49 protein-coding genes (1 of these 49 cut by a window edge) are annotated in these 56482 nt (G+C 71.1%); 28 read left to right on the top strand and 21 right to left on the bottom strand.

Features of this window, described 5'->3' with window-relative positions; all coding sequences use genetic code 11:
* Positions 1–1000: the 5' portion of a suppressor of fused domain protein gene (locus tag ACTWPV_RS37975; protein ID WP_443155493.1), read on the bottom strand. It extends 20 nt beyond the left edge of the window; the window shows 1000 of its 1020 coding nt (coding positions 1–1000); it begins with the start codon at positions 998–1000; the stop codon falls past the left edge of the window.
* Between the two features lie 119 nt (positions 1001–1119).
* On the opposite strand from ACTWPV_RS37975, the gene rlmN reads away from it, so the two are divergent.
* Positions 1120–2220 (top strand): 23S rRNA (adenine(2503)-C(2))-methyltransferase RlmN, encoded by a 1101-nt coding sequence (rlmN, locus tag ACTWPV_RS37970; protein WP_443155492.1) that lies wholly within the window; start codon positions 1120–1122, stop codon positions 2218–2220.
* A gap of 45 nt (positions 2221–2265) precedes the next feature.
* Here rlmN and ACTWPV_RS37965 read toward each other — a convergent pair whose 3' ends face one another.
* Positions 2266–2937, bottom strand: a complete 672-nt coding sequence (locus ACTWPV_RS37965) for a hypothetical protein (protein WP_443155491.1) — start codon at positions 2935–2937, stop codon at positions 2266–2268.
* Positions 2934–3755 carry an ABC transporter ATP-binding protein gene (locus ACTWPV_RS37960; protein WP_443155490.1) on the bottom strand — a complete coding sequence of 274 codons (822 nt, stop codon included), beginning with the start codon at positions 3753–3755 and terminating at the stop codon, positions 2934–2936. The genes ACTWPV_RS37965 and ACTWPV_RS37960 overlap by 4 nt, the downstream gene beginning before the upstream one ends.
* A 112-nt stretch (positions 3756–3867) precedes the next feature.
* On the opposite strand from ACTWPV_RS37960, the gene ACTWPV_RS37955 reads away from it, so the two are divergent.
* On the top strand, positions 3868–4416 hold the full coding sequence (locus tag ACTWPV_RS37955) for a DivIVA domain-containing protein (RefSeq protein ID WP_443155489.1): 549 nt from the start codon (positions 3868–3870) through the stop codon (positions 4414–4416).
* A 41-nt stretch (positions 4417–4457) separates the two neighbouring features.
* Entirely contained in the window at positions 4458–4940 is a 483-nt protein-coding gene (locus tag ACTWPV_RS37950) for a GNAT family N-acetyltransferase (protein WP_347649925.1), read from the top strand.
* On the opposite strand, the gene ACTWPV_RS37945 is transcribed toward ACTWPV_RS37950, so the two are convergent.
* From ACTWPV_RS37945 to iolC, 5 genes are all read right to left on the bottom strand, one after another.
* A complete protein-coding gene (locus tag ACTWPV_RS37945) occupies positions 4906–5922 on the bottom strand; it encodes an AI-2E family transporter (protein ID WP_443155488.1) in 1017 nt (338 codons plus the stop codon). The genes ACTWPV_RS37950 and ACTWPV_RS37945 overlap by 35 nt on opposite strands.
* Positions 5923–5984: 62 nt before the next feature.
* Positions 5985–7835 (bottom strand): 3D-(3,5/4)-trihydroxycyclohexane-1,2-dione acylhydrolase (decyclizing), encoded by a 1851-nt coding sequence (gene iolD / locus ACTWPV_RS37940; RefSeq protein WP_443155487.1) that lies wholly within the window; start codon positions 7833–7835, stop codon positions 5985–5987.
* 39 nt (positions 7836–7874) lie between these two features.
* The gene (gene iolB, locus ACTWPV_RS37935; RefSeq protein WP_347649922.1) at positions 7875–8756 is read right to left on the bottom strand and encodes a 5-deoxy-glucuronate isomerase; all 882 of its coding nucleotides are present in this window, start codon (positions 8754–8756) and stop codon (positions 7875–7877) included.
* Complete coding sequence (locus ACTWPV_RS37930; protein WP_443155486.1) at positions 8753–9658, bottom strand: Cgl0159 family (beta/alpha)8-fold protein; 906 nt, start codon at positions 9656–9658, stop codon at positions 8753–8755. Before ACTWPV_RS37930 ends, iolB begins: the two co-directional genes overlap by 4 nt.
* Complete coding sequence (gene iolC / locus ACTWPV_RS37925) at positions 9655–10650, bottom strand: 5-dehydro-2-deoxygluconokinase (protein ID WP_443155485.1); 996 nt, start codon at positions 10648–10650, stop codon at positions 9655–9657. The genes ACTWPV_RS37930 and iolC overlap by 4 nt, the downstream gene beginning before the upstream one ends.
* Positions 10651–10892: 242 nt before the next feature.
* Here iolC and ACTWPV_RS37920 point away from each other — a divergent pair, with 242 nt between their 5' ends.
* From ACTWPV_RS37920 to ACTWPV_RS37880, 9 genes are read left to right on the top strand one after another with little or no spacing between them, the layout of a single operon-like run.
* The gene (locus ACTWPV_RS37920; protein ID WP_443155484.1) at positions 10893–12284 is read left to right on the top strand and encodes an extracellular solute-binding protein; all 1392 of its coding nucleotides are present in this window, start codon (positions 10893–10895) and stop codon (positions 12282–12284) included.
* Positions 12259–13191, top strand: coding sequence for a carbohydrate ABC transporter permease (locus ACTWPV_RS37915; protein WP_443155483.1), 933 nt, complete (start codon positions 12259–12261; stop codon positions 13189–13191). The genes ACTWPV_RS37920 and ACTWPV_RS37915 overlap by 26 nt, the downstream gene beginning before the upstream one ends.
* A complete protein-coding gene (locus ACTWPV_RS37910; protein WP_347649919.1) occupies positions 13188–14006 on the top strand; it encodes a carbohydrate ABC transporter permease in 819 nt (272 codons plus the stop codon). The genes ACTWPV_RS37915 and ACTWPV_RS37910 overlap by 4 nt, the downstream gene beginning before the upstream one ends.
* The gene (locus tag ACTWPV_RS37905) at positions 14006–15070 is read left to right on the top strand and encodes an ABC transporter ATP-binding protein (RefSeq protein WP_347649918.1); all 1065 of its coding nucleotides are present in this window, start codon (positions 14006–14008) and stop codon (positions 15068–15070) included. Before ACTWPV_RS37910 ends, ACTWPV_RS37905 begins: the two co-directional genes overlap by 1 nt.
* Complete coding sequence (locus tag ACTWPV_RS37900) at positions 15067–16251, top strand: CehA/McbA family metallohydrolase (protein WP_347649917.1); 1185 nt, start codon at positions 15067–15069, stop codon at positions 16249–16251. The genes ACTWPV_RS37905 and ACTWPV_RS37900 overlap by 4 nt, the downstream gene beginning before the upstream one ends.
* Positions 16252–16276: 25 nt before the next feature.
* A complete protein-coding gene (locus ACTWPV_RS37895) occupies positions 16277–17176 on the top strand; it encodes a TIM barrel protein (RefSeq protein ID WP_443155482.1) in 900 nt (299 codons plus the stop codon).
* A gap of 5 nt (positions 17177–17181) precedes the next feature.
* The gene (locus ACTWPV_RS37890; protein ID WP_443155481.1) at positions 17182–18279 is read left to right on the top strand and encodes a Gfo/Idh/MocA family protein; all 1098 of its coding nucleotides are present in this window, start codon (positions 17182–17184) and stop codon (positions 18277–18279) included.
* Positions 18276–21017, top strand: coding sequence for a glycoside hydrolase family 38 N-terminal domain-containing protein (locus ACTWPV_RS37885; RefSeq protein WP_443155480.1), 2742 nt, complete (start codon positions 18276–18278; stop codon positions 21015–21017). Before ACTWPV_RS37890 ends, ACTWPV_RS37885 begins: the two co-directional genes overlap by 4 nt.
* A 31-nt stretch (positions 21018–21048) precedes the next feature.
* On the top strand, positions 21049–21939 hold the full coding sequence (locus ACTWPV_RS37880; protein ID WP_443155479.1) for a hypothetical protein: 891 nt from the start codon (positions 21049–21051) through the stop codon (positions 21937–21939).
* Positions 21940–21967: 28 nt separating this feature from the next.
* Here ACTWPV_RS37880 and ACTWPV_RS37875 read toward each other — a convergent pair whose 3' ends face one another.
* A complete protein-coding gene (locus ACTWPV_RS37875; protein WP_132597601.1) occupies positions 21968–22459 on the bottom strand; it encodes an Lrp/AsnC family transcriptional regulator in 492 nt (163 codons plus the stop codon).
* Positions 22460–22729: 270 nt separating this feature from the next.
* Here ACTWPV_RS37875 and ACTWPV_RS37870 point away from each other — a divergent pair, with 270 nt between their 5' ends.
* The 8 genes from ACTWPV_RS37870 to ACTWPV_RS37835 all read left to right on the top strand — a co-directional run bounded on the left by ACTWPV_RS37870 (position 22730) and on the right by ACTWPV_RS37835 (position 31521).
* The gene (locus tag ACTWPV_RS37870; protein ID WP_443155478.1) at positions 22730–24163 is read left to right on the top strand and encodes a gamma-aminobutyraldehyde dehydrogenase; all 1434 of its coding nucleotides are present in this window, start codon (positions 22730–22732) and stop codon (positions 24161–24163) included.
* Between the two features lie 21 nt (positions 24164–24184).
* Complete coding sequence (locus ACTWPV_RS37865; RefSeq protein WP_443155477.1) at positions 24185–25252, top strand: ABC transporter ATP-binding protein; 1068 nt, start codon at positions 24185–24187, stop codon at positions 25250–25252.
* A gap of 9 nt (positions 25253–25261) precedes the next feature.
* Complete coding sequence (locus ACTWPV_RS37860; protein ID WP_347649909.1) at positions 25262–26467, top strand: polyamine ABC transporter substrate-binding protein; 1206 nt, start codon at positions 25262–25264, stop codon at positions 26465–26467.
* A gap of 52 nt (positions 26468–26519) precedes the next feature.
* Entirely contained in the window at positions 26520–27371 is an 852-nt protein-coding gene (locus tag ACTWPV_RS37855; RefSeq protein ID WP_347649970.1) for an ABC transporter permease, read from the top strand.
* Positions 27368–28162, top strand: coding sequence for an ABC transporter permease (locus ACTWPV_RS37850; protein ID WP_443155476.1), 795 nt, complete (start codon positions 27368–27370; stop codon positions 28160–28162). Before ACTWPV_RS37855 ends, ACTWPV_RS37850 begins: the two co-directional genes overlap by 4 nt.
* A 39-nt stretch (positions 28163–28201) precedes the next feature.
* A complete protein-coding gene (locus ACTWPV_RS37845; protein ID WP_443155475.1) occupies positions 28202–29596 on the top strand; it encodes an NAD(P)/FAD-dependent oxidoreductase in 1395 nt (464 codons plus the stop codon).
* A 14-nt stretch (positions 29597–29610) separates the two neighbouring features.
* Complete coding sequence (locus ACTWPV_RS37840; protein ID WP_443155474.1) at positions 29611–30483, top strand: alpha/beta hydrolase; 873 nt, start codon at positions 29611–29613, stop codon at positions 30481–30483.
* Positions 30484–30597: 114 nt separating this feature from the next.
* Positions 30598–31521, top strand: a complete 924-nt coding sequence (locus ACTWPV_RS37835) for a serine hydrolase (RefSeq protein WP_443155473.1) — start codon at positions 30598–30600, stop codon at positions 31519–31521.
* A gap of 22 nt (positions 31522–31543) precedes the next feature.
* Here ACTWPV_RS37835 and ACTWPV_RS37830 read toward each other — a convergent pair whose 3' ends face one another.
* The 7 genes from ACTWPV_RS37830 to ACTWPV_RS37800 all read right to left on the bottom strand — a co-directional run bounded on the left by ACTWPV_RS37830 (position 31544) and on the right by ACTWPV_RS37800 (position 40146).
* The gene (locus ACTWPV_RS37830; protein ID WP_443155472.1) at positions 31544–33052 is read right to left on the bottom strand and encodes an MFS transporter; all 1509 of its coding nucleotides are present in this window, start codon (positions 33050–33052) and stop codon (positions 31544–31546) included.
* Positions 33053–33087: 35 nt separating this feature from the next.
* Entirely contained in the window at positions 33088–35913 is a 2826-nt protein-coding gene (locus ACTWPV_RS37825) for a BTAD domain-containing putative transcriptional regulator (RefSeq protein WP_443155471.1), read from the bottom strand.
* A 7-nt stretch (positions 35914–35920) separates the two neighbouring features.
* Positions 35921–36688 carry a cytochrome P450 gene (locus tag ACTWPV_RS37820; protein ID WP_443155470.1) on the bottom strand — a complete coding sequence of 256 codons (768 nt, stop codon included), beginning with the start codon at positions 36686–36688 and terminating at the stop codon, positions 35921–35923.
* A gap of 48 nt (positions 36689–36736) precedes the next feature.
* Positions 36737–37414 carry a DUF998 domain-containing protein gene (locus ACTWPV_RS37815; protein ID WP_347649901.1) on the bottom strand — a complete coding sequence of 226 codons (678 nt, stop codon included), beginning with the start codon at positions 37412–37414 and terminating at the stop codon, positions 36737–36739.
* Complete coding sequence (locus tag ACTWPV_RS37810) at positions 37411–38616, bottom strand: glycosyltransferase (RefSeq protein WP_443155469.1); 1206 nt, start codon at positions 38614–38616, stop codon at positions 37411–37413. Before ACTWPV_RS37810 ends, ACTWPV_RS37815 begins: the two co-directional genes overlap by 4 nt.
* 63 nt (positions 38617–38679) lie before the next feature.
* Positions 38680–39492, bottom strand: coding sequence for a DMT family transporter (locus tag ACTWPV_RS37805; protein ID WP_443155468.1), 813 nt, complete (start codon positions 39490–39492; stop codon positions 38680–38682).
* A 36-nt stretch (positions 39493–39528) separates the two neighbouring features.
* On the bottom strand, positions 39529–40146 hold the full coding sequence (locus ACTWPV_RS37800) for a DedA family protein (protein WP_347649898.1): 618 nt from the start codon (positions 40144–40146) through the stop codon (positions 39529–39531).
* A 389-nt stretch (positions 40147–40535) separates the two neighbouring features.
* On the opposite strand from ACTWPV_RS37800, the gene ACTWPV_RS37795 reads away from it, so the two are divergent.
* Positions 40536–41750, top strand: coding sequence for a sensor histidine kinase (locus ACTWPV_RS37795; RefSeq protein WP_443155467.1), 1215 nt, complete (start codon positions 40536–40538; stop codon positions 41748–41750).
* Positions 41740–42714 carry a hypothetical protein gene (locus ACTWPV_RS37790; protein ID WP_443155466.1) on the top strand — a complete coding sequence of 325 codons (975 nt, stop codon included), beginning with the start codon at positions 41740–41742 and terminating at the stop codon, positions 42712–42714. Before ACTWPV_RS37795 ends, ACTWPV_RS37790 begins: the two co-directional genes overlap by 11 nt.
* Here the strand turns inward: ACTWPV_RS37790 and ACTWPV_RS37785 are convergent.
* Both ACTWPV_RS37785 and leuE read right to left on the bottom strand, forming a co-directional pair.
* Positions 42622–43263 carry a VC0807 family protein gene (locus tag ACTWPV_RS37785; RefSeq protein ID WP_347649895.1) on the bottom strand — a complete coding sequence of 214 codons (642 nt, stop codon included), beginning with the start codon at positions 43261–43263 and terminating at the stop codon, positions 42622–42624. The genes ACTWPV_RS37790 and ACTWPV_RS37785 overlap by 93 nt on opposite strands.
* Before the next feature lie 207 nt (positions 43264–43470).
* Positions 43471–44130, bottom strand: a complete 660-nt coding sequence (gene leuE / locus ACTWPV_RS37780; RefSeq protein WP_347649894.1) for a leucine efflux protein LeuE — start codon at positions 44128–44130, stop codon at positions 43471–43473.
* 287 nt (positions 44131–44417) lie between these two features.
* Here leuE and ACTWPV_RS37775 point away from each other — a divergent pair, with 287 nt between their 5' ends.
* The 3 genes from ACTWPV_RS37775 to ACTWPV_RS37765 are packed head-to-tail and all read left to right on the top strand — an operon-like array spanning position 44418 to position 49258.
* Positions 44418–45983 (top strand): chitinase, encoded by a 1566-nt coding sequence (locus ACTWPV_RS37775; protein ID WP_443155465.1) that lies wholly within the window; start codon positions 44418–44420, stop codon positions 45981–45983.
* 14 nt (positions 45984–45997) lie between these two features.
* Positions 45998–47401, top strand: coding sequence for a carbohydrate-binding protein (locus ACTWPV_RS37770; protein WP_443155464.1), 1404 nt, complete (start codon positions 45998–46000; stop codon positions 47399–47401).
* A gap of 57 nt (positions 47402–47458) precedes the next feature.
* Positions 47459–49258, top strand: coding sequence for a chitinase (locus ACTWPV_RS37765; protein ID WP_443155463.1), 1800 nt, complete (start codon positions 47459–47461; stop codon positions 49256–49258).
* On the opposite strand, the gene ACTWPV_RS37760 is transcribed toward ACTWPV_RS37765, so the two are convergent.
* A complete protein-coding gene (locus ACTWPV_RS37760; protein ID WP_443155462.1) occupies positions 49251–50831 on the bottom strand; it encodes a molybdopterin-dependent oxidoreductase in 1581 nt (526 codons plus the stop codon). The genes ACTWPV_RS37765 and ACTWPV_RS37760 overlap by 8 nt on opposite strands.
* A gap of 117 nt (positions 50832–50948) precedes the next feature.
* Between ACTWPV_RS37760 and ACTWPV_RS37755 the strand changes: the two genes are divergently transcribed.
* Positions 50949–52343: a hypothetical protein gene (locus tag ACTWPV_RS37755; RefSeq protein ID WP_443155461.1), complete on the top strand. Its 1395-nt coding sequence runs from the start codon at positions 50949–50951 to the stop codon at positions 52341–52343.
* On the opposite strand, the gene erm is transcribed toward ACTWPV_RS37755, so the two are convergent.
* Positions 52332–53078 (bottom strand): ErmE/ErmH/ErmO/ErmR family 23S rRNA (adenine(2058)-N(6))-methyltransferase, encoded by a 747-nt coding sequence (gene erm, locus ACTWPV_RS37750; protein ID WP_347649888.1) that lies wholly within the window; start codon positions 53076–53078, stop codon positions 52332–52334. The two genes, ACTWPV_RS37755 and erm, sit on opposite strands and share 12 nt — an antisense overlap.
* Before the next feature lie 446 nt (positions 53079–53524).
* Between erm and ACTWPV_RS37745 the strand changes: the two genes are divergently transcribed.
* Together ACTWPV_RS37745 and ACTWPV_RS37740 are read left to right on the top strand one after the other, a co-directional pair.
* Positions 53525–54379, top strand: coding sequence for a hypothetical protein (locus tag ACTWPV_RS37745; RefSeq protein WP_443155460.1), 855 nt, complete (start codon positions 53525–53527; stop codon positions 54377–54379).
* A 36-nt stretch (positions 54380–54415) separates the two neighbouring features.
* Positions 54416–55123 carry a DUF6597 domain-containing transcriptional factor gene (locus ACTWPV_RS37740; RefSeq protein ID WP_443155459.1) on the top strand — a complete coding sequence of 236 codons (708 nt, stop codon included), beginning with the start codon at positions 54416–54418 and terminating at the stop codon, positions 55121–55123.
* Here the strand turns inward: ACTWPV_RS37740 and ACTWPV_RS37735 are convergent.
* Positions 55100–56140: an AI-2E family transporter gene (locus ACTWPV_RS37735; protein WP_347649885.1), complete on the bottom strand. Its 1041-nt coding sequence runs from the start codon at positions 56138–56140 to the stop codon at positions 55100–55102. The genes ACTWPV_RS37740 and ACTWPV_RS37735 overlap by 24 nt on opposite strands.
* Between the last annotated feature and the right edge of the window lie 342 nt (positions 56141–56482).

Raw genomic sequence — 56482 nt, 5'->3', positions numbered from 1 at the left:
CCTGCGCCGTGACGGGGGTCAGCCAGAGCCACCGTACGGCCTCGCCCCCGAACGCGAACCCCGACATGTCAGGCATGTGGGGTGGGCTGTGCATCATCAGCACCCCCGAATACTGCGGCCCCAGCGGGAACGTCGCAGGCTCGTGATACCACTTCGCCGTGTGCCCGTGGCCGAGCCACGTGACCGAATGCCACGGATATTGCGACAACCACACCAGCAGCAGCGCCGCGTCCTTCGGGTCCTCCCGGGTGGCCACGGCCAGCTCGATCCTGGCGTACGCGCCCGGCTCGTCGATCCACTGCTCCACCGTGGGCATGCGCTGGCAGCTCATCCCGACCGTCGACAACACGGTGTAGTCGCGATCGCGGTGCGGTGGCCGCTCGGTGATGCCCACGGTCGGCAGCCGCTCGCCGCCGGCGTCCCAGTACCGGCCCGCCAGGCCGAGCGCGCGGTCCAGATGGCCCATCACGAACTGCTGGAACGACGGCCACGAACCCTCGCCGTGCCGCCAGCGCCAGTAGGACTCGGCGTTGGAGATGCGCGGGCGCAAACCTTCGAGCGCCTCCGACAGCGCCCACGCGAACGGCGACTCGCCCACCGCGTCGCGCGCGTAGCCGGGCATGCCCCGGTTCATGTCGGCCCAGCCGGGGATGACCGCCAGCAGGTCGTCGTCCTCGTAGAGGGCCACGCCGTCGCCCTCCTCGAACCACAGCGCGCTGAGCTGCCCGAGCGGACGGCGGCCCTCGGGGTGCAGTGTGCCGGCCCTCGGCATCAGCGGCGGCAGGCCGGCGTTGATCCTGGCCAGGTCGACCACGGGCGGGGCGGGGCGGTGGTTGGCCAGCCACACGGCGCCGTGCACCGTGCCGTCGGGCGAGCACAGGTAAGCTACCGAGGAGTCCTCATCACGCTCGACCACGAGCGTCCGGCTGCCGTACGGATTGCCCGCGGCGAGGACGACCTCGGCGCCGCTCTCGCCAGCTGCCGCCCGGAAAATCGCCATACGAGATGACTGTAGATCGGGCGGCAACCGCGACGCGAGCCCAACCAACACCAGGAATGCCACCTCCTATCCCAACGTTCATTACCCTGGCCGACAACCCCTCAAGCAAAGGCGGCAACGTGTCCCAGCCCCCAGGCCAGCTCACCTTCGTCGCGCCCCGGCGAGCCAAGCCCGCACGGCACCTGGCCGACCTGTCGATGGCCGATCGGCGGGCCGCGGTCACCGAGCTGGGCGAGAAGGCGTTCCGTGCCGACCAGCTCTCGCGCCACTACTTCGAGCGCCTGACCACCGACGTCGGCTCGATGACCGATCTGCCGGTCGCGTCCCGCGAGAAGCTGTCCGCGCTGCTGCCCGAGCTGCTCACGCCGGTCAGGGAGATGGCCACCGATGGCGGCACGACCTGTAAGACGTTGTGGCGGCTGTTCGACGGCGCGCTGGTCGAGTCGGTGCTGATGCGTTATCCCGACCGGGTGACGATGTGCGTGTCGTCGCAGGCCGGCTGCGGCATGAACTGCCCGTTCTGCGCCACCGGCCAGGCGGGCCTGACCCGCAACATGTCCACCGCGGAGATCGTCGAGCAGGTGGTCTCCGGCGCTCGGGCGCTGGCCGCCGGCGAGGTGCCGGGCGGCCCCGGCCGGGTGAGCAACGTCGTGTTCATGGGCATGGGCGAGCCGCTGGCCAACTATAAGCAGGTGATCGGCGCGGTGCGGCGGCTGGTGGAGCCCGCGCCGCACGGCCTCGGCATCTCCGCGCGCGGCGTCACCGTCTCCACGGTGGGGCTGGTGCCCGCCATCGGCAAGCTCGCCGACGAGGGGCTGCCGGTCACGCTGGCGTTGTCGCTGCACGCGCCCGACGACGAGCTGCGCGACACCCTCGTGCCGATCAACACGCGGTGGAAGGTGGCCGAGGTCCTCGACGCGGCGTGGGCGTACGCGGCGAGGACCAAGCGGCGGGTCTCGATCGAATACGCCCTGATCAAGGACATCAACGACCAGGAGTGGCGGGCCGACCTGATCGGCAAGCTGGTGAAGAACAAACTGGTGCACGTCAACCTGATCCCGCTCAACCCCACGCCGGGCTCCAAGTGGACGGCGTCGCGGCCTGAGGACGAGCGGGCCTTCGTACGACGGCTGCAGTTCCACGGCGTGCCCGTGACGGTCCGCGACACCCGCGGGCGCGAGATCGACGGCGCGTGCGGGCAGCTCGCCGCCGCCGAGTGAGTGCGGGCACGTCCAGGGGCGCCGGCAGGAACACGCCGGCGGTGCCTAGCTCGTCCTGAGGCGGCGCCAGGCGTAGCCGGCCAGGGCGATCAGGCACCAGACCAGGGAGAGGGCGGCCAGCTCGGGGAAGCGGCCGAGCAGGTCGCCGGCGTTCGCGGCCCGCATCCAGGGGATCAGCGGCACGGTCAGCCAGTAGAGGGGCGAGGTGCTGACCAGCAGCGTCGCCAGGAAGCCGAGCAGCAGCGCCGTGATCGAGACGGCGGGAGAGCGCACGATCGCCCGGCTGGTGAGCGCACCCAGCGCCGTTCCGGCCAGCGCGGCCAGGGCATACAGCGCGATCACGGCGGCCAGCACGGCGGGCGGCGGGGTGGCGCTCACGCCGAGCAGCAGGGCCCAGGCCAAGGCGATCGCGGCGAGCCCGGCACATGCCGCGAAGGCCGCGATGAGTCCCGCGGCCACCTCCCTGCCCCGGCCGCCCGCCTGGATGGCCGACATCTCGCGCTGCCGGTCAGGCTCGGTGTCGAGCAGGCTCCTCGCCGCCCACGCCAGCACCGCGACGATCAGCACGGCGCCGTCGGTGAGCACGGACGTCTCCTCGCCCTTCGGGGCGCGGCTGCCGTAGAGGATCGCCAGCAGGGCCAGGGCGAGCAGGAGCGCCTGGTAGACGCGGTGGGACCGGACGTAGGCGGCCAGGCGGAAGGCGGCCAGGGCGATCATCGGCTCTCCTCGATCTCGCGGGCCTGGTAACCCTCGCCGCGCATCCTGGCCACGAACCGCTGGACGTCGGCGGCCGGCAGCGTCACGGCCACGGTCGCGTGCCGGCGCTCGGACGGCCCGCCCGGGGGGCGCGAGCGCAGCGCGGCCGCGGCGGGCGGGGAATCCCGCGCGGTGGTGGCGACCCCGGTTGCGGCGGGCTGGGCTTCCGGCGCGGGGGTGTCCGGCGTGCCTTCCTTCAGCCGGCCGGCGACCATCGACCAGTGGCGAACCCCGGGCAGGGCTCGCAGGCCGCCCTGGTGGTCGCTGGCGACGACGATGCCGCCCCCGGCGGCCACCTCGGCCGCGATCGCGGGCAGCGCCGCGCGCGTGCCGGCGTCGAGCCCGGCGAACGGCTCGTCGAGGAGCAGCAGCCCCGGCTCGGCCATCAGCGCCTGGACCAGCCCCACCTTGTGCGCGCTGCCCTTCGACAGCTCGCCCAGCGGGAGACCGAGCAGGTGGCCCATGGCCAGGCGCTCCGCCCACGGCTCCCAGCGGGCGCCGCCGCGCACCCGTGACATGTGCCGCAGGTAGTGCGTCACCGTGAAAGGCTGGCCCGCGGGGAAACGGTCGGGGGCGAAGCCGACGACCGCCGGGCGGCCGGTGATCGTGCCCGCGCTCGGCCTGGCCAGGCCCGCGAGGAGGCGGAGCAGGGTCGACTTGCCGGCTCCGTTCACCCCGGTCAGCTCGATCACGTCGCCGGGGGAGAGCTCGGCGCCGGCGTCTTCGATGATCAGCGGATCGCGCCGCCGGTAGCGGAAGGACACGTGGGAGAGACGCATGGTGCTGTAACGGTATAGGCGGGGGCGCATCGTCGTGATAAAAGACCGCATCAGTGAACACGCTGGAAATGTCAAAATAGAGGTCCCGGCGCCATCTCAAGAGGAGTAAGGCTTGAACCGCTTTCCGCGGGTCATGGGCATGCGTTCAGGCTATGACCCCGCCGAAGTCGACGCCCTGATCGGGCGGATCGAGTCGACCCTCGGCAGGGGCTCGCACACCATGGAGCCCGTCACCGCCGACGAGGTGCGCGGTGCGACGTTCCGCACCAAACGCGGCGGCTACCAGGAGACCGCCGTCGACTTCGCGCTCGAAGCGTTCGTGGTGGCCCTGGAGACGCAGGCCAAGCGGCCCGTACGCCTGGCCATGGCCGAGCCCACCGGCGAGATGTTGCGGGAGGAATGGTTCGAGACCCAGGCCGCCCGCGTCGAGCGGGTGGCCTTCCGTCCCGGACGCATGGGCGCCGGCTACAACGAGGACGAGATCGACGCCTTCCTCGACCGGATCGTGGCCACTCTGCGCGGCACCACCGACTTTCCGCTCACGGCGAAGGAGGTGCGGGAGGCCACGTTCTCCACCGTGATGTTCCGGTCCGGCTATCTGATCGCGGACGTCGACTCCTTCCTGGCCGACATCGCCGAAGTCCTCGACCAGCGTAACTAGGCGCTCTCCAGGCAGGTGCCTCATGACTCATAATGAGGTCCATGGCGGTATCGGTGCGGCCCGTCGGCCCTGACGACACCGAGGCAGTGGCCCGCGTGCTCAGCGAGAGCTGGGGCGGCACCACCGTGATCGCGCTGGGTCGCGGAGAGCTGGTGGACGCGGTCGAGCTGCCCGGCTTCGTCGCGGAGAGCGGCGGCGAGGTGGCGGGCGTGCTCACCTACCTCGATCGTGACGGGTTCGTCGAGATCGTCACGGTCGACGCCGTGCTGCCCGGGCAGGGGGCCGGCCGGGCCCTGCTCGACGCCGTACGCGCCCTCGCGTCCGCACGCGGGATGGAGCGGCTCACGCTGATCACCACGAACGACAACACGCGTGCCCTGCGTTTCTACCAGCGTTACGGCTTCGACCTCGTCGCCCTGCACCGTAACGCGGCGGACGAGGCGCGCGAGCTCAAACCCGCCATCCCCGCGGAGTCCGACGGCATCCCGATCAGGCACTACCTGGAGCTGGAGCTGGCTCTCTGACCGCCTTCCTCCTGCTCTGCACCAGGGCGACGATCACGGAGGTCACGGGAGCGGCCAGGAACGCGCCGGTGATGCCCGCGATCACGCTGCCCACCGTGATGGCGACCAGGATGACCGCGCCGGGCAGGTCGAGGGCCTTGCCGTAGATCTGCGGCGCGAGCACGTGCCCCTCCAACTGCTGCACGGCTACGGTCACCGCGACCACGATCAGCGCCACCAGCCAGCCCTTGGCCACGAGCGCCACCACCGCGGCCAGCAGCCCTGCCATGAACGCCCCCACCACCGGGAGGAACGCCCCCACGAACGTCAGCACCGCCAGCGGCAGCGCGAGCGGCACCCCGAGGATCCACAGCGCGAGCCCGATGAAGAACCCGTCGAACGCGCCCACGATCGCCACCCCGCGGATGTAGCGGCCGATCACGGCGAAGATCAGGTCGCCGGTCCTGGTCAGGCGGGTCCTGGCGGAGGCGGGCGCGAGGTCCACGAGCCAGCGGAAGAGCCGGTCGCCGCCGTGCACGAAGTAGACCGACAGGATGGCGGCCAGCACGGTTCCGACGACGACCTCGCCGACCGTCCTGACCCCGGCCAGCGCCCCCGTGGTGATCTGCCCGCCCTGCCCCGACAGGTAGTCCCTGGCCTGGGTGAGGAGCCGCTGATCGTCGAGCCCGACGGCGGCGACCAGCCGGTGCACGTCGCGCAGCACCTGGTCGACGCTGGTGCGCAGCTCCGACACGCTGGCGACGGTGGGCGGCACCAGCAGCGCGATCAGCGTACCCGCCAGCACCAGCCCGCCGACGAACGTGACCGCGGTGGCCGCCGCCCTGTTGAGCCCTCGTGACCTGAGCCAGCGGGCCGGCGGCAGCAGCAACGCGGTCAGGAACACGCCGATGACGATGGAGATGGCCACCGTACGCACGTGGTACAGGCAGAACAGGGCCACCGCCGCGACCGCGAGCCACCCGAGCAACCGCCACGGTCCCATGCCCCACCTCCCGATCGTGCCTGGTCAGAGGCCTTCCCTCGGAAGATCGGGGGCAACCCAGGTCAGGCCGGCGGGGCGAGGTGCGGGCGCTGGGAGCGCTTGCCGGACTCGTACGCCTCGCGCGCGGCGTAGGTGGCGCTCGTCGTCGCCACCTGCGCCACGGGCACGTCCCACCAGGCTTCCGACGATGGTGCGTCGTCCGCCAGCCGGTCGGTGCGTACGTGGATCACGGTGGTCTCCGTCGCCGACCGGGCCGCGTCGAGCGCCTTGCGCAGGTCGGCGACCGACTCGGGGCGCAGGACCGAGGCGCCGAGGCTGGCCGCGTTGGCGGCCAGGTCGACGGGGAGCGGGTCGCCGTCGCGACGGGCGTAGGAGGTGCCGAGCCGCTCGGCGCCGACGCTCTCGGACAGGCGGCCGATGGAGGCGAAACCGGAGTTGTCGACCAGGACGACGATCAGCTTGATGCCCTCGGAGACGGCCGTGACGAGCTCCTGGGCCATCATGAGGTAGGAGCCGTCGCCCACCAGCACGAACACCTCGCGCTCCGGCGCCGCCATCTTGACGCCCAGGCCGCCCGCGATCTCGTAGCCCATGCAGGAGTAGCCGTACTCGACGTGGTAGCTGCCCGGGCCGCTGGGCCGCCAGAGTTTGTGCAGGTCGCCGGGCATGGATCCGGCCGCGCACACGACCACGCCGTCGTCGCCGGCCGCCGCGTTGACCGCGCCGATGACCGCCGACTGCGGCAGCGGCGAGCCCTCCAGCGCGTACGCCTCGTCGACGGCGGCGTCCCAGGCACGGGTGAGCTCGGCGGCTCGGGCGCGGTAGGCGGGTGGTGTGCTCCATCCCGCGCACGCCTGGCCCAGGTCGGCCAGCCCCTCGCGGGCGTCGGCGACCAGTTGCAGGCCGGACAGCTTGGCGGCGTCGAAGCCGGTGATGTTGACGTTCACGAACCGCGCGCTGGAGGCGAAGATCGTCCGGGAGGCGGTGGTGAAGTCGCTGTAGCGGGTGCCCACGCCGATGATCACGTCGGCCTCGCGGGCCAGCGCGTTGGCGGCCGTGGTGCCCGTGGCGCCGACGGCGCCCATCGCGAGGGGATGGCCGTGGGGGAGCGTGCCCTTGCCCGCCTGGGTCTCGGCGACCGGGATGCCGTGCGCCTCGGCGAAGGCGCGCAGCTCGTCCGTGGCCTCGCTGTAGATCGCGCCGCCGCCCGCGACGATCAGCGGGCGCTCGGCCGAGGTGATCAGCTCGGCGGCCCTGGCCAGGGCGGCGCGCTCAGGGCGCGGCCGGGGAATGTGCCACACGCGGCGGGCGAACAGCTCGTCCGGCCAGTCGAACGCCTCCGCCTGAACGTCCTGCGGCAGCGCCAGCGTCACCGCGCCGGTCTCGGCGGGGTCGGTGAGCACCCGCATGGCGGCCAGCAGCGCGGACGGGAGCTGCTCAGGGCGGTTGATCCGGTCCCAGAAGCGGGAGACCGGCTTGAAGCAGTCGTTGACCGAGATGTCGTAGGAGCGGGTGTCCTCCAGCTCCTGCAGCACGGGGCTCGCCACGCGGGTGGAGAAGATGTCGCCGGGCAGCAGCAGCACGGGCAGCCGGTTGATCGTCGCGCCGGCCGCGCCGGTGACCATGTTGGTCGCGCCGGGGCCGATCGAGGTGGTGCAGGCCAGGGTCGTCAGCCGGTTGCCGGCGCGGGCGTAGGCGGCGGCGGTGTGCACCATTGCCTGCTCGTTGCGGGTCAGGTGGTAGGGCAGGTCGCCGGCGGAGGTGGCCAGCGCCTGGCCGAGGCCGGCGACGTTGCCGTGGCCGAAGATGCCGGCGCAGCCGCCGAAGAACCGCCGCTCCACGCCGTCGCGCTCGCTCCACTGCTGCGCCAGGAACCGCACCACGGCCTGCGCCACGGTCAGCCGGGTCGTCATGGGACCTCCTCCGCCGGCCTCAAGGAGACCTCGACAAGCTCAGTCATGTGCCCTCCCGAACGGGAGTCTCGGGTCGATGGGCTGGGAGTCCCACGACGCGCGGATCCAAGCGTGGCCGGGGTCGTCGCAGAACGCCATCGAGCGCTGCTCCGCCGGGCCTGCCAGGACGTTCAGATAGTAGAGGTCGTAGCCGGGCGCGGCCATGGAGGGCCCGTGGTAGCCGTACGGGACCAGCACGACGTCGCCGGACGAGACCTCGGCCAGGGTGTCGATCTGGCCGCGTTCTGAGGAGTAGACGCGCTGGTAGCCCAGACCCCGGCCGGCGACCTCGAAGTAGTAGATCTCCTCCAGCACGGCCTCGCCCGGGTTGGGGGTGTCGTGCTTGTGCGGCGGGTAGGACGACCAGTTCCCGCCGGGGGTGAGCACTTCGACCGCCACGAGCTTGTCGCAGTCGAAGGCGTCGGGGGAGCAGAAGTTGTTCACCTGGCGGCTGGCCTGGCCCGCGCCCCTGATCTCCACGGAGACGTCGGCGGCGGGCACGTGGCGGGGCTCCAGTGCGCGAGTGGCGCGGGCCGAGGGCAGCGCGATGCGCCCGTCACCCCTGAGCGTCACGTGGGCGCCGATCGGAAGGTAGACGAAGTCGGACGGTCCGTCGAACACGGAGGAGCGCCCGGCCAGCTCGTACGTCACCGCATCGGGCCCGTGCGTGCCGGGCGGCGGGGAGGCGGATGGGGTGAGGGCGACCGTGCACGAGCCCGACAGGGGGAGCACGAGCATCTCCTCCTCGCCCGTGTCGAACGAGACCGTGGCGTCGGCCAGGTTCGCGACGCGCAGGCCCGAATAGGTCCATCCGGCCAGGGACGGGGTTATCTCCACCGCCCAGGGGCCGTTGGCGGACTTGCCGTACGGAAGGTATGTCATGCGCGGGCCTCTCGAACCAGGGCGGCGGCGCCGTCCACGGCGGTTGCTACGTCGTCGTCCGGAGGGTAGAGCAGAGCGCGCCCGACGACGAGTCCCCGGACGCCCGGCAGTCCGAGCGCGCGGTCCCAGTCGGCGTAGGCGGCGTCGATGTCCGGTGGGTCGCCGCCGAGCAGCAGGGCGGGCAGCGTGGTGGCCGCCATCACCCGCTCCATCTCCGCCACCGCGGGGATCTTGAGCCAGGTGTAGGCCGAGGTCACGCCGAGCGCCTGGGCGACGCTGATCGCGCGGATCACGGCGTCGGGCGACAGGTCGTTGCGGACCGCGCCCGTCTCCGCGCGCAGAGACCAGAACGGCTCCACCATGGCGACCAGGCGCCTGCGGGCCAGGTCGCTGACCGCGCGGGCGCACGACTCCAGCGTCGTCACGGTCGCGTGGTCGCCTGGGTCGATGCGGCAGAGCATCTTGCCGCCGTCGAGGCGCATCGTGTCGATCGACGCGGCGTCGAAGCCGGTGAAGCGGTCGTCCAGCTCGAACACCGAGCCCTGCAGGCCGCCCCTGTTCATGGAGCCGAAGGCCAGCTTGCCCTCCAGCGCCCCCAGCAGGAGCAGGTCCTCCAGCACGTCGGGGGCGGCCAGGATGCCGTCGACACCCGGCCTGGCCAGCGCGGTCTGGAGGCGGCCGAGCAGGTCGGCGCGGCTGGCCATGGCCAGCGGGCGGTCGCGTACGGCCAGCGCCCCCCTGGCGGGGTGGTCGGCGGCGATGATGAGCAGCCGCTCGCCCTCGCGGGGCATGCCGCGTCGCTGCCGCCGGGCCGCCGCCTCGGCGATCTCCTCCGGCTTGGTGGCGCGGATGTGGGTGAGCCGCGCGTATCCGGCGGCCCTGGGCAGCGTGATGTCGCTCAAGAGCGATCCCCGTTCTCGGTGCCGTTCAGCAGGTCCTCCACGTCCGCCGTCGCCGGCATGGCGTCGGCGCAGGCCAGGCGGGCGGCCACGAAGGCGCCTGCGGCGTTGGCGAAGCGGATCGTGTGCTTCAGCGGCCAGCCGCGCAGCAGGCCGAGGCAGAGGGCGCCGCCGAACGCGTCGCCGGCTCCGATGCCGTTGACCACCTTCACCTCCACGGGCTCCACCAAGACGCTCTCCTCGGCGGTGCGGGCGAAAACCCCTTCCGGGCCCATCTTCACGATGGCGACCTTCACCCCGGCGTCCAGCAGCGCCTGCGCCGCGCCCTCCGGGTCGCGCACGCCGACCGCGGTCTCCACCTCGTCGAGGTTGCCGACCGCGACGTTCGTGTGCGGCAGCGCCCGGCTCGCCGCCTCGTACGCCGCCTCCCGCGACGGCCACAGGCTGGGCCGGTAGTCGAGGTCGAACACCGTCCAGCCGGTGGTGCGCGCCGACAGGGCGGCGGCGTGGGCCGCGGCGCTGGGCTCCTTGCTCAGGCCGGTCAGCGAGAACCAGAACAGGCTGGTGGCCGCGATGGCGTCGAGGTCGAGGAGGTCGGGGGAGATGCGCAGGTCGGGCGGATGCTCGCCGCGGTAGAAGTAGATCGGGAAGTGGTCGGGAGGGAAGATCTCGCAGAACGTGACGGGTGTGGGCGGGCCTTCGATGGTGCTCACGTAGGCGTCGTCGACGCCGAAGCCGCGGATCGCCCGCCGGACGAAGTCCCCGAAGGGATCGGCTCCCACGGCGGTGATCACGGCTGAGCGCAGCCCGTGGCGCGCCGCGGCCACGGCGACGTTCGTCGGGCTGCCGCCGAGGAACTTGCCGAAGGTCTCGACGTCGGCCAGCCCGACGCCGGTCTGCAGCGGGTAGACGTCGACGCCGCAGCGGCCGATCGTGATCAGGTCGTGCACGGCGGGCCCGGGCGGGCGGCCTGTCGCGGGGAGCGGGGTCTGCACCTGACGCACCTCCAGGGTGAGGCTTCTCTCGACACTATGGCATATTGTCATGACATTCGGATGTCCGCTATGTTGCCTGATGTGCCCATCCTCGCGGCTGACCCTCTCCTTCGGGCAAACGCACAGCGTACGGGCACCTCCGGAAGCGTGGCCCGGCGAATTGGGCGGGCCTTTACGTCATATGCATGTCATGACATATTGGCCCATGGCTTCCTCCCCTAAGGACATGTCGGAGGGTTTGCATGGCAGAGCGGAAACGGTCGCTGGGAGTGGTCGCGGTCCTCGCCGCGGCGGGGCTGGGGCTCGCCGCGTGCGGCCAGTCGTCCGACGGAGGCGAGGGTGAGGCCATCGAGCTGACGATCACCCAGAACGCCATCAAGGGCGGCAAGAACGCCGCCGGAGCGACCTTCATCGAGGACTGGGTGATCCCCAAGTTCGAGGCCGCCCAGAAGGCGAAGGGAAAGGACGTCACGGTCAAGTTCGTCCCCAGCGGAGTCGACGACGAACAGTACAAGACCAAGCTCTCCCTCGACCTCAAGTCAGGCAAGGGCGCGGACGTCATGGACATCGACGGCATCTGGGCCGGCGAGTTCGCCGAGGCGGGCTACATCAAACCGCTGCCGGAGCTGGTCGGGCCGGAGGCCGACAGCTGGGACGGCTGGTCGCAGATCCCCGAGGCCGTCCAGGGCATGGCCGAGTTCAACGGCAAGAAATACGCCCTGCCGGTCGGCACCGACGGCCGGGTGCTCTACTTCAACAAGACGCTCTTCCAGAAGGCCGGGCTCCCCGCCGACTGGCAGCCGAAGAGCTGGCAGGAGATCATCGACGCGGGCACGAAGCTGAAGTCCGCCGGCGTGCCCGTGCCGATCCAGATCAACGCCGGCACCGCCATGGGCGAGGCCACCTCGATGCAGGGCGTGCTGCCGCTGCTCGCCGGCGCGGGCGGCGAGGTGCAGCAGGACGGCAAGTGGACGGGCGCCTCCCAGGCGCTGAAGGACGCGCTCGGCCTCTACCAGAAGATCTACGGCGGCGGCCTCGGTGACCCCAAGCTCCAGCAGGAGGCCAAGGGCCGCGACAAGTCGTTCCAGCAGTTCGCCGAGGGCAAGGTCGGCATCCTGATGGAGGGCGACTACTTCTGGCGCGGCGTCGTCAACCCCAAGGACGGCGTGGCGAAGATGGCCGACCGCGACCAGGTCGTCGGCTACGCCATGATCCCCGCGATGGAGCCCGGCAAGGGCCTGCGCGGCCAGGACTTCGTCAGCATGTCAGGCGGCGCCCTGCGCACGGTCAACCCCAACAGCGAGCACCCGAAGGAGGCCTTCGAGCTGCTGACCTTCACCCTCTCGCCCGAGGCGCTGAAGGAGGAGACCAAGGACGGCAACGTACGCGTCACCCCGCGTACCGACGTCAACAAGGAGATCCTCGCCGGCGAGCCGCTGCTCACCTTCATCTCGGAGAAGGTGCTGCCCGTGACCGCCTACCGGCCGCCCGTCGCCGTCTATCCGCAGGTGTCGGTGGCGCTGCAGGAGGCGACCGCGGCCGTCGCCGGCGGCACGCCGCCCGACCAGGCGGCGGCCGACTACCAGAAGAAGCTTGAAGGAATCGTCGGTGGCGCAGGCAACATCGCCTCCTGAGGTCGTCAAGGAAGACGAGCGGACCCGCCGCGGCTACAGCTCTGACGCGGCGGGCCTGGGCAGCCTGCGGGCAGGGGCGTTCGTCGCCCCCGCCCTGCTGCTCATCGCCGCCTTCCTCGTGTTCCCCGCGCTCTGGGTGCTCTACCTGGGGCTCACCAACTACCGCCTGACCGGCGCCGCCGCGGCCGAGCCGGAGTTCGTCGGGCTCGACAACCTCCTCGACGCGGTCTCCAACCCCACGTTCTGGAACTCGACCTGGCTGACCGTGCAGTTCGTGCTCGGCTCGGCCGTCATCGGCCAGGTCGTGCTCGGCTTCACGATCGCCTGGCTGCTGCGCGACCGCGTCGGACCGCTCAAGCGGCTGGTCGAGGGCCTGGTCATCCTGGCCTGGATCCTGCCGAGCGCCATCGTGTCGTTCCTGTGGGTGGCGCTGCTCGACCGCGACGGCGGCACGCTCAACGCGCTGCTCGGCATCCCCGGCTTCGCGTGGCTGCTCGACCACCCGATGTTGTCGATCATCGTCTTCAACACCTGGCGCGGCACCGCGTTCTCGATGATGTTGTACGGCGCCGCGCTCGGCAACGTGCCGCCCTCCCACCTGGAGAGCGCCCGCCTGGCCGGAGCCACCGGCTGGCAGCAGCTCAGGGACGTCGTCTTCCCGCACATCCGGGGCCACATCCTGACCAACCTGCTGCTCATCAGCCTGTGGACGTTCAACGACTTCTCCCCGTTCCTCATCACCGCGGGCGGCCCCGACGGCAGGTCCGAGGTGCTGGCGGTGCACGTGTACAAGGTCGCGCTGCAGAGCGGCGAGCTGGGCTACGGCGCCGCCGTGTCCACGATCATCCTGCTGATCAACCTGGTCGTCGCGGTCTTCTACCTGCGGCTGCTCCGGAGCAAGAAATGACGCGCTTCGTCCTGGGCCGGATCGGCTTCTGCACGCTCATCGCGGTGCTGCTGGCCTTCTTCACGATCCCGCTGTTGTGGCTGGTGACCGCGCCGTTCACCTCCGACCCCTCATACGAGGTCAAGGTGCCCGACTTCACCTGGGACAACTTCCAGGCGGTCGTGGAGCACCCGTACGCGCTGCCGTCGCTCTACAACTCGCTCGTGTTGTCGGTCGGCACCGCCGTGCTGGTCGTGCTGTTCGCGGCGCTGGCCGCGTACGCACTGAGCCGGGTGCGCCTGCCCGGCCGGGACGCCCTGCTCTACGCGCTGCTGCTGCTGTCGTCGATCATCACGGGCACGGCGGCCATGGTGCCGCTGTTCCAGCTCGCGGTCGAGCTGAACCTGATCGACTCGCAGTTCGGGCTGATCCTCATCCTGACCGGCGGGCTGCTGCCCGCGGCGATCTTCATGCTGAAGGACTTCATGGACTCCACGCCGAAGTCCTACGAGGAGTCGGCGCGGGTCTTCGGGGCCTCGCCGCTGCAGATCGTCCGGCACGTCGTCGTCCCGCTGGTGCGGCCCGGGCTGGCCACGATCGGGGTGTGGGCCCTGGCCAACGTGTGGGGAAACTTCCTCATGCCGTACCTGCTGCTGAGCGACGTCGAGAAGCAGCCGGCCGCGGTGATCACGTACACGCTGTACACCGAGGGCGGCCAGGCCAACCTCAGCATGTTGTCCACGTTCGGCCTGCTCTACTCGATTCCCGTGGTGCTCATGTACCTGTTCGTCAGCAAGAAGTACGGCTTCCGCTTCCACGGAGGGATCAAGCGTTAATGGCCGCCATCGAACTACGCGGGCTGACCAAGGTCTATCCCGGCGGGGTGAAAGCGCTCGACTCGCTCGACCTCGGCATCCCCGACGGCGAGTTCTTCGCCCTGCTCGGCCCCTCCGGTTGTGGCAAGACGACCCTGCTGCGCACGATCGCCGGGCTGGAGACGGCCACCGGCGGCGCCGTGGTCATCGGCGACCGCGACGTGACCGGGGTTCAGCCGGGCGGCCGCGACGTCGCGATGGTCTTCCAGGACTACGCGCTGTTCCCGCACATGGACGTCACGGACAACATCGCCTACCCGCTGCGGATCAAGAAGGTCGCCAAGGGCGCGCGCCGCCAGAAGGCGGAGGAGGTCGGCGCGCGGCTCGGCCTCGACCACCTCATGGACCGCCGCCCCGGGCAGCTGTCGGGCGGCCAGCAGCAGCGGGTCGCGCTGGCCAGGGTGATGGCCACGCAGGCGCAGGCGTTCCTGTTCGACGAGCCGCTGTCCAACCTCGACGCCCGCCTGCGGCTCGAAGCCCGGACGTTCCTCAAGAAGCTCCAGCGCGAGCTGGGCGTCACCACCGTCTTCGTCACCCACGACCAGGCCGAGGCGCTGGCCATGGCCGACCGGATGGCCGTCATGGAGAACGGGCACATCCGGCAGATCGGCACCCCGGCCGAGGTGTTCCAGCGGCCGGCCAACACGTTCGTGGCGGGGTTCATCGGCTCGACGCCGATGAACCTGCTGGATGGCGCCGTACGAGGTGACACGCTGGAGGTCGCGGGCTGCAAGGTGGCGGTCCCGGCCGCCGCCGAGGGGCGGCTGACCGACGGGGAGAAGATCGTCTACGGCGTGCGGCCGGAGTACATGACCTACTCGGCCGGGCCCGCCGAGGGCGCGCTGAGCGGGAAGGTGGTCATCGTGGAGAACCTGGGCGCGTCCCACCTGGTGACCCTGGACGTCAACGACGTCCTGGTGCAGGCCGTCGTGCCCGAGGGCAGCGAGCCCGCCGTCGGCGACGACGGCCACGCGCTGCCCCGCCGCGACCGGGCCCTCGTCTACCGGGACGGTGAGCTGGTGTGATCATCGAAGGCCGCTGGAGCCTGGACGACAGGCTGGAGCAGATCCTGCGCGAGGTGCCCTTCGAGGTGGGCGCGGGCGCGGCCGCCGTGACCGTGCGGCTGGCGTACGACAGGTCGCAGGGCGTCATCGACCTCGGGTGCGCCTCGCCCGCCGGGTTCCGCGGCTGGTCGGGTGGCGCGCGTGACACGTACACGATCGGCGAGGACTGGGCGACCCCCGGCTACCTGCCGGGCGAGCCCGAGCCGGGCACGTGGCACGTGTGGCTGCGGCTGCACCGCATCCCGCCGCAGGGCCTCGACTACACGCTGGAGATCACCACCGCGACCGTCGCGCCACCGGAGCCGGTCGTGGCGGAGCCGCCGCACGGCGAGCGCCCGGCGCGGCGCGACATCCCCGACACCGGCGGGCTGCGGTGGTTCGCGGGCGACTTCCACGCCCACACCCTGCACAGCGACGGCGGGCTCAGCATCCATGAGCTAGCCGAGCTCGCCCACGGCAGAGGGCTCGACTTCCTGGCCGTCACCGACCACAACACCGTCAGCCACCACCCCTGGCTGGCCAAGATCGACCGCGAGATCACGCTCATTCCCGGCCAGGAGGTCACCACGGACCGGGGCCACGCGAACGTGTTCGGCGACGTCGGCTGGGTGGACTTCCGGCGGCCGGCGGACTCCTGGGCCGAGCACGCCGAGCGCGCGGGCGGGCTGATGTCCGTCAACCATCCGCTCGGCGGCGACTGCGCCTGGCTGCTGCCGATCGAGCGCCGGCCCGCCATCGCAGAAGTGTGGCACTCCGGCTGGTGGGACCGCCGCTGGGGCGCGCCGCTGGCGTGGGCCGACGCCTGGCGCCACGACCTGACCGTGATCGGCGGCAGCGACTTCCACCGCCACGGTTCCGACGGCCTGCCCGGCGCCCCGACGACGTGGGTGCTGGCCGAGGACACCACCACGGTGCTCGACGGTGTGCGTGCGGGGCGCACCGCCGTCTCCGCCGGTCCCGACGGGCCGCTGCTGCTCAGGCTGGGCGACGAGTTGCTCGCGCTGGACGCCGACGGCCTGGTGCTGGTGGCCCCCGACGGGCGGCGGCGGGTCGTCCGCGGGGACCGTACGCTCCTGCCCGCGTCCGGCGGCCGCCACCGGCTGGAAACGTACGAGAACGAGGTGATGGCGCTATGCGAGTGAACGTGCCGACGAACGGAGTGAGGTCATGAGCACGCGAGTGCGGAAGGTCGCCAACGCGCCGGTGAGTTTCGGCGTGTTCGAGCTGAGCGACGCGCCCCCGCCGCTGAACGCCGGCGAGATGGTCGGCGCGTTGTCCGAGGCCGGTTACGAGGGCATCGATCTGGGCCCGGTGGGTTACCTGGGCACCAGCCACGACCTGGCGGAACGGCTCGACGGCATGCTGCTCGCCGGCGGCTGGGCCGACCTGCGCTACAACGACGCCGAGGAGTTCCGCAAGGGCCTGACCGCGCTGGAGAGGACGCTCGACGTGTTCGCCGCCGCGCCGCCCGCCCCCGAGCAGTTGGCGCCGCGGCCCACGCTGGGTTGCTCCGGCTCGCCCGAGAGGTTCGCCCGCCCTGGTGGGAGCGTTCCAGGGCTGCCGTCCTCCGAGTGGTCCGGATACGCCGCCCGCGTCCAGGAGGCGGTCGGCCGGTGCCGCGAGCGCGGGTTCGAGCCCGCCTTCCACCCTCACCTCGGCACGTACGTCGAGACCCCCGACGACGTCGAGCGGCTGCTGGAGCTGACCGACGTCGAGCTCTGCCTCGACACCGGCCACCTGCTGCTGGGCGGGGGAGACCCGGTGACGAAGCTGCGCGAGTGGGCCGGGCGGGTCGGCCACGTGCACATCAAGGACGGCGACACCAAGATCCTGGCCCAGGCCCTGGACGACGGCGTCGACCTGCGCGAGCTCATGGGCCGCGGCGGGTTCTCCTCTCTCGGCGAGGGCGAGCTGGACCTGGCCGGCGTGATCGCGGCCCTCGACGAGATCGACTATGAGGGCTGGGTCATCGTCGAGCAGGACACCCTGCCGGGCCGCCGCACGGTCGCCCAGAACATCGCCGACCAGGCCGCCAACCGCGAGCGACTGAGGGAACTGGGACTTTGACACAGGTGAGAATCGCCCTGGTGGGCTGCGGAGCCGTCACCCAGGCGGTCTATGTGCCGTTGTTGTCGAGGCGGCGTGACCTGTTCGAGGTGAGCGCCGTCTGCGACCTGTCGCGGACGCTGGCCGACGCGGTCGGTGACCGGCTGGGTGCCGCCAGGCGGTACACCGAGCTGAAAGAGATGCTGGCCGACGGCGGCTTCGACGCCGTCGTCATGCTGGCGTCCGGCTCGCACGGCGAGGCCGTGCGGCAGGCGCTGAGCGCCGGTTACGCCGTGCTGTGCGAGAAGCCGCTCGCCCTGACCAGGGCCGAGGTGGCGGCGCTGCCCGAGGGGCGGCTGATGGTCGGCTACATGAAGCAGTACGACCCGGCGGTGCGCAGGGCCGAGAAGCTGCTGGCGGAGCTGGGCGGGCCGGAGGCGATCAGGTCGGTCGAGGTGGTCGTGCTGCACCCGAGCGGGGAGTCGCAGCTCGCCTTCGCCAACCTGACGCAGGCCCGTGACGTGGACCCCGGGCTGCTCGCCTCGCTGCGGGCCGCCGAGAGCGATCTCGTCTCGCGGGCGCTGGGGGAGTCGGCGCCGGAGCCGGTGCGGAACCTGTACGGAGTCGCGCTCGGCTCCATATGCCACGACTTGTCGCTCTTGAGGCGCTTCACCGGTTCGCCCACCGAAATCTCGCACGTCGAGACGTGGGGACCCGCGCCCGGATCCATCGAGATCTCCGGCCCGCTGCCCGTCCGCGGCCGGTTCCAGATCCGCTGGCACTACCTGGAGGACTACCCCGCCTACCGCGAGACCGTGGCCATCCACCACGACAAGGGCTCGCTGGAGCTGGTCTTCCCCGCGCCCTACCTGATGAACGCCCCCACCACGCTCACCGTCGTCTCCGGCGACGGGAGCGGCGAGGGCGGCGAGAGCCGCACCCATCGGCGCGAGGTGACCGAGGCGTTCGAAGTACAGCTGGCCGCCTTCCATGCTTTCGTGAACGATGGCGAGCCGCCGCTCACCGACGCGGGCGGCGCGCTCGAGGACATCGTGACGGCCCAGCGGATCGCCGCCCGCTACGCCGTACAACATGGACTGCCCATGGGAGGGGAGGCAGCGTGAGCACGGAGATCGTGGTCGTACCGCACACGCACTGGGACCGGGAGTGGTACGAACCGTTCCAGCGCTTCAGGCTGCGCCTCGTGGCGCTGCTCGACGAGGTGCTCGACACGATGGAGCGCGAGCCCGCCTACCACTTCACCCTCGACGGGCAGCTTGCCTGCGTGGACGACTACCTGGAGGTCCGCCCGGAGAACCGCGACCGGGTGGCCGCGCTGGTCGAGTCGGGGCGCCTGGCGGTCGGGCCGTGGCAGATCCTGCTCGACGAGTTCCTGTGCTCGGGCGAGAACATCGTCCGCAACCTCGAACTCGGCATGGCCAGGGCCGACAAGCTCGGCGGGGCCATGCCGGTCGGCTACCTGCCCGACATGTTCGGGCACGCGGCGCAGATGCCGCAGATCCTGCGCCGGGCGGGGCTGCTGCACGCCTGCGTCTACCGGGGGGTGCCGTCCTCGGTGACCACCGACGCCTTCGCCTGGGTCGCGCCCGACGGCACGGCGCTGCGCACGCAGTACCTGCCCGCCGGCGGCTACGGCAACGGCGCCCATCTGTTCCACGACCCGGCGGGACTGAAGGAACGGGCGGACGCGTTCACCAAAACGATGCGCGAGTGGCACGGGCCCGAGGGCTCGCTGCTGGCGATGTACGGCACCGACCACTCCGCGCCCGTCCGAGGGTTGCCGGAGATGGTGGCGGCGATCGGCGCCCGCATGGACACCCTGTCCGGATACATCGGGGACTGTTCGGGTGAGGTGGACGGCCTGCCCGAGGTGCGCGGCGAGCTTCGCTCGCACGCGCGCGCCAACATCCTGCCCGGCGTCATCTCCGTCCGCGCCCACGTCAAGCAGGCCATGAGCCGCGCCGAGCGGATGGTCGAGCGCTACGCCGAGCCGCTGGCCACGCTCTGGGGCGAGGAGTGGCCCGGGCGCTTCCTCGACATGGCCTGGTGGCGGCTGGTGGACGCCAGCGGCCACGACTCCGTGACCGGATGCGGCGTCGACGACACCGCCCAGCAGGTCGCCGCCCGCATCGCCGAGGCCGAGCACCTCGGGCAGGCCGTGCGCGACATGGTGACCGCCCGGCTGGCCGGCGCGGTGCCGTCCGACGGCGTGCTCGTCGCCAACCCGACGCCCGCCCCCAGGCGCGGCGTGGTCCTCGTGGACGTGGCCGGCCACCACCCGCTGGTGGACCCCTCGGGCGCGGCCGTGCCCGTCCAGCCGCTGGAGCACGCGGCCACGCTGCTGCTGGACGACGAGATGGACCCGGCCACCGCGCTGAGCTTCGTCCACGGCACCGAGCTGTACGGCCAGCACATCACGTCCTGGTCCGTCGAGGACGGCACGCTGACGTTCACGGTGGCCCGCGAGACGCAGGCGGTCTTCGACGTCGACGACCTGCGCGGCGAGCTCGACGGCGTGACGCGCGTCCGCATCGTCGCCGAGCCCCGGCGTACGGTCGCCGCCCTGGTCGAGGTCCCGCCGCTGGGCCACACGAGTGTCCGGCCCGCGCCGCACGAGCAGGTGTTCGGCCCGCCCGCGGGGGCGAGCGGCCTGCCCACCGAGCACGACCCGTCCTGCTGGCTCAGCTCCGACTCGGCCACCCTGCCGGTGCGCGGCGACGAGGAGGTGCTGGACAACGGCCTGCTGCGCGTCACGATCGCCCGCGACGGCACGCTCACGCTTGTGGGCCAGGACGGCACGACGGTCACGGGCGCCGGCCGCATCGTGGACGGCGGGGACGTCGGCGACACCTACAACTACGCGCCCCCGCCGGCCGACCTGATCGTGGACGAGGCGGTGTCGGTCGAGAGCGAGCTGATCGCCTCAGGCCCGCTGGTGGCCATGGTGGACGTGCGCCGCACGTACCGGTGGCCGTCCGCCGGCGGCGCCATCGACGGCGCCCCGGAGCTCCCCGCCATCGCGCGGACGCCCGCTGCCGAGGACGTCGTCGTCACCACCCGCGTCGAACTGCGCGCGGGCGAGCCCTTCGTCCGGCTCGACGTCGAGTTCGACAACCGCTGCGCCGACCACCGGGTGCGCCTGCACGTGCCGCTGCCCGACCGGGCCACGCAGTCGTACGCCGAGGGGCAGTTCGCGGTGACCACCCGCGGGCTGACCCCGGAAGGGGGCTGCGGCGAGACCCCGCTGCCCACATTCCCCGCCTCCTCCTGGGTGGCGGCAGGGGGCGTGGCGGCGCTGCTGGAGCACGTGACGGAGTACGAAGTGGTGGACGGCGCCGAGCTGGCCCTCACGCTGCTTCGCTCGGTCGGCTACCTGTCCCGCAACCGCAACCCGCTGCGCCCCGAACCGGCGGGCCCTCAGCTTCCGACCCCGGCCGCGCAGTCGCGCGGGGTGCGCAGGGTGAGCCTGGCGCTGATGCCGTACCGCGAGTCGTGGGAAGAGGTCGTGCCCCACGCGGAGGCCTTCCGCCACGACCTGCTGGTGGTGCCCGGGCAGGGCGTGCAGCACCTCTCCCTGCCCGCTCCGGCGGCGGGCCTGTCGGTGACCGGGAACGGCGTGACCATGACCTCGCTGCGCGACCGCGACGGCTGGCACGAACTCCGGGTGGTCGCCCTCACCCCCGGCGACACGGAGGCGGTCGTCGAGGGCTCGTTCACCCGGGCCAGGCACGCGGATCTGCGCGGTCGCCCCGGCGAGGACCTGCCGGTCACGGACGGCACCCTCCGCCTTTCGCTGAAAGCCTGGGAGATCGCCACGATCCAGCTCGCCAACTCTGGGTAATTCTTAGAACACATATAGTAATGTCATGCCCGTGATCACTTCCCAACACGAAGGGCTGACCAAGCTCGCCACCCTCGATCTCGGGCACATCGCGCAAGGGCTGCGCGCGCTGTTCGATCTGCGGATACCCGATACGGGCGAGGCCAGGCTGGCCTCGCCCGACCTGTCCGAAGCCGTTCCTGCGGTCTGCCGCGCCGACGGCGCCCTCCTCTACGGCGAGGATGGCGACAAGCTCGGCGTCATCATCGAGACGCAGCGCGGCCAGGACGACGACAAGCACTATTCGTGGCTGGAATACATCGCCAACTTCCGGGCGCGCGAGAAGTGCCAGGTCGTCCTGACCGTCATCTGCCCCGACCGCCGGATAGCACGCTGGGCGGCCAAGCCCATAGAGACCGGCCATCCGGGACTCGTGCTCAATCCACTGGTGATCGGGCCCGACAACACCCCGCTCATCACCGACGTGGCCGAGGCGCTGGGCAACATCGGTCTGGCCGTCATCTCCGCCGTCACCAAGTCCCAGGACCCGTTGATCAAAGAAGTCCTGAGCACGTTGGACGCGGCCCTCGGCAAAATCGATCAGAAGCTGGCCGGGCGATACGGTCAGTACATCTACGTCTCTCTGACTGGCGTCGCCCAGAAGGAATGGGGGAACCTTATGGCTATGCAGACACATTCGTACCAGGGGGATTTCGCCGAGAGCCTCCTCGCCGAGGGCGAGGCCAAAGGTGAGGCCAAAGGTGAGGCCAAAGGCAAGGCGGAAGAGGGGGCGAAGATGCTGCAGATGCTGCTGGAGGCGCGGGGCATCGAGGTGTCTGAGGAGGTGCGGGCGCGGATCACGTCGTGCATGGACACGGCGGTGCTGGAGGAGTGGTTCCAGCGGGCGCTCACGGCCGACTGTGCGGAGCAGGTCTTCGGGTGAGCCCCGCGGGAGCCCGCCGCCAGGTCGGTCAGCGGGTGCCCCAGGAGTAGGTCTGCTTGCGGAGTTTCAGGTAGACGAACGACTCGGTGGCGCGGACGGCGGGGATGGCGCGGATCTTGCTGAGGATCTCCAGCAGGTGCCCGTCCCCCTCGCACACCACCTCCACGATCACGTCGAACGAACCGGCCGTGAGCACCACGTAGTCGATCTCCTCGATCGCCGCCAGTTCGTCGGCCACCGACTCGAGGTCGCCCTCGCAGGTGACGCCGATCATGGCCTGGCGCGGGAAGCCCAGGGTGAGAGGGTCGGTGACGGCGACGATCTGCATGACGCCGGCGTCCTGCAGCCGCTGGACGCGCTGGCGCACCGCCGCCTCGGAGAGCCCGACCGCCTTCCCGATCGCCGCGTACGGCATGCGCCCGTCGGCCTGCAACTGCTCGATGATCTGCTTGGACAGGTCGTCGAGCACCACGGGCCCTGAGCGGGAAGCGGAGCGGCGTACGCGCGGCGGCGTGGTCATCGGATGTGGTTCCTCCTAGCGGTCCGGCATGGCGGGGGCGTTCCCGCTGGGATGCCGTCCTGGTGCGACATGCTGTCAGTTCCCGGGCGACTGTCAAGCGAATTCGTAGCAATTTGATATATTCACCACGAAATCCCTTGTTTCGCTGCGACCGCTCTGTAAGAGTCGCGGGCATCTCAGCCGCCTCACGAGGAGGTCATTCATGACCGAGCCTGCCGAGGTCATCCATAGACAGAGCACCTGGGTCTGGCGACCGACGAAGGAGGGCGCATGACGACCCGTCTGCAGAACTATGTCAACGGCGAGCTCGTGGACGCCAAGAGCGGCCGGTTCTCCGACATCATCGACCCGTGCACGGGCGAGGCCTACGTTCAGGCCCCGGTCTCCGGGCAGGACGACGTCGACGCGGCGTTCGCCGCCGCGGCCGCCGCGTTCGAGTCGTGGGGCAGGACCACCCCGGGTGACCGGGCCAACCTGCTGCTGAAGGTGGCCGACGCGATCGAGGCGCGGGCCGACGAGATCAACGAGGCCGAGTGCCGCGACACCGGCAAGCCACGTGCCCGCATGGCCGAGGACGAGACCCCGGTCGCCGCCGACCACTTCCGGTTCTTCGCGGGCGCGGCCCGCACGCTGGAGGGTCCGACGGCCGGTGAGTTCCTCGCCGAGCACACCAGCGTCATCAGGCACGAGCCGATCGGCGTGGTCGGGCAGGTCACGCCGTGGAACTATCCGGTGATGATGGCGGTCTGGAAGATCGCCCCCGCGCTCGCGGCCGGCAACACGGTCGTGCTCAAGCCGTCCGACACCACCCCGGTCGCCACGCTCAAGCTCGCCGAGATCCTCGGCTCGGTGCTGCCCGCCGGCGTCTTCAACGTCGTCACCGGCGACCGCGAGACGGGCGCCCTCGTGGTGAGCCATCCGGCCGCCTCGATGGTGGCCATCACCGGCTCGGTCGGCGCGGGCATGTCGGTGGCCAGGAGCGCCGCCGACGACCTCAAGCGGGTGCACCTGGAGCTCGGCGGCAAGGCGCCGGTCGTGGTCTTCGAGGACGTGAAGGACCTGCGTGCGGCCGCCGCCGGCATCGCCGAGGCCGGCCTCTACAACGCCGGCCAGGACTGCACCGCCGCCTGCCGGGTGCTGGTGCAGGAGAGCGTGCACGACGCGTTCGTGGCCGCGCTGAGCGAGGCCGCCGCCGGCACCGTGACCGGCGGCCTGGACACCGAGGACGCGCTGTACGGGCCGCTCAACAACGAGAACCAGCTGGCCAGGGTGCAGGGCTTCATCGACAGGCTCCCCGCGCACGCCACGATCCTCACCGGCGGCAAGCGTGTCGGCGACAAGGGCTACTTCTTCGCCCCCACGGTCGTCGACGGGCTCAGGCAGGACGACGAGATCGTGCAGAACGAGGTCTTCGGCCCGGTGATCACCGTGCAGACGTTCACGGACGAGGCCGACGCGCTGGCCAAGGCCAACGACGTCAGATATGGCCTGAGCGGCTCGGTCTGGACCTCCGATCACGGCCGTGCCATGCGGATGTCCAACCGGCTGGACTTCGGCACGGTCTGGGTGAACACGCACATCCCGTTCATCTCGGAGATGCCGCACGGCGGCTTCAAGCATTCCGGATACGGCAAGGATCTGTCGGTGTTCGGCCTGCACGACTACACCAGGGTCAAGCACGTCATGCACTACATCGGCGAATAGCGGCAGGGGCGAAACCTGGACATGACCGGGCTATCGGCAATCGAGCTGGAGGACGTCGTCAAGGAGTACCTCTCGCATGGCGAGGTCGTCCAGGCGGTCAAAGGCGTGACGCTGGACGTCGCCGAGGGGGAGTTCTTCTCCCTCCTCGGCCCGTCCGGCTGCGGCAAGACCACGACCATGAGGATGATCGCCGGGTTCGAGGCGCCCACGAAAGGCATGGTGAAGCTGCACGGCAAGGACGTCACGGACGTCCCGCCGAACAAGCGCGACGTCAACATGGTCTTCCAGTCCTACGCGCTCTTCCCGCACATGAACGTCTGGGACAACGTGGCGTTCGGCCTGAAACAGCGCCGGAAGCCGCAGGAGGAGATCAGGCGGCGGGTCGGCGAGATGCTGGAGATCGTCGACCTGGCCGGCAGGGAGAAACGCCGGCCGCGCGAGATGTCCGGTGGCCAGCAGCAGCGCGTGGCGCTGGCCAGGGCCCTGGTCAACCGGCCACGGGCGCTGCTGCTCGACGAGCCGCTCGGCGCGCTCGACCTCAAATTACGCCAGGCCATGCAGATCGAGCTCAAGCGCATCCAGCGCGAGGTCGGCATCACGTTCGTGTACGTGACGCACGACCAGAACGAGGCGCTGACCATGAGCGACCGCATCGCCGTCATGAACGACGGCCTGGTCGAGCAGCTCGCCAGGCCGCGCGAGATCTACGAGCGACCCGCGACCGCGTTCGTCGCGGGCTTCATCGGCACCTCCAACCTGCTCGCGGGCACCGCGACCGGCGGCGAGGTGAAGGTCGGCGGCGGCCGGGTGCTGGTGCCCGGTCACGACGGCGAGGTGACGGTGACCGTACGCCCCGAGAAGATCACCATCGTGGCGGAGGACCCGGGGCCGGAGGTGAGCGGGGTGCGCGGGACCGTCGCCGAGGTCGTCTACCTGGGCACCTACACCAGCTATTCCGTGAGCCTCGCGGACGGGACCGACATCACCGTCTTCCAGCAGAACGCGCATGACGCGGTGGCGACGGCGGAGCGGGGAGACTCCGTCTGGCTGTCGTGGCGGGCGCAGCACTCGTACGTGATTGGAAGTTGACAGCGTCTCATGCACCCCCCACTGCGCTCATCCCGCACCAGACGTGACGTCTTCCGGCTCGCCGGTTATTCGGCCGCCGGGCTCGCCCTCGCCGCCTGCGGCGTGCAGGGGCAGAAGGTCGCGCCGCCCAAGGCGGACGCCGTCCAGGATTTCTGGGCGAAGCAGACCAAGAACGGCAAGGTGGTCTTCGCCAACTGGCCGGAGTACATGCCGGGTGACAAGGGTCCGCTCGAGCGGTTCAAGAAGGACACCGGCATCGCGTACGAGTACAAGGAGGTCATCCAGGAGAACGCCGACTTCTTCGGCAAGGCCGACCCCGTGCTCCGCGCCGGCCAGTCGCTGGGCTACGACATCGTCGTCATGACCAACGGCATCCAGCTCCAGCACATGCTCCAGCTCGGCTACGCGGTTCCGCTCGACCACGCACGGTTGCCGAACTTCCAGGCGAACGCGGGCCAGAAGTTCAAGGAGCGCTCCTACGACCCGGGCAACAAGTTCACGATCCCGTACGCGTCGGGCGTGACCGGGATCGCGTACAACACCGACCATGTCAAAGAGGAGATCACCAGCATCGAGGCGTTGTTCGATCCCCGGTACAAGGGGCGGGTCGGGATGATGAACGACGCCCAGGAGATCGGCAACTTCGGCATGTTCGCGGTGGGCGTCGACCCGGAGAAGTCGACGGAGGCGGACTGGAAGAAGGCCGGGGAGAAGCTCAAGGCACAGCGCGATGCCGGACTTGTGCGGAAATATTATGATCAAGGGTATATCGATGCCGTGGCGAAGGGCGATGTCTGGGTGACCATGGCCTGGTCGGGCGACGTCTTCCAGCGCCAGCTCGCCGGCGAGCCCGTCGCCTTCGTGGTGCCCGAGGAGGGCGGCACGATCTGGACCGACAACATGCTCATCCCCAAGGGCGCGGCCAACCCCCTCGACGCGCTCATGCTGATGGACTACCTCTACCAGCCCGCCGTGGCCGCCGAGCTCGATGAGTTCATCCAGTTCGTCACGCCCGTCCCGGCCGTCCAGGACCTGCTCAGAGAGCGGGCCAGGACGGCCGAGGGCAAGGACAAGAAGGCGCTCGACGACATGGTCGACAGCCCGCTCATGTTCCCGAGCGAAGCCGACTACGCCAAGCTGCGCACGTACACCACGCTGACCACCCAGCAGGAGCAGGTGTTCAACCCGATCTTCCAGTCGATCACCCAGGCGTAGGCACAATGACCCGTCACCTGCCGCAAGCCGCCGGACCCGGGAGAGCGTGACGATGCGGCGGCTCACCCCCTACCTCCTCGCGCTGCCGAGCTGGATGTGGCTGGCCATCTTCCTGGTCGTGCCCATGGTCGCGATGGCGTCGGTCTCGCTGCAGACCGGCAACGCCTACGACGGCTACGCCATGACCTTCAACGTCTCCACCTACGGGGAGGCGCTCGGCAGGTACAGCACCCAGCTGCTCCGCTCGCTGGTGTACGGCGGGCTCGCGACCGTGGCCATGCTGCTGATCGGCTACCCGGTGGCCTACTGGATCGCCTTCAGGGGCGGCAACCGCAAGTCCGTGTACCTCTTCCTGCTGCTGCTGCCGTTCTTCGTGTCGTTCGTCCTGCGGACGATCTCGTGGAACTTCCTGCTGGCCGACAACGGCATCCTCTTCGGCACGCTGAAGGGCTGGGGGCTGCTGCCCGAGAGCTTCCACGTGCTCGCGACGACGCTGGCCGTGGTGGGCGGGCTGACGTACAACTTCCTGCCGTTCATGATCCTGCCCATCTACGTGGCGCTGGAGCGGGTGGACCCGCGGGTGGTGGAGGCGGCCCAGGACCTGTACGCGACGCGGGCGGGGGCCTTCCGCCGGGTCGTGCTGCCGCTGTCCCTGCCCGGGGTGTTCGCCGGGGTGCTCATGACGTTCGTGCCGGCCACGGCCGACCCGATCAACGCGCAGATCCTGGGCGGCACGGGCAACACCATGATCGGCAACAACATCCAGACCGAATATCTGGTGAACCTCGACTACCCGACGGCCGCCGCGCTGTCGTTCACGCTGATGGCGGTCCTGCTGGTGGGGATCTTCGCCTACGCCAGGGCGCTCGGCACGGAGAACGTGCTCGAGGCGGCGGCCCGATGAGGACCGGCGAGCGGGGCAGGCTGGGGGACCGGCTGCTGCACGCGTACACGTGGCTCGTCATCGTGTGGCTGTCGGCGCCGATCGCCGTGATGATCCTGTTCGGGTTCAACGACAAGCAGAGCAAGTCCAACACCAGCTGGCAGGGCTTCACCCTCAGGTGGTACGCCGAACTGTTCGAGATCTCCGACCTGACCGTGGCGCTGCGCAACTCGCTGGTCATCGCCCTGGTCAGCACCTTCATCACCGTCGTGCTCGGCACCATGCTCGGGCTCGCGCTCGGCCGCCACCGCTTCCGCGGCAAGGGCGTCACGAACTTCCTGGTCTTCGCCGCCATCTCCACGCCCGAGCTGGTCATGGGGGCGTCGCTGCTGTCGTTGTTCGTCTCGGGCAACGTGCCGCGCGACGCGAACACGATCATCGTCTCGCACGTGCTGTTCTCGCTGTCCTTCGTGGTGGTGACCGTGCGGGCGCGGATCGTCACGCTCGACCCGTCGCTGGAGGAGGCCGCCAGAGACCTCGGCGCCACGGCCTGGGGGACGTTCCGGCAGGTGACGTTGCCGTCGATCATGCCCGCGGTGACGGCGGGCGCGATGTTGTCGTTCGCGCTGTCGATCGACGACTACGTGGTGACCAGCTTCGTCAACGGCTCGACCGTCACCTTCCCGCTGTGGATCGTCGGCGCGGTGAAGACCGGCATCCCGCCACAGGTCAACGTCATGGGTACGCTGATCTTCGGCGTCGGGGTGCTGATCGCCGTCGCCAACGCCGTGGTGGCCAGGCGGCGCGCCTGAGCCTTCGACCACACGGCTCGATCGTAGGGATGTGGGAGTGTGGATCCGCTGAAGGCGCTGGCTGACGCGGAGCGCGCGCCGTACTGGCTGGACAGCCCGGCCCGGCCAGAGCCGGCCCCGCTGCTTTCCGGCCGCACCAGCGCCGACCTGGTCGTCGTCGGCGGCGGCTTCTCCGGCCTGTGGACGGCCCTGATGGCCAAAGAGCGCAACCCGTCGCTGGACGTCGTCCTGCTCGAAGGGCGCAGGATCGGCTGGGCGGCCACCGGCCGCAACGGCGGGTTCTGCATGGCCACGCTCACCCACGGCCTGGCCAACGGGCTCGAACGGTGGCCGGAGGAGATCGACCGCCTGGAGCGCATGGGCGTGGCCAACCTCGACGAGATCGAGCGCACGCTGTGGCGCTACCGCATCGACTGCTCATTCGAGCGCACCGGCGAGCTGCACGTGGCCACCGAGCCGTGGCAGCTCGACGGGCTGAACGAGCACCTCGACCTGATCGACGAGCTGGGCCTCGACTACGTGCCGCTCGACCGGGATCAGGTGCGGGCCGAGCTCGACTCGCCGACCTACCTGGGCGGGCTGTGGGAGCGCAGCGGCTGCGCCATGGTCGACCCCGCGCGGCTGGCGTGGGGGCTGCGTGACGCGTGCCTGCGGCTCGGCGTACGCGTCCACGAGCGCAGCCCGGTGCGCTCGCTGCACGACGACGGCACCACGATCACCCTGCGCACGCCGTACGGCACGGCCGCCGCGCGCCACGTGGCCCTGGGCACCGGCGTGTTCCCGCCGCTGCTGCGGCGGTTGCGGCACTTCGTGGTGCCGGTCTACGACTACGTGCTGATGACCGAGCCGCTGACGGCGGCGCAGCTGGCCGAGGTGGGCTGGAGCAACCGGCAGGGCGTCGGCGACTCGGGCAACCAGTTCCACTACTACCGGCTGACCGACGACAACCGCGTCCTGTGGGGCGGCTACGACGCCGTCTACTACAACGGCGGCCTGGTCAAGCACGAGTACGACCAGCGCGACGCGACGTTCATCAAGCTCGCCGAACACTTCTACGCCACGTTCCCGCAGCTCGCGAACGTGCGGTTCAGCCACCGGTGGGGCGGCGTGATCGACACGTGCAGCCGGTTCAGCGCCTTCTACGGGCAGGCCCACGGAGGCCGGCTGGTCTACGCGGCCGGTTTCACCGGCATGGGGGTCGGCGCCACCAGGTTCGGCGCGAACGTCATGCTCGACCTGCTGTCGGGCGAGCGCACCGAGCGCACCGAGCTGCGGATGGTGAAGGAGAAGCCGATCCCGTTCCCGCCCGAGCCGGTGCGGTCGGGGGTGATCCAGTTCACCCGGTGGTCGATCGCGCGGGCCGACCAGCACGAGGGCAGGCGCAACCTGTGGTTGCGGGCGCTCGACCGGATGGGGCTGGGGTTCGACTCATAGCGCAGACTTGGCGTATGAGAGCAGAATTCGTCGTGGACGGCCTCACCCTGGTCGGTGACCTGCGGGTGCCGGAGGGCGGGGGGCCGCGTCCCGGGCTGGTGTTCACGGGTCCGTTCACCGGGGTGCGCGACCAGGTCACCGGCCTGTACGCGGCCCGGCTGGCGGAGCGGGGCTACGTGACGCTGTCCTTCGACCACCGCAACTGGGGCGAGTCCGGCGGGGAGCCGCGCCGGCACGAGGATCCGCAGGGCAAGCTGCACGACCTGCGGGCGGCGGTGTCGATGCTGCGGTCGCGGCCGGAGGTGGATCCGGAGCGGGTCGGGGTGGTGGGGATCTGCCTGGGCGGCGGATATGCCCTGAAATTTGCTGCTTTCGATCCCCGGGTGCGGACTTTTGTCGGCATCGCCGGGGCGTACAGCAACCCCTACGCCCTGCGGACGGACATGGACTATCCGGCCGTGCTCGGCTCGCTCACGGAGGTGCTGGAGCGGCAGGACCAGGGCGGGCCCGTCGCGTACGTGCCCGTCGTCGCCGAGAGAGCCGAGGCCGCGATGCCGGGCGACGAGCCGTACGCCTACTACGGCTCCGAGCGCGGCGCCTCGCCCCACTGGGCGAACGAGGTGACCAGGGCGAGCGTGCGCGAGCTGATCACGATGGACAACATGATGGGGGCCGACTTCCTGTCCCCGAAACCGGCGCTCATCGTGCACGGGGTCGTCGACCGGTTCTGCTCGCCGGAGGGCGCCGAGGAGGCGTACAAACGGCTCGACGAGCCGAAGGAGCTCGTCTGGGTGGACGCCAAGCAGCACACCGACCTCTATGACCAGGAGCCGTACGTCACCAGGGCCGTGGACGCGACGGCCGCCTTCCTGGAGAGGCATCTCTGACCGCTCGGCGAGGAGGTGCTGAAGGCCTGTCCAGGAAAGTACCGCATGTGAGGGATGAAGCCGCCGAATCGGGCATTAATCCCGTAACCCCTGCAGACTCGACGGGGGTTGCGCATGCGTACAAAGTGGGCGGCCTGGGTGGGCCTGGTGCTCGTGGCGGCCTGCGGCGCCGAGCGGGCGCCGACCGTGCCCGTCGCGGTGCGGGCCTCCGCCAAGGCGCCGGTCAAGGTGGCGCGATGCGTCATGAAATTTCCTGATAAACGGGCCGCGCGCGTGGCCCGCCAGCGCCTCGAGCACGACCTCTCCCGCTACCTGCGCACCCGCCCAGGCCGCATCGTGTACGGCGCCCTCGACCTGGTCAGCGGGATCACCCTGGGCCAGGGCGAGCACCGGCACGACCTCATCACCGCCAGCGGCGCCAAGGTGGACATCGTCGCCGCGCTGCTCCAGCGCCGCCACGCGAACGGTCTCAGCGAAGGAGACCGCGACCTGGCGGAACGCATGATCACGGAGAGCGACAACAAGGCGGCGGACGCGCTCTGGTCGCGGGTGGGCGGGGGCGGCGCCATGAGCACCTTCTACCGGCGGATGGGGATGAGAGAGACCACACCGGGGCCCGGCATCTACTGGGGCGGCACCACCACCAGCCCCGCCGACCGCATCCGCCTGCTGGACGTCCTGATCGGCGGCGGCAAAGGGCTGCGCGCCGCCGATCGCCGGCTGCTGCTGGGGCTGATGGGCCGGGTACGCAAGGAGCAGGCGTGGGGCGTCAGCGCCGCGGCCCGGCCCGGCGACCGGGTGGCCCTGAAGAACGGCTGGACCCCGCGCCCGTTCATCCACAACACGTGGGCCGTCACCAGCTACGGCCGCATCCAGGGCCCAGGCCGCGACCTGCTGCTGTCGGTCCAGACCGACCAGCAACCCGGCCACGGCGCGGGCGTCCAGACCATAGAGCGGGTGGCCCGTACGATCGGCGCCCGCCTCGACGGCCTCTCCCCGACCTACACCCGCCCCTGCCCCACCAACCCCATCCCCTGAACCTTGCGGCACCCGTCGGTGCCTACGCTCGGTGGGCCAGGGCCTCCTCAGGGATCTCTTTGGGCACCCCGCGCAGCCCTGCCAGCGCCAGCCCCGCGACCACGGCCAGCAGCGCCGCCGTGACCAACGACGTCACATGCACACCCGCGAGGAACGCCTCCTGCGCGGCTTGGACGAGCTGGCCCGCCTGGCCGGGCGGCAGGCCGGTGGCCGTCTGCAGCGCCCCGGCGATCGACTCCCTCGCGGCCGCGCCGTCCACCCCGGCGGGCAGTTCCAGGTTCGCCCGGTAGGCGCTGGTCAGCACCGTGCCGAGGATCGCGATGCCGAGCGCCCCGCCCAGCTCGAACGCCGTCTCCGACACCGCCGACGCCGCCCCCGCCCGTTCCCTGGGCGCGGTGGCCAGCACGTTGTCGTTGTTCACCGTGAACGCGAACCCGACGCCCATGCCGCCGATCACCATGACGGGCAGCAGGGCGAGGTAGTTCAGCTCGGTGCCGAGGGTGGCGTAGTAGAGGAACGAGCCCGCGTTCATGGCCAGGCCGAGCGCGACCACGCCGTTGCGGCCGATGAGGTTGATCAGCTTGGCGGCCAGCACCCCGCCGACGGCGCCCGCCAGGCCGCCCGGCAGCTGGGCCAGCCCTGCCTGCAGCGGCGACCAGCCGAGCACGAGCTGCAGGTACCACGCGAACATCAGCATCATCGCCGACATCGCGAAGATCGCCAGCAGGTTCGTGGCGATGGACGCGCTGAACGCCCTCCTGCGGAAGAGCCGCACGTCGATCAGCGGTTCGGCCAGGCGCGTCTGCCGCCACACGAACACCGCCAGCAGCAGCACGCCGGCCACGCCCGCGGCCGCCACGTCGGCGTGGCCGAGCCCCTTGTTCGCGGCCTCCTTGACTGCGTAGATGGCCGTCACGACGCCGCTGAAGGACAGGACAACGCTGGGCAGGTCGAGCCGGCCCGCGTCCGGGTTGCGCGACTCGGGCAGCACCAGGGCGCCGCCCACCAGCACCAGCAGCATGATCGGTACGTTGATCAGGAACACCGAGCCCCACCAGAAGTGATCGAGCAGCACGCCGCCGACGACCGGGCCGATCGCGAAGCCCGCGGCGCTCATCCCGCTCCAGACGCCGATGGCCGCGGTCCGCTCGCCGGGCTCGGTGAACACGTTGCGGATGATCGACAGCGTGGACGGCATGATCGTCGCCCCGGCGACGCCCAGCAGCGCCCTGGCCGCGATCAGCAGCTCGGGGCTGGGGGCGTACGCGGTGACCACGGAGGCGGCGCCGAACGCGGCCGCGCCGATCAGCAGCAGGCGCTTGCGGCCGATGCGGTCGCCGAGGTTGCCCATGGTGACGAGCAGGCCGGCCAGCGCGAAGCCGTACATGTCGCCGATCCACAACAGCTGCGTGGAGGTGGCGCCCAGGTCGGCCACCAGGCGCGGCAGCGCGAGGTGCAGGACGGTCAGGTCGAGGGAGAGCAGGAGTGTGGCCAGGCAGGCGATCGCCAGCGCGGCCCATCTGTTCGTCATGCCGCTCACGGTCGTGGGAGCGGCTGACGGCCGGCCTACCGCTCGCTGACCAACCGGCTGATCTCGCTCAGCCCGGCCGCGATGCGGGTGCGGGTGTCCTCGGCGCTGTACCAGTCGTCGGGGCATTCGGCCCGCGCCCGGGTGAGCAGCGCCTGCGCCTCGGCGAGGTCGCCGCGGCGCAGCGCCACCTCGCCGAGGCCGAGGTGCGCCCACGCGAGGGTCTCCATGGAGCCGTTCCTGCTCGACAGCTCGGCCGCGAGCACGTAGTCGGCCTGCGCGGCGTCCGTGGTGTCCATGCAGAGCAGCGCGTCGGCGCGGCGGCACAGGCTCTCGGCGATCTCGGTCGTGGCGCCCAGCTCGCGCGCCATCGCCAGTGCCTCGTCGGCCAGCGCGTACGCGGTGTCGTAGTCGCCGCGCTCGTGGTGGAACTCGCAGAGCCCGGACAACACGAGCGTCGTGCCCCAGCGCTCGCCGATGGCCCTGAACGCGGCCAGGCTCTGCTCGAAGTGGGCCAGCGACTCCTCGGGCCTGTCGAGGGCCTGCAGGACGAACGCGGCGCCGACGTAGGACAGCGCCTGCTGCCAGGGCGGGAGCTCCTGCACGATCCGTCTGATCTCGTCGAAGGCCTCACGGAAGTCGCCGGGAGGCCCGGTGAACATCGACAGCAACATCATCATGAACTCGATCCGCACCGGCATGTAGTCCCAGTTCACCAGCCGGCGCACCTCGGCCAGCCGCTCGCGCAGCCCGTCGTCGGCGCCTCCCGCCCAGGCCGTGACGAGCACGCACATGACGTATTCCTCGTCCAGGTCGGGCGGGCGCCGCGAGCCGAGCTCGGCCAGCAGCCCGGCGGCCAGGCCCGCGCTGGTGGCGCGGTGACCGCGCATCCACCAGTAGCAGGCGCTGTGGGCCAGCAGCCGCAACGCGACCTCCAGCCGCCCTGCCTCGGTGGTCCAGCGCACGGCGGCGTTGACGTCGTCGCTCTCCTCGTCGAACCGGGCCAGCCACTCCAGCTGCTCGCCCGTGCGCAGCCACGGGTCGGCCTCCATGACGAGGTCGAGGTAGTAGCCGGCGTGCGCGTCGCGGATCGCCTCGACCTCGCCGGACTCGGCCAGCCTCTCGGCGCAGTAGGCCCGGATCGTGTCGAGCATGCGGTAGCGCCCGTCGACCACCTGCACCAGGGACTTCTCCGCCAGCGAGAACAGCACCTCCTCCGGCAGCCCGCACACCCGCTCGGCCGCCGCGGGCCGCGCGCCGCCCACGAACACGGTCAGCCTCCTGGCCAGCCGCTGCTCGTCCTCGTCGAGCAGGTCCCAGCTCCACGCGACGACCGCGCGCAGCGTCTGGTGCCGAGGCAGCGCCGTGCGGCTGCCCCGGGTCAGCAGCCGGAACCGGTCGTCGAGCCGCGCCGCGATGTCGGCCAGCGGGAGTGTGCGCAGTCGCGCCGCGGCCAGCTCGATGGCCAGCGGTAACCCGTCGAGCGCCCGGCAGATGCCCGCCACCTGGGCGGCGTTGCCCGCGTCGACGGCGAAGCCGGGTGCCACGGCGGCGGCGCGGTCGGCGAACAGCCGGACGGCGGGATAGCTGAGCGGGTCGCCCGACTCCGGCGGAGGCAACCGCAGCGGCGCCACCGGCAGGATCGACTCGCCGGTGATGCCGAGTGCCTCCCGCCCGGTCACCAGCACCCGCAGCCGGGGGGAGGAGGCCAGCAGCAGGTCCGTCAGCTCGGCGGTGGCCGCGATGAGGTGCTCGCAGTTGTCGAGGACCAGCAGCAGCCTGCGGCCGGCCAGCGCGGTGACGAGCCTGGTGGCCGGGTCGACGGCGGGCCGGTCGGAGGCGTGCGTCACGGCGTCGCGGATGCCGAGCGCGGCGAGGACGGCCGCCGGAACGTCGGCCCCGTCGGAGACCTGCGCGAGCGGCACGAAGCACACGTCGCCCGCCTCCTGGCCGGCCGCCTCGATCGCGAGGCGCGTCTTGCCCGCGCCGCCCGGCCCGATCAGCGTGACGAGCCGGTGCTCGCGCAGTCTCGCCGCCACCTGCTGGAGCTCGTCGGCGCGGCCGACGAAGCTGGTGAGCTGGGCGCGCAGACCCTGCCGCGAGCTCTGCCCGGTCGCGGGCGCGGCCGAGGCGCCGAGCGCCGGGTCGGCCCTGAGCACGGCCAGGTGCGCGGCGGCCAGCTCGGCTCCCGGCTCGACCCCCAGCTCGTCGTCCAGCAGCTTCCTGGCCTCGTCGTAGACGGCCAGCGCCTCCGCCTGGCGGCCGCTGCCGTAGAGCGCGCGCATGAGCTGGGCCCGCAGCCGCTCGCGCAGCGGGTGGGCGGCGGCGAGCCGGCTCAGCTCGGCGACCAGCTCGCGGTGCCTGCCGAGGTCGAGGTCGGCCTGCACCCGATCTTCCGTGGCCGACAGGCGCAGCTCCTCCAGCGCCGTCGCGGCGGCCACCGCGTGCGGGGCGTCGGAGAGCGGGGTGCCACGCCACAGGTTCAGCGCCTCGCGCAGCAGCGCCGCCGCCCGCTCAGGGTCGCCGCCGGCCAGGGCCAGCCCGCCCGCCCGCGCCAGCTGCTCGAACCTGCACGCGTCGACGTCCTGCGGATCGGCCACCAGCCGGTATCCGGCCGGATGGAACTCCACCAGATGCCGGCCCAGCGCCCTGCGCAGCCGGGACACCTGCGACTGCAGCGCGTTGGCCTCGCCCTCAGGAGGGCTGGGGCCGTACATGCCGGCCACGAGTTGCTCCGCGCCGACGATGCGGCCGGCGTGCAGGGCGAGCAGGGTCAGCAGGGCGCGCACGCGGGGACCCCCGAGCGCGACCTGCTCGCCGTCCTCGCCCAGCACGGCGGTGGGCCCGAGGATCTGGAAGCGCATACCCCGATTATCGCGGGCGCGGCGGCCGGGATGTAGCGAGCAGCGCGTCGAGCACACCGGCGGCGAGTGCGAGGGCGTGGCCGGGCGCGGGGCAGGGGCGGATGCCGGAGCCGAAGGTCAGGTGCGGGCTCGGGCCGCGCGCGGGGTCGAACCTCTTGGCGTCGGCGAACACGTCGGGGTCGCGGTTGGCGGCCACCAGGTCGATCGTCACCGTCTCACCGGTCCTCGTGTCGAGCCTGCGGGTGGCCCTGAGCGGCGGGTCCTGCCTGAGCGTCTCCTCCAGCAGCGCCCAGGGGTCGTCGCCGGGCTTCGCGTGCCGGAGCGCGTTCTCGATCAGCCCTTCCGTGGCGGCGTGACCCTGCAGCAGCAGGGTGATCACGGAAACGTCCGCCAGCGTGAGCAACCGCGCGACGGCGGCGTCGGCCTGCGGGCTCTCCTCGCCGGACAGGTAGCCGGACGCCGCAGCGGACACGGTGGCGGTGTCCTCGACACCGAGCGCGGACGCGAGCACGGCCGTGGGGACGCCCCGCCAGTCGCCGTCCCGCTCCTCGGTCATGGCCGCGGCCGCCCGCCTCAGCTCGGCGGGCTCCAGCCCGGCCAGCAGCTCGACCAGGGCTCGGCGCCGCCCGGCGTGGATCTCACCGGTGCTGAACCGTGACACCTGGGCGCGCAGCCAGGCGAGCGTCCCCTTCGCGCCGTCCTGGCGTACGGGAGGCGGCACGTACGCGGCGTCGTCGAGCACGGAACGGGCCTCGGCATGACGGGTGATGTGCATGACGTCACGCTAGAGCGGGATCGTTTCGCCGGCGCTCGAAGCATGCCGTCAGGCGGCCAGCCGTTCCTGGCGCTCCGGCGGCCCGGCCTCGGCGGACCTCGCGGGGGCCGTGGTCCGGGCGGCGCTCCGCCGTCCGGCGAAGGCCAGCGCCATCACCACGATGAGCAGCATCTCGGCCACCACGAGCCCCCGCTCCAGCAGCCCGTAGTACGCGGCGCCGTCGATCAGCGGCGAGGTGATGGAGGCCGGGTGCGCCGCCAGGTAGAACGCCAGCGACAGCGCGGAGGTCACGCTCAGGGCCTTGACCGCGTTCCAGCCGGGCGCCGCCGCGCGGCCCCTGGCCAGGCTCCAGCCGGCGACCGGCAGCGAGGTGAAGACCACGGCCGCCGCCCAGCGGTGGATCTCCCCGGAGAGCGTGCCGATCTGCGACGACCCAGGGTCGGTGGGGAAGATCGCGCTCATCATCAGTCCCGCCGCGCCGGCCAGCAGCAGGACACGGGCGGCCGCGGTGCGCGCCGGCTCCGTGGACGCCAGCCCGTACGCGAGACTCAGGCACGCTCCCGCGAGTGCCAGCATCCCGATCAGTACGGGCGCCAGCCCGCCGGAGACCAGCGCGTAGTCGCTGATCAGCGGCTGCACGGGCAAGGTGATCTCCGCGTAGGCGAGGGCGCAGAAGGACACCACCGTGCCGATGACGGTGCCCCACACGGTCTGCTGTCGGGTCATAGCGCCACCTCGTCATAGATCGTCTCGAACCGGGCCAGCGACGTCTGGTCGTCGTGGGTGAGCGCCAGCTCGCGGCTGGCCTTGCCGAGCCTGGCGCGCAGGCCGTCGTCGGTGAGGATGCCCGTCAGGCGCCTGGCCAGCGTGGCCACGTCACCCGGCTGGTACAGGTAGCCGTTGCCGTCCACCAGGTGCGGCAGCGCCATCGCGTCGGCGGCCACCACGGGCAGCCCGGTGGCCATGGCCTCCAGCGTGGCGATGCTCTGCAGCTCGGCGATGCCCGGCATGGCGAAGACGTCGGCGGACGCGTACGCCTGGGGCATGATCTCGTCGGGCACGAAGCCGAGGAAGAACACTCGATCGCCCACGCCGATGCGCTTGGCCAGCCGCTCCAGCTCCATGCGCTGGTTGCCCCGGCCGACCAGCACCGCCTGCGCGTCGGTGTCGTTCAGCACGATCGGCAGCGCGCGTACGATCTCATCGATGCGCTTCTCCTCGTCCAGGCGGCCGACGAACATGACGGTGGGCCGGTCGGGGAGGTCGAACGTCCTGCGGGCCCACGCCTTGGGCTCGGAGTGCGGGCGGAACCTGGCCAGGTCGATGCCGCAGGAGACCGGCTCCACCTCGCGACCGAAGCCCTGTTCGGACAGGAGGTGGGCGGCCAGCGGGGTGGGCGTGGTGATGTGGTCGGCGCGGTTGAAGATCCGGCTGAAGTCGCGCCAGGCCAGCTTGCCCGCCCTGGCCCGCAGCCGCTCGGGGATGTGGCCGAACTGGAAGAGGTTGTCGGGCATGAAGTGGTTGGTGGCGACCACGGGCACGCCCGCGCGGCGGGCGGCGGCGATGGCGGCCCGGCCCACCACGAAGTGGCCCTGCGTGTGCAGCACGTCGGGGGCGATCGAGGCGATGAGGCGGTCGAGCCTGGTCGGCACGGTGACCCGCATCGTGGGGTGGACCAGCAGCGGAGCGGAGCGCAGCCGGTGGACCACCACGCCGTCCTCCACGTCGGCGCTGGCCGGTCCCACCTCCGACTGGCAGACCACGTGCACCTCGTTGCCGCGCGCGGCCAGGCCGGTGGCGAGGCGGTGGGTGAAGTAGGCGGCGCCGTTGACGTCGGGCGGGTAGGTGTCGCTCGAGATCAGGATCCGGCGTGGGCGTTCGGCGGCCGGGGCGAGGGGCGGCTGCTCGGTGACGCTGTGCAGGGGCATGGCCATGAGAGTGACTCCAATGATGAGAGGCCAGGGGAGGGCCGGTGAGACGTACGGGACAGATCAGGCAAGGTCGCGGTGTGCCTCCAGCGGGCTGGTCCGTGCCAGGGCGACGGTGCCGGCGGCGGTGAGCGCGGCGGCCGCGACCGGCAGGACTCCGGTCGGCAGCGGCTCGCCGAGCAGCAGCGCACCGAAGGCCACCGCGGTCAGCGGGTCGGCGATCTGCAGCGAGGCGAACGAGACGCCGAAGTGCCCGACGGCGTAGGCGCGCTGGAGCATCATCAGCGCCAGCAGGGCGGGGATCGGCAGCGCCAGCAGGTACCACCAGTTCCACGCGCCGTCCACCAGCACGCGCACGAGGGTGGCGGTGGCGCCGTACAGGACGCCCGAGCTGGTCGCCAGCAGCGCCGCCCGGCCCGCGGGCGAGACCGCCCGCGAACCGGCCCACAGCAGGACCGCGGCGACGCCGGCCACGCCCAGGAGCGTGAGCACGCCGGTCGGGCTGAGGTAGGTGGGGCCGTGCGACTCGGGAACCAGCAGGACCAGGCCGATCAGCCCGGCCGCCACCACGCCGGCGGCAGCCAGTTCCCTGCGCGACGGCCTGCGGCCGTGCAGCGTGGCGGCGATGGGCAGGGCGAACAGCAGGCTGGCCACGCCCATCGGCTGGACGATGGTCAGCGGGCCAAGCCCGAGCGCGACGATGTGCAGGCCACCACCCGCGAGAATGGAGACGCCGCCGATCAGCCAGCGCGGCCTGCGCAGCAGCGCGAGCAGTCCGGGCTTGGCGGTGCCGACCGCCTCGAACTGCTGGAGGGCGGCTCCGAGCGCGAAGAACAGCGAACCGACCAGGGCTATCACCGCGGCCAGCACAGTCATGCGCACTCCTTTCAGACGGATGGTCGCCGGGCAGGGTCAAACGGGTGTGTCCGTGGGAAGACGTTCAGGGGAAGGCTGGATGGCGCGGCGCTTCCTGATCCACCGCACGATCTCGACGGCCGCGGTGACGGACACCGCGATGCCCAGCCCGAGCAGCAGGCCCTTGATGGGGTCGTTCTCGAACGCCATCCCGCCGAAGAAGCCGATCAGGCCGGAGTACACCGCCCACGAGCTCGCCGCGATCACGTCGAAGAATGTGAACGAGCGCAGCGGGTGCCGGACCGCGCCCATGGTCAGCGTGGTCGCGGTGCGCCCGCCGGGGATGTACCTGGCCACGACGAGCACGAGCCCGCCCCGCTCTTCCAGGGCGCCGCGCGCCCAGACGAACGCCTTCTTCTCCCGCAGCCTCCCGCCTGACGTCTTGCCGATCAGGTAGGAGATGTGGTCGCCCGCGAAAGCTCCCAGAGCCGCGACGATGATCACCAGCGCGAGGTTCGTCTCGCCGGACGCCGCGAACACCCCGGCGGTGATCACCGACGTCTCGGCGGGCACGATGGGGAAGAACCCGTCGAGCAACGCCAGGCCGAAGAGCACGGCGTACAACCATGGTGACGCCATGGCCTGTTGAACCAGGTCGAGAATGGCGTGCGACATAACAGGGGCTCCGATCGTCAGGGCACTCACATAGCGTGTCGGCGCTGGACCGTGGGGAACATCGGGGATGCCCCCGGTCGAACGCGGGCCCATCCCCGATACGGGTCAGGGCCTGTACCCCATGAAGGTAGAAACTCCGCAGGTCACGGCACATCGGACGATCGGCACGCACCGCCCCCTACTTTCGTCAGGGTCGCGGTGCGACCTTCCGATGACACCATTGATCCAACCCGGATCGGCCCTTCCGGGCACCAGTGCAGATAGGCGCTTTCACGGTGGGGTTAGCTCTACTCCGGCGGTGACCCGAGCCCCACCCCGACTTTCGTCAGGGGTGTCACCTGCCGTCCGTGGAGGGCGCCGGCCGGCATGCGGCGGATAACGTCGACGCCGTGAAGCACCTGCGCCCCCTCCGCCGCGAGACCCGCCGCAAGCTGGTCTACGACCTGCTGCTGTGGGCCGTGCTCAGCGTCTTCGTGTCCGCCATGGGGCCCGACCCTTTCCTGGACCCCGCGGGGTTCGCGATGATCACCGTGCCCAGGCTGGTGCTCGCTGCCGCGGCCGTGCTGGTCGGCCGGCGCTGGCCGCTGGCCGCCCTGGTGCTGCTGCTGCCGCTCGGGCCGTGGCAGTTCACCGAGGGATTCGCGACCGTGGACCTGAGCTGGCTGCTGCCCCGGCGCAACGTGAAGATCCTTCCCCTGCTGCCCACGTCGCCCTTCATCGTGTGGTACGCCTACCTCACCGGGCGGCGCATGACCAGGGCGTGGCCGGCGCCGGCGGCGTTCTGCCTGGTCACGATCGTGGGCGTGGGCGTGGTCCTGGCCAGGGGCAGTGACCTGGCCCTGTGGCTCTCCATGACCACCGCGCTCATCGGCACCTACCTGGTGCCCTACCTGCTCGGGCTGCTCAGGAGGAGGCTGCTCCAGCAGCGGCGGGTGGCCAGGCTGTCGGTCGAGGCCCAGGCCAGGCTGCGCGAGCGGGCCAGGATCGCCCGCGACATGCACGACTCGCTCGGCCACGACCTGGCGCTGATCGCGGTCAGGGCGGCCGGGCTGGAGCTGGCTCCCGGGCTGGGCCCCACCGAGGTCAAGGCCGCGGGCGAGCTGCGGGTCGCCGCCGCCGACGCCACCGAGCGGCTGCGCCAGATCATCGGGCTGCTGCGCGAGGACGCCGACGCGCCGCCGCTGACGCCCGCGGACGAGGACGTGACCGAGCTCGTACGCCGGGCCAGGGACTCCGGCATGAAGGTCGACCTCGACCTGATCCACGGGCCGGTGCCCGGCCTGGCACGCGCGGTGGTCCAGGAAGGGATCACCAACGCCGCCAAGCACGCGCCGGGAGCGGCCGTGCAGGTCGGCGTCTCGCCCGAGCGGATCACCGTGCACAACGGGCCGCCGCGCTCCCGGCCCACCGCGCAGCCCGGCGGTCTCGGGCTGGCGGGCCTGCGCGAGCGCGTACGGCTGGCCGGCGGCTCCCTCACCGCGGGCCCGATGTCCGAGGGCGGCTACGAACTGGCCGTGACCCTCCCCCACGCGGGGGAGGAGGATCCCCGCGGCTCGGGAGGTGACGAACGGCCGGGCGCGCGACGCTCCCTCCATGACCACTGAACAGGGACCGGCGATCGGCCGCGTCACCGCGGCGATCGTGACGGTCGCCGCCATGCTCCCGTACCTCACGCTGAAGATCCTCTGGCTGACCGGAAGCTCCGTCGGGGTCACCGAGCCGGACCTGATGAACGATGCGGCGATGGTCGGGCTCAACGCCATGACCTTCGGCATGGACGCCGTCGGGCTGCTGCTGGTGGTGGCCTTCACCACGCGCTGGGGCATGCGGCTGCCGGCCTGGCTCGTGCTGCTGCCGCTGTGGGTGGGCACGGGCCTGCTGTCGGTGGTGACCGTCACGGCGCCGATCCTGGTGGCGACCGACGGGATCGCGGTGTTCAGCGGCGGCGCCATCGAGGCGTGGGTCTACATGATGGTCTACGGCGGTTTCGTCGGGCAGGGCATCGGCCTGATGACGACCTTCGTCCTCTACGCCCGCGACCGGTGGCCCGCGATCTTCACCGCGCGGCTCGGACACGCCTTCCCCGGCCCTGCCGAGTCGTTCCAGAGGGTCGTGGCCTGGGGAGCGCTGCTGGTCACCACGGTGGTCGCCGGGGTGCGCCTGTCGTGGACGTTCGGCGCGCCCGCCGTGGCGGTCGTCATGGACGGGTTCAAGGCGCTGCTCGCCCTCGCCGGGGCCGTCGCGTTCGTGGCCGTCGTCCGGCGGCGCGGGAACAGCCCGTTCTGGCGGCTGCTCGTGCCGGTCTGGCTCGGCTCCGGCTCATTGTTCGGCTGGGGCCTCTACGCGATGATCGTCAGCTCCGCCGGAGGTCCGCTCGCCGGTGGAGGCTCGGGAGCGGTCGGCCTCGTGGAGCTGTTCGGCATGCTGACCGGGCTGGTCATGGGGGTGAGCGGGGCGTACGTGCTGGCCGAGCGGTCAGGCGTGGGCGACGTGCAGCCGCTTGAGGAGCCGCTTGAAGGCGACGATCGAGATGGTGATCGCCAGGCCGCTTATCACGGCCACCGCTGACGTCCGCAGCACCATGTACGAGCCGAGCGAGCCCGCGACATATTCGTAGACGGCCAGGCAGATGCTCAGAGACGAGTTCATCAGCAGCACGAACGCCCACAGCAGCGTGATCCTGGCGAAGAACCTGCGCACCCGCTCGTGTTTGAGCACCGCCGACGGCAGGTGGATGTAGTCGAGCGTGAGCTTCTGCACGAGCGGCCTGTTCAGCCGCACGGATGCGAGGAAGACCATGCTGATGCAGATGGTGCCCATCTCCGGCTGGATGAAGAACCACATCCAGGTGCCGGTCCAGAAGGCCACGATCGCGCGGATGGTGATCGCGAACGCCGCCAGATACATGGTCGCGGGCACCTTGATCCGCCTGACCAGCCGCCACGCCACCCCGAAATAGACCCAGGCGACGGTCATGACGAGCGCCCACTGGAATCCGAGGACGACCATGGCCAGGTAGAACACCACCAGCGGCGCCACCACGCTTTCGAGCAGCTTGGGTGCAGCCTGCCGGGCGAGCGCCGTGAGGCGTGGAAGGGTGACCTGAGGGTGGTTCAAGGCTGCTCCGCAGATAGGCCGACGATCAGCGACTACCCGGGCCTCGCAGGACCAGGCTCTCCAGATGGACCGCTACCAGAGCGTCATCAGCGCCGTCCCGGGAAGCGGGCCGGTGGCCTACCGTACCCGAGGCCGGCTGATGCGACTGCCTCCTTCGGCACGTTCCCGCTGTTCCATACGGAATCGGCTGGGTGTTGAACCTGGCGTTCATCCGAGTGACGCGGTGGCGAGCTTCGCGCCGAACCCGACGAAGACGACGCCGACCCCCGAGGTCAGCCCCGCGCCCAGCTTCCTGTGCCGGCGGAACTGGCCGGCCAGGAACGTGCCGCCGAAGATCAAGGCCGTCAGGTAGAGAACGCTGAACACCTGGATGATCGCGCCCAGGATGGCGAACGACAGCGCGGGGGCCGGATAGGCGGGGTCCACGAACTGGATGAAGAACGAGACGAAGAACAGGATCGCCTTCGGGTTGAGCAGGCTGATGCCCAGGGCCTTGCGGAACGGCCGAAGGCGGCGTTCGCGCTCCTCCTGGGGCCGCGTGGTGGTGTCCCCGCCGGGCCCGGCCCGCCAGGCCCGCACCGCGCCGCGGATCATCTGGAAGCCGATCCAGGCCAGGTAGCCGGCGCCCGCGTACTTGACGATGGTGAAAAGCAGCGGGGTGGAGCGGAGCAGGGACGCGGCGCCGGCGGCCGCCAGGACCATCAGCACGGTGTCACCGACGAACACGCCCGCGGCGGCCCGGTAGCCCTGCCGGACACCGTGCCGGGCGGCGAGGCTGAGCACGTACAGCGAGTTCGGGCCCGGCAACAGAATGATCAGGAAGGCGCCGATGACGTAGGCCCAGAAGTCGGTGATGCCGAAGAACATGCGGGCTGCCCTCCGCGAACGCTTGCTGGTGACACATCACGATATCGCCTGGTTTGTCCAACCCTCATGGTCTCGTGTGACGGAGACGTGTTTGGGTCTTGTAAGGCTCCTGAGTCAAGGTTACGATCGCCGCGAATGCTTAGGAAAGTTTCCTAAAAGATTGAATCCACCGGTTCGCGCTGACACCTCCGACGCCCGTGCCACCTCCCCACGGGCCGTGCCGTACGCCTTGCGCTCTCACCCCCCGGCGCAAGGCGTACGGCACGCACACCCCCCAAGGAAGAACCGTGAGACTTCGGCCGATTCTCCTGGCGCTCGCGACCCTCGCACTCAGCCTGACCGTCCCGCCCGCCCACGCCGCCTCCGCCACCGCGACCTTCGTCAAGGTCTCCGACTGGGGTTCGGGTTTCGAGGGCAAGGTCACCGTCACCAACGGCACCTCCACCACCATGAACGGCTGGAACGTCCAGTTCGACGTCCCGGCAGGCTTCTCCATCCCGTCCGCGTGGGACGCGGTCATGTCGAGGAGCGGGCAGCACTACACGTTCACCAACCCGTCCTGGGCGTCGCCGCTGGCCGCAGGGGCGAGCGTGAGCTTCGGCTTCAACGGCAGCCCGGGCAACTTCCCCGGGGTCTCCGGCTGCACGCTGAACGGCGCTCCCTGCGGCGACTCCGGTGCGGATCCCGGCGGGCTCGGCGAGGTCGGCGGCATCTTGCTGACCTCCGCCACCGCGACCAGCGCCGCGCTGAGCTGGAGCGCCGTCCCCGGCGCCACCGGCTACAAGGTCCGGCTCGACGGCGGCGCTGCCGTCACCGTCACCGGCACCGCGCACACGCTCACCGGCCTGGACCCCTGCACCTCGCACACGGTCACGATCATCGCGACGGACGCCTCGGGTGACGGCCCCGCCGGTGATCCCTTCGGTTTCACCACGGCCGGCTGCCAGAGCGGCACGCTGCCCAGGCACTTCCTCACCGGCTACTGGCACAACTTCGTCAATCCCGCCGTCGAGCTCAAGCTGTCGGCCGTGCCCGACGAGTACGACCTGATCGCGGTGGCGTTCGGCGAGGCCACCGCCACCCCGGGCGAGGTCGTGTTCGGGGTCGACCCCGGACTGGCCACGGCGCTGGGCGGCTACACCGACGCCCAGTTCAGGGCGGACGTGCAGGCGCTGAAGCAGCGCGGTAAGAATGTCATCCTGTCGGTCGGCGGCGAGGCCGGGCGCGTGCAGGTCGCAAGCGCCGCGGCCGCCACGCGGTTCGCCGACTCGGTGTACGCGCTGATGCGGAGCTACGGCTTCGACGGCGTGGACATCGACCTGGAGAACGGTCTCAACGCCACCTACATGGGTCAGGCGCTGAGGTCGCTGCGCGCCCAGGCCGGTTCCGAGCTGATCATCACCATGGCCCCGCAGACCATCGACATGCAGTCGACCGGGATGGAGTACTTCAAGCTCGCCCTGTCCATCAAGGACATCCTCACCGTCGTCCACACGCAGTTCTACAACTCCGGCTCGATGCTCGGCTGCGACCAGGCCTTCGCGTACGCGCAGGGCACGGTCGACTTCATCACCGCGCTGGCCTGCATCCAGCTCGAGAACGGGCTCCGTCCCGACCAGGTGGCGCTGGGCCTGCCGGCCGGGCCGGGCGCCGCGAACGGGGGCGTGGTGTCGCCCTCGGTCGTCAACCGGGCGCTCGACTGCCTGGCCGAGCGGACCGGCTGCGGGACCTTCGTGCCGCCGCGCGCCTACCCGGACATCAGGGGCGCGATGACGTGGTCCATCAACTGGGACGCGAGCAACAACTGGTCCTTCTCCAAGACCGTCAAGCCTCACCTCCAGGGAATGCCATGAAATTTCGCCGCAAAATGCTCGCATTAGCCACCGGCGTCGCCCTCGCCCTGACCGGCCTGGCCACCAGCGGGCCCGCCGCCCACGCCACCGGCACGGTGCGGCACATGGCCGCCGCCTGGGCTCCGGGGACCGCGTACGCCACCGGCGCGGTCGTCACCTACAACGGCGTCGACTACGTCTGCCTGCAGGGCCACACCTCGCAGACGGGCTGGGAGCCGCCCGTCGTGCCGGCGCTCTGGAAGCCCACCTCGGGCGGCGACCCGGACCCCGATCCCGGCGCCCCCGGCACGCCGGGCACGGTGAGCACGTCGGTCACCAACTCGAGCATCTCGCTGCGCTGGGGCGCCGCCGGCGGCACCGTGACGGGCTACCGCGTGTACGAGGGCTCGACCCGGCGCGCCCAGGTCACCGGTACCAGCGCCACCATCTCCGGGCTCGGCGCGTGCACGACCCACACCTACACCGTGAAGGCGTACAACGCGGCGGGCGAGTCGGCAGGCCGCGACGCCACCGCCACCACGTCGGGCTGCACCGGTAACAACCCCAGCAAGATGCCCGGCGCCCCCTACCTCTACATGGGCTGGGGCAACCCGCCCAACCCCGGCGCCGTGATGGACGCCACCGGCGTCAAGTCGTTCACCATGGCGTTCATCCTGTCCAGCGGCGGCTGCACCCCGGCGTGGGACGGGCAGCGCCCGCTGACCGGCGGCGCCGACCAGCAGGCGATCAACACGATCAAGTCGAAGGGCGGCAGCGTCCAGATCTCCTTCGGCGGCTGGCAGGGCAACAAGCTCGGCCCCAACTGCTCCTCGCCGCAGGCGTTCGCGGGCGCGGTGCAGCAGGTCATCAACGCCGTCGGCCCGGCCGTCGTCGACTTCGACATCGAGAACACCGACGAGTTCGAGAACTACACGGTCCAGGACCGCATCCTGAACGCCCTCAAGATCGTCAGGCAGAACAACCCGAACGTCAAGATCGTCGTCACCTTCGGCACCACCAGGACCGGCCCGAACGCCCACGGCGTCCGCCTCATCAACCAGGCCAGGGCCCTCGGCGTCCCGATCGACAACTTCACGATCATGCCGTTCGACTTCGGCAGCTCCAACATCTACCAGGACACCGTCAACGCCTCCGAGGGCCTGAAGAACGCGCTCAAGAACGCGTACGGCTGGTCCGACGCCCAGGCGTACGCCCACATGGGCATCTCCGGCATGAACGGCCTGTCCGACCAGCAGGAGCTGACCTCGCCCGGCACCTGGACGCAGATCCGCGACTGGGCCAGGTCCAAGGGCCTGACCAGGCTCGCGTACTGGGCGGTCAACCGTGACCGGCCCTGCCCCGGTGGCGGCGTGACCTCCAACTGCAGCGGCATCGCGCAGTCCGACTGGGAGTTCACCAGGACCACCGCCGGCTTCTGACCCCGCGCGAATCCGGCCCGCCCCTTCGCCGGGGCGGGCCGGGCCAGGAGGAACGTCATGAATCTCCGAGCGGCGACGGCCGCGCTCGTCCTGGGACTCACCACGCTGCACGCCGCCCCCGCCCAGGCCGCGAACATCCTGCCCAACCCCGGCTTCGAGTCGGGCCTCAGCGGCTGGACGTGTTCCGCCGGGGCGCAGGCGGTGGCGTCCCCCGTGCACGGCGGCGCCTCCGCGCTCCGGGCCACCCCGCAGGGCAGCGACCTCGCCCGATGCGGCCGGCAGGTCAGCGTGCGGCCGTCGTCGGCGTACACGCTGTCGGCCTGGGTCCAGGGCGGTTACGTCTTCCTCGGCGCCACGGGCACCGGCGGCGCCGACCCGCAGACCTGGGGTTCGCCCGGCGCGGCATGGACCCGGCTGCACACGACCTTCACCACGGGCCCGTCCACCACCTCCGTGACCGTCTACCTGCACGGATGGTACGGCCAGGGCCCCTACCTCGCCGACGACGTCGTCCTCGACGGCGCCTCCGGCGAGCAGGACACCTCGGCGCCCAGCGTGCCGGGCGGCGTGTCCGCCGGCGGGGCCACCGCCACGAGCCTCGACGTCACCTGGTCGGCCGCCACGGACGACGTGGGCGTCACCCGTTACGAGGTGTCGCGCGACGGCGGCTCGCCCGTCGCCGTCACCGGGACGAGCCACCGGGTGACCGGGCTGAGCGCGGACACCACGTACCGCTTCAGGGTCCGTGCCTGCGACGCGGCGGGCAACTGCTCCGCCTACAGCCCCGAGGCGAGCGGCACCACCACCGCCGCCGGGAACGGGGGCGACGGCGGGCTGCCCGAGCGGGTGCTGGTGGGGTACCTGCACGCGTCGTTCGCCAACGGATCCGGATACGTCAGGATGAGCGACGTCCCGCAGGAATGGGACGTCATCAACCTCGCCTTCGGCGAGCCCACCTCGGTCACCTCGGGCGACATCAGGTTCAGCCTGTGCCCGGCCGCCGAGTGCCCCGGCGTCGAGTCCGACGCCGACTTCGCCGCCGCCATCAGGGCCAAGCAGGCACAGGGCAAGAAGGTGCTGATTTCGATCGGCGGCCAGAACGGCCAGGTGCAGCTCACGACCGCGGCGGCGCGCGACGCGTTCGTCGAGTCGGTCTCGGCCGTCATCGACAGGTACGGGCTCGACGGCCTGGACATCGACTTCGAAGGCCACTCGCTCCACCTCGACCCGGGCGACACCGACCTGGACGCCCCGACCACGCCGGTCGTCGTCAACCTCATCGCGGCGCTGAAGAGCCTCAAGAGCCGCTACGGCGACGGATTCGTGCTGACGATGGCGCCGGAGACGTTCTTCGTCCAGCTCGGCCACCAGTTCTACGGGCCGGGCCCGAACGGCGCCGCCGACCCCAGAAGCGCCTCCTACCTGCCGGTCATCCACGCGCTGCGCGACGACCTCACCCTGCTCCACGTGCAGGACTACAACTCCGGGCCGATCATGGGCCTGGACGGGCAGTACCACACCATGGGCGGGCACGACTTCCACGTCGCCATGACCGACATGCTGCTGGCCGGCTTCCCGATCATGGGCGATGCCGGCAACGTGTTCCCGCCGCTGCGCCAGGACCAGGTGGCCATCGGGCTGCCCGCCTCGGTCAACGCGGGCAACGGATTCACGACCGTGACGGAGGTGCAGAAGGCGTTCGGCTGCCTGGCCACGGGCACCGGCTGCGGAACGTACCGGCCGCGTGGCGTCTATCCGGGGCTGCGGGGCCTGATGGCCTGGTCGATCAACTGGGACCGGCACAACGGGTTCGAGTTCTCCCGGAGCCACCGGGCGTACCTGGACGGGCTCACCTGACGCGGACGAGCTGGGTGGGCTTGAGCGGGACGCCGAGGCCGGGCGGCCGGTAGGTGGGCAGGGCCTCGCCGTACTCGTGCATCCAGGCGTGGTCCACCAGCAGCCGCATCCGCCCGGCAGGCGGCACCCGGCCGGGCCCCGCGGGGGCGACCCGGCCGATCATCCGCGTCACGGCCGCCACCACGAGTTCCGTGTCAGGAGCGGACAGGTCGCAGTGGTCGTCAGACCCGATGAGCAGGTCGACGTCGGGCGGCAGCGGGTAGATGGGGCGCGGCAGGGCGAGCACGCGCGGCGGCGGGGCCATCGGCCAGCCGTCGCGCACCGCCTCCAGCAGCACCGAGCGCGACGTCTTGTGCGCGAACAACCCGTCGGCCAGCGCCCAGCTCAGCGCGCCCACGTCGGAGCGGTCCTCGCCACAGGCGTGCAGGCACAGGTACGGCACCAGCGGAATCCCCGCACCGCGCGCCTGCGCCCAGCCGCCGCCGCACCCGGTGAGCACCAGCAGCGCCAGCATCGCCCGGTAGGCGGTGTCGGCGTGCGGCGTCTCCAGCCGCCCGGGCACGATCACGCACTCGCCGCGCGTCTTCTCCGCCGTCACGCCCAGCTCCCGCGCGATCTTCACCGTCCGCGACGCGGCCACCCCGGTGCAGGCCTCCTGCCAGGCCGGCGTGTACGGCTCCGCCCGGTCGTCGTAGCCGCGCGGCCACACGCCCGGCAGCCGGGGCCTGGCCACCCCGTAGACGGCCAGCAGCAGGTCGAACACCGTCGTCACCAGCTCGCCGCCCTCGCGCAGCACGGGCACGCCGCGCCGCAGCACCCCCGGGCCGTCGTCGAAGCGCGGCAGCAGCACCTCCACCGCCTCGCCGCCGTACACGCTGAGCCGGTCGCAGGCGCCGCCCGTCAGCCCGCCCGGCACGTACGCCTCCTCGCGGTCGCGCAGCCGTACCAGGAGCGGCAGATCGGTGTGCTCCATCGCCTGCCCGGCGAACGGCGTGCGGTCCAGGAAGAACTCCTTGAGCAGCACGTGCCCCATGGCCATGGCCAGAGCGCCGTCCGTGCCGGGCCGCACGACCAGCGTCTCGTCGGACAACCGCGTCGGATGCGTGCCGATCGCGACCACCTTCTGGCCCTTGTAGCGGCCGGCGATCACCCAGGGCGTGTCCGCCGAGCGTACGAGCCGGTTGTTCTCACCCCACAGCAGCACGTACGCCGCCCGCGCCCAGTCCTCGGCGCGTGACGGACCGGCGAAGCGCGGCCCCAGCACCTGCTCGGGGGCGCACGGGTGCTCGGTCAGCACCGCACCGCCGAGCTCGCCGACGAGGCGCGCCAGCGGGGAGCTGGCCAGCGCCGCCACCCGCTCGGGCCCGTGCTCGTCGGCGGTGTGCACGATCGCCGCCGCCACCAGCTCGGCGGCCGTCGCGTCGTCGAGCGGCACCCGCCGCTCACCCCTGGCCCGCTGGTATTCCTGTGAGTTGGCTGTGAGTTTCGCCCAGGCCGCGACCGGGTCGCGCAGCCCGTTCCTCACCTCGAAATAGAGCCTGACCAGTGCCTGGTTGACCTGCGATCCCCCCATGCGAAGAGTTCAGCACAAAGAGTGATGCCGTATCGCTATACGTGTCGGCATGTCGGGGATAAGAATTGGAACCCCTGGTGGCGGCGGCGCTCCGGGTGCGGCAGGCTATATCCCGCCATGGATTACGCAGTTCTCACGGGCATCGTCCTCGTCACCGGTGTCGTGCTCGCCCTCGTCGCCCAGTGGCGCGACTGGCGGCCGCCGCTCCTTGTCGCCGTCGCCGTGGGCATCGCCGTACGCGTGCTGATCATGTACACGTCGGCGATCGATTCGTGGCAGCCCGTCGACTTCGTGGAGAGCTTCAAGCCCGCGGGCGAGGCCGTGCTGCGGGGCGAGGACCCGGTGCTGGCCAGCGAGGGCGGCTGGCACTTCCTGCCGACGATCCCCTACGCGTACGGCATCCTGCTGTGGCTCGGCATCCCGTGGGAATACGCCGGGCGCCTGGTCACCGTGGTCGCCGACATCGTGCTCATCCCACTGGTGGCCAAGCTGGCCGGCGGTCCCAAGGCGTCGCTGCGGGCCTTCCAGTACGCGCTCAACCCGCTCGCCCTGATGGTCGCCTGCATCCATGGCCAGGTCGAGCCGGTCGCGCTGATGTTCGGCGTCGCCGCGTTCGTGGTGGCCAGAGGGCCGGGCGCGCCCGAGCGTCCCGGGATGACCACCGACGTGATCGCGAGGGTGCGCGCGGGCCTGGCTGCGCACGGTGTCCGGGCCTCCGTCCCGCGGGTGATCGGCCGTGGGGGCATGCTGCACCGCTCGCTGCTGCCGAGCGAGGACGACCGCGCCGACCTCAGGCGGGGCGCGCTGGCGGGCCTGCTGATGGGCCTGGCGCTGTGCGCCAAGAGCTGGCCCATCTGGCTGATCCCCGGCATGCTGCTGCTCCTGCCCCATCTGCGCGCCCGCGTCGCGGCCCTGTTCGCGACCGGGCTGGTGCCCGTCTTCTTCCTGGTGACGCTGCCGATTTTCGCGGGCACGTCGCTCGACCAGATCCCGGCGGTCATCCACACCATCCAGGACATCCGGCCCATCGTCGGCGAATGGGGCTGGACGCCGTGGCTGACCGAGGGGCAGTGGGCGCTCCGGCCCGACCTGGCCTCGTTCGGCACGAAGCTGATCTACGTGAGCGTCGTCGCCGCCGTGCTCTACTGGCGGCGGGCCGACCCGGTCGACATGACGATCGCCGTGCTGCTGGTCTTCATGGTCATGACGCCCCGGCTCGGTGCCCAATACCTCATGTGGTTCATGCCGTTCCTGGTCGCCAGGCCCACGAGGTTCGCTTGGCCGGCCATCATCGGCGCCTCGCTGTGGGCCGGCTACGGCTACCTCTACATGACGCAGTTCGACTTCAACGGGTGGTGGCTGCAGCACGCCGACTGGTCGCGCGCCTCGATCCTGCTGCTGCCGATCCTGGCCCTGGCCATGCCCTGGGGCCGCCGCCGCGTGGCGACAGCCCCAGGTCCGGTCCCGTCTCAGGGGTGTTCCGGCGAGTCGCGGATCACGTCACCGGCATAGGCGCCCCCACAACGTGATCCACTGGTCGGGGTGCACGTGTCCCACGACGGCGTCGCGGGACACGCCGGCCGCCGCCAGCGCGGTGTCCACCCCGTCATACCTCGCCTTCAGCGATGCGCGCACCGACCCGCCCACGCCGCCGAACCCCACCTCGACCAGCTCCTGGTAGGAGCTGCCGCCGCTCACGAGCGGCTCGGGCCTGCGCTGGATGCGCAGGATCGCCGAGTCGACCGACGGGACGGGCCGGAAGCTCTCCCTGCCGATCGTGTCGCCCAGCTTCCAGCTGAACCACGGCCACGACTCGACCGTGACCAGGCTCCAGCGGCCGTAGCCGCCTGCGCGCTTGCGGGCGTACTCCCGCTGCGTGAGCAGCGTGGCCGAGGTCAGGGCCGGTGCCCGCAGGCACCAGTCGACGATCTTCGACGTGATCGAGTAGGGGATGTTCCCCACGACCGCGAACGGCTCCCGCGGCGCCCTCACGGTGGTGAAGTCGCGCCTGACGATGTCGATCCTCGGGTCGCTGCGGGTGCGCGAGGCCAGGCGCCCGGCCAGCCGGGGATCGACCTCGTAGCCGACCACCTGGGCGCCCGCCTCGGCCAGCGCCAGGGTGAGCGCGCCCTCGCCGGGGCCGGGCTCCAGCACCAGCCCCTCCGGGCCGGCGGCCTTGACCATCAGGTCGACGGCATGCCGGTCGACCAGGAAGTTCTGCGAGAGCGTGCGCCGCGCCCGATCCACGGGCGTGCGGCCGTCACCGCTGTTCCTGGCCTTCTTCTGAGTGTGTGAATAGTTTCCGTGTGCGTAATTCCGCGCCACAGCACTGCCCTTCCGGGTCCTCGAGACAACGGGTTGCTCGAAGGGCCCTGGGCACGCGCGCGGACGCCCAGCCTCAGGTGATCGCGTCCGCTAGCGGGCCAGAGCCCGGCTGCGGCGGATGCGGATGAAAACCTGGCAGGTGAACATGCATGACATGGGGCTGACCCTAAGCCGACCCTCGGCGACTGGGCAAAACATTTAATCGGTCGCGCCGGCGAGGGCCTGACCGCGATGGAGTGCGCGCGGCCAGGGGTCGTGCCGCCGTCGCTCACGCGCAGGCTCGTGTCCGATTCCGACAAGACTCCCGCCCTCGCCCTGGGTAGCGTCGCCGTGACGACCGACGTTCCTCCTCTGAAGGACCAGCCGACATGGACATGCTCGACCGCGCACGACGCTACCTGGACCTGAACGCCAGGCTGATCGACCGGCTGCGCTTCGAGGCGCTGTTCGGCGGCGGACCGCGTGAGCGGGTGCTCGACGTGCTGCGCTGCTACCAGAACGCCGACGGCGGCTTCGGCAACGCGCTGGAGCCCGACCTGAGGGGCCGGGGCAGCCAGCCCGAGCCTGTCGAGGTGGCGTTCTGGATCCTCGACGAGCTCGACGCCTTCGACTCCCCGATGGTGCCCGCGGCCTGCGACTACCTCGCCCAGGTCAGCGCCGAGGACGGCGGCGTGCCGTTCGTGCTGCCGTCGGTCAGGAACATGCCGAGAGCCCCGTGGTGGGAAACGGCCGACGACCCTCCGGGCAGTCTCGTGCCCACCGCGTCGATCGCCGCGCTGCTCCACAAGCACGGCAGCACCCACCCGTGGCTGGCCGCCGCGACCGCGTTCTGCTGGTCGCGGATCGCCGAGATCGGCGAGACGAATCCGTACGAAGCCCGCGCCGTCATGACCTTCCTCAACCTGGTGCCCGACCGGGACAGGGCGGAGGCCGAGTTCGCCCGGATCAAGGAGGCCATCCTCGCGACGGTCGCCCTCGACCCCCACGCCACGGGGGAGGCGCACTTCCCGCTGGACTTCGCGCCGGAGCCGCTGCGGCTGCCGCTGTTCACGCAGGACGTCCTCGACGTTCACCTCGACGCGCTCGCCGCCGCCCAGTCCGAGGAAGGCGGCTGGAACGGCAACTGGCTGATGTGGACGCCGCTGGTGGCGCACGAATGGGGCGGCTACATCACCGTCCACCAGCTGAAGACACTGCGCGCGTACGGACGGCTGAAGGGGTGAGACCGTTCTGTCGGTGAGGCCGCGTACGTTGGGGGCATGTACGCGGAACGGCCTCCAGACCCCGATCTCGCCGGCCGTGTCGCCTGCGTGTGGCACCTGGTCAGCGAGACGGAGCAGACCCAGCTCGTCGTGCCCGACGCCTGCGTCGACCTCATCTGGGGCCCTCGCGGGCTGTTCGTGGCGGGCCCCGACACCGGGCCCATGCCGACGTCCATGGCGGTGGGCGACACGTTCACGGGTGTGCGGTTCCGGCCCGGCGCGGTGGGCGACTTCTTCGGCGTGCCCCTCCACGAGCTGCGTGACCGGCGCGTCCCCCTGTCCGACCTGCCCTTCCCTACCGAGCGCATGGAGGAGGCCGCCCCGCGAGCCGGCGCGCGGCCGGCCGCCATGCGCGCCGAGGTGAGGCGGCGGCTGGCCGCGACCACGGGCGCCGACCCCGCCGGTTCCGCCATCACGAGGGCGCTCCGCGAGGGCCGCACGGTCGCGGAGGTGGCCTGGCAGCTCGGCTTCAGCGAGCGCCAGCTCCACCGCCGCAGCCTGGCCTCCTTCGGCTACGCGCCGAAGACCCTCCAGCGCATCGTGCGTTTCCAGCGCGCACTCGGCCTGGCCCGTGCCGGCGTCCCGCTGGCGGAGGCGGCCGTCACGGCCGGTTATGCCGACCAGAGCCACCTGTCCCACGACGTCAGGCGGCTGAGCGGCGGCCCCATGCGCCGCCTGCTCTCACCTGCGCGGCGGTCCGCCTGACACGAGGCTCTGCGCCCACCTGGCGCGCGGATCGCTGTCGATCAGCAGCGCCCGGGTCAGCAGGCTCAGCGGGATGGCGAGGATCGCGCCCAGCGGTCCCAGCACGAACGTCCACACGATCAGCGACAGGAACGTCATCGTGGTCGAGAGCCCCACCGCGTCCCCGAGGAACTTGGGCAGGATGAACGACTGCACCACGACGTTGATGACGCTGTAGGCGACGATGACCAGCACCATCGTCTGCACGCCGCCGTCCAGCAGAGCGAGCATGGCGGGCGGCACCAGCCCGATGACGAAGCCGATGTTCGGGATGTAGTTGGCGATGAGCGCCAGCACGCCCCAGAGCAGCGGCAGCGGCACGTCCAGCACCGACAGGGCGACCACGTCGAGGGTCGCGCAGATCAGCCCGAAGACGGTCGACACGATCAGATAGCGCCGCGTCTTGTGCGCGAACGTGGCCAGCGCCGTCACCAGCTGCGGCCGATAGCCTTCACCGGTCGTCAGGACCTTCGACGTCACAGGCGCGTCGAGACACATGGCCAGCAGCAGCACGATGATGAGGAAGAGCGCGGAAAGAACGCCGATCAGGCTGCCGAGCAGGCTCTGCGCCAGGCCGAGGATCGACCCCGCGTCGAACGCCTGCAACATCTTGTCGAGCACGTCGTTGCTGACGCCGTGCGCGGCGGCCCAGGCCAGCGTGTCGGCGAGGAGCCGGTCGAACTGTGCGGCGTACGCCGGCAGCAGCGAGACGAGCTGGGTGACCGAGATCGTCAGGATGCCGACCATGCCCAGCAGCGCCAGCACGACGATGAGGAAGGGCACGGCGACCTGCAGCCACGTGGGCGCCCTCCTGGCGGCCAGCCACGTGCGCACTGGCGAGACGGCGATGACGAGCACGAGCGCCAGCACGACCGGGCCCACGATCGAGGCGACCTCGCGGATTCCGAAGAGGGCGACCACCGCGGCGGCGATTCCCACCATGATGATGAGCGCCCTGGGGACGGGTTGATCTGGCACGCCCCCCTACCTACCCGTACCCGCAGGGAGCACCGCCGATTTGACGGTTCCGAGAGGCGTACATAGAGTTCAGCAGTCCCACGAGAGCGGCGTTGATCGCCGATCTCACTCGGGGGCCACCTCCAGACACTGACCGACCTCGTGGATGTTCGCGTCCACTCTGAAGGGCTGGTAAGTTAGAGGGGTTGTCTCCGAAAGGGGGCGGCGCTTAATTTCCGCAGGTTGTGCAGGTCCGGTCAATTTGACAGGGACTTGAACGGCTGAAAGAGTTAAGACACAACGAAATGAACGCCTCTGAGCGAGGATCCCGGGTTCGGGGTTTTGGTGAGGATGGACGCGTGC

The sequence above is a fragment of the Nonomuraea sp. KM88 genome (assembly GCF_052245635.1).
In the GTDB taxonomy this organism is placed as follows: domain Bacteria; phylum Actinomycetota; class Actinomycetes; order Streptosporangiales; family Streptosporangiaceae; genus Nonomuraea.
Note: the sequence above shows the minus strand (reverse complement) of the source record. Positions and strands in the feature narration are given on the sequence as shown.

What these genes read in the sequence shown, in the direction of transcription:
- ACTWPV_RS37965 (WP_443155491.1), bottom strand. Translation starts at nt 2,937, where the DNA reads ATGATCGCCCTGGCCGCCTTCCGCCTGGCCGCCTACGTCCGGTCCCAC.
- ACTWPV_RS37960 (WP_443155490.1), bottom strand. Translation starts at nt 3,755, where the DNA reads ATGCGTCTCTCCCACGTGTCCTTCCGCTACCGGCGGCGCGATCCGCTG.
- ACTWPV_RS37950 (WP_347649925.1), top strand. Translation starts at nt 4,458, where the DNA reads ATGGCGGTATCGGTGCGGCCCGTCGGCCCTGACGACACCGAGGCAGTG.
- ACTWPV_RS37945 (WP_443155488.1), bottom strand. Translation starts at nt 5,922, where the DNA reads ATGGGACCGTGGCGGTTGCTCGGGTGGCTCGCGGTCGCGGCGGTGGCC.
- iolD (WP_443155487.1), bottom strand. Translation starts at nt 7,835, where the DNA reads ATGACGACCCGGCTGACCGTGGCGCAGGCCGTGGTGCGGTTCCTGGCG.
- iolB (WP_347649922.1), bottom strand. Translation starts at nt 8,756, where the DNA reads ATGACATACCTTCCGTACGGCAAGTCCGCCAACGGCCCCTGGGCGGTG.
- ACTWPV_RS37920 (WP_443155484.1), top strand. Translation starts at nt 10,893, where the DNA reads ATGGCAGAGCGGAAACGGTCGCTGGGAGTGGTCGCGGTCCTCGCCGCG.
- ACTWPV_RS37910 (WP_347649919.1), top strand. Translation starts at nt 13,188, where the DNA reads ATGACGCGCTTCGTCCTGGGCCGGATCGGCTTCTGCACGCTCATCGCG.
- ACTWPV_RS37905 (WP_347649918.1), top strand. Translation starts at nt 14,006, where the DNA reads ATGGCCGCCATCGAACTACGCGGGCTGACCAAGGTCTATCCCGGCGGG.
- ACTWPV_RS37895 (WP_443155482.1), top strand. Translation starts at nt 16,277, where the DNA reads ATGAGCACGCGAGTGCGGAAGGTCGCCAACGCGCCGGTGAGTTTCGGC.
- ACTWPV_RS37875 (WP_132597601.1), bottom strand. Translation starts at nt 22,459, where the DNA reads ATGACCACGCCGCCGCGCGTACGCCGCTCCGCTTCCCGCTCAGGGCCC.
- ACTWPV_RS37870 (WP_443155478.1), top strand. Translation starts at nt 22,730, where the DNA reads ATGACGACCCGTCTGCAGAACTATGTCAACGGCGAGCTCGTGGACGCC.
- ACTWPV_RS37865 (WP_443155477.1), top strand. Translation starts at nt 24,185, where the DNA reads ATGACCGGGCTATCGGCAATCGAGCTGGAGGACGTCGTCAAGGAGTAC.
- ACTWPV_RS37860 (WP_347649909.1), top strand. Translation starts at nt 25,262, where the DNA reads ATGCACCCCCCACTGCGCTCATCCCGCACCAGACGTGACGTCTTCCGG.
- ACTWPV_RS37855 (WP_347649970.1), top strand. Translation starts at nt 26,520, where the DNA reads ATGCGGCGGCTCACCCCCTACCTCCTCGCGCTGCCGAGCTGGATGTGG.
- ACTWPV_RS37850 (WP_443155476.1), top strand. Translation starts at nt 27,368, where the DNA reads ATGAGGACCGGCGAGCGGGGCAGGCTGGGGGACCGGCTGCTGCACGCG.
- ACTWPV_RS37840 (WP_443155474.1), top strand. Translation starts at nt 29,611, where the DNA reads ATGAGAGCAGAATTCGTCGTGGACGGCCTCACCCTGGTCGGTGACCTG.
- ACTWPV_RS37835 (WP_443155473.1), top strand. Translation starts at nt 30,598, where the DNA reads ATGCGTACAAAGTGGGCGGCCTGGGTGGGCCTGGTGCTCGTGGCGGCC.
- ACTWPV_RS37830 (WP_443155472.1), bottom strand. Translation starts at nt 33,052, where the DNA reads ATGACGAACAGATGGGCCGCGCTGGCGATCGCCTGCCTGGCCACACTC.
- ACTWPV_RS37825 (WP_443155471.1), bottom strand. Translation starts at nt 35,913, where the DNA reads ATGCGCTTCCAGATCCTCGGGCCCACCGCCGTGCTGGGCGAGGACGGC.
- ACTWPV_RS37820 (WP_443155470.1), bottom strand. Translation starts at nt 36,688, where the DNA reads ATGCACATCACCCGTCATGCCGAGGCCCGTTCCGTGCTCGACGACGCC.
- ACTWPV_RS37815 (WP_347649901.1), bottom strand. Translation starts at nt 37,414, where the DNA reads ATGACCCGACAGCAGACCGTGTGGGGCACCGTCATCGGCACGGTGGTG.
- ACTWPV_RS37810 (WP_443155469.1), bottom strand. Translation starts at nt 38,616, where the DNA reads ATGCCCCTGCACAGCGTCACCGAGCAGCCGCCCCTCGCCCCGGCCGCC.
- ACTWPV_RS37805 (WP_443155468.1), bottom strand. Translation starts at nt 39,492, where the DNA reads ATGACTGTGCTGGCCGCGGTGATAGCCCTGGTCGGTTCGCTGTTCTTC.
- ACTWPV_RS37800 (WP_347649898.1), bottom strand. Translation starts at nt 40,146, where the DNA reads ATGTCGCACGCCATTCTCGACCTGGTTCAACAGGCCATGGCGTCACCA.
- ACTWPV_RS37790 (WP_443155466.1), top strand. Translation starts at nt 41,740, where the DNA reads ATGACCACTGAACAGGGACCGGCGATCGGCCGCGTCACCGCGGCGATC.
- leuE (WP_347649894.1), bottom strand. Translation starts at nt 44,130, where the DNA reads ATGTTCTTCGGCATCACCGACTTCTGGGCCTACGTCATCGGCGCCTTC.
- ACTWPV_RS37770 (WP_443155464.1), top strand. Translation starts at nt 45,998, where the DNA reads ATGCTCGCATTAGCCACCGGCGTCGCCCTCGCCCTGACCGGCCTGGCC.
- ACTWPV_RS37765 (WP_443155463.1), top strand. Translation starts at nt 47,459, where the DNA reads ATGAATCTCCGAGCGGCGACGGCCGCGCTCGTCCTGGGACTCACCACG.
- ACTWPV_RS37760 (WP_443155462.1), bottom strand. Translation starts at nt 50,831, where the DNA reads ATGGGGGGATCGCAGGTCAACCAGGCACTGGTCAGGCTCTATTTCGAG.
- ACTWPV_RS37755 (WP_443155461.1), top strand. Translation starts at nt 50,949, where the DNA reads ATGGATTACGCAGTTCTCACGGGCATCGTCCTCGTCACCGGTGTCGTG.
- ACTWPV_RS37745 (WP_443155460.1), top strand. Translation starts at nt 53,525, where the DNA reads ATGGACATGCTCGACCGCGCACGACGCTACCTGGACCTGAACGCCAGG.
- ACTWPV_RS37740 (WP_443155459.1), top strand. Translation starts at nt 54,416, where the DNA reads ATGTACGCGGAACGGCCTCCAGACCCCGATCTCGCCGGCCGTGTCGCC.